This is a genomic window from Pseudomonas sp. 10-1B (assembly GCF_000935045.1).
In the GTDB taxonomy this organism is placed as follows: domain Bacteria; phylum Pseudomonadota; class Gammaproteobacteria; order Pseudomonadales; family Pseudomonadaceae; genus Aquipseudomonas.
On sequence record NZ_JYKS01000031.1, the window covers coordinates 112508 to 161521 of the forward strand.

47 protein-coding genes and 1 pseudogene (1 of these 48 running past the window's edge) are annotated in these 49014 nt (G+C 64.0%); 19 read left to right on the top strand and 29 right to left on the bottom strand.

Features of this window, described 5'->3' with window-relative positions:
* Positions 1-549 carry the 5' portion of a cysteine synthase A gene (gene cysK, locus TZ03_RS17575; RefSeq protein ID WP_051099480.1) on the bottom strand. It extends 426 nt beyond the left edge of the window, so only the first 549 of its 975 coding nucleotides appear in the window; its start codon is at positions 547-549; its stop codon lies beyond the left edge, outside the window.
* Between the two features lie 134 nt (positions 550-683).
* On the opposite strand from cysK, the gene TZ03_RS17580 reads away from it, so the two are divergent.
* The 3 genes from TZ03_RS17580 (at position 684) to TZ03_RS17590 (ending at position 4016) form a co-directional block, all read left to right on the top strand.
* On the top strand, positions 684-1757 hold the full coding sequence (locus TZ03_RS17580) for a DUF748 domain-containing protein (RefSeq protein ID WP_051099481.1): 1074 nt from the start codon (positions 684-686) through the stop codon (positions 1755-1757).
* 221 nt (positions 1758-1978) lie between these two features.
* On the top strand, positions 1979-2824 hold the full coding sequence (locus TZ03_RS17585) for an AAA family ATPase (RefSeq protein ID WP_051099482.1): 846 nt from the start codon (positions 1979-1981) through the stop codon (positions 2822-2824).
* Between the two features lie 13 nt (positions 2825-2837).
* Positions 2838-4016: a vWA domain-containing protein gene (locus tag TZ03_RS17590; RefSeq protein ID WP_051099483.1), complete on the top strand. Its 1179-nt coding sequence runs from the start codon at positions 2838-2840 to the stop codon at positions 4014-4016.
* Positions 4017-4131: 115 nt separating this feature from the next.
* Here TZ03_RS17590 and TZ03_RS17595 read toward each other — a convergent pair whose 3' ends face one another.
* Genes TZ03_RS17595 through TZ03_RS17610 form a run of 4 tightly spaced genes read right to left on the bottom strand, consistent with a single transcriptional unit; the run spans position 4132 to position 7801 of the window.
* Positions 4132-5049, bottom strand: a complete 918-nt coding sequence (locus TZ03_RS17595) for a biotin-dependent carboxyltransferase family protein (RefSeq protein ID WP_051099484.1) — start codon at positions 5047-5049, stop codon at positions 4132-4134.
* On the bottom strand, positions 5046-5732 hold the full coding sequence (gene pxpB, locus TZ03_RS17600) for a 5-oxoprolinase subunit PxpB (protein ID WP_051099485.1): 687 nt from the start codon (positions 5730-5732) through the stop codon (positions 5046-5048). Before pxpB ends, TZ03_RS17595 begins: the two co-directional genes overlap by 4 nt.
* Complete coding sequence (locus tag TZ03_RS17605) at positions 5729-6508, bottom strand: 5-oxoprolinase subunit PxpA (protein WP_051099486.1); 780 nt, start codon at positions 6506-6508, stop codon at positions 5729-5731. Before TZ03_RS17605 ends, pxpB begins: the two co-directional genes overlap by 4 nt.
* Before the next feature lie 9 nt (positions 6509-6517).
* Positions 6518-7801 (bottom strand): MFS transporter, encoded by a 1284-nt coding sequence (locus TZ03_RS17610; RefSeq protein WP_051099487.1) that lies wholly within the window; start codon positions 7799-7801, stop codon positions 6518-6520.
* A 130-nt stretch (positions 7802-7931) separates the two neighbouring features.
* Between TZ03_RS17610 and TZ03_RS17615 the strand changes: the two genes are divergently transcribed.
* Positions 7932-8843 carry a LysR family transcriptional regulator gene (locus TZ03_RS17615; RefSeq protein WP_051099488.1) on the top strand — a complete coding sequence of 304 codons (912 nt, stop codon included), beginning with the start codon at positions 7932-7934 and terminating at the stop codon, positions 8841-8843.
* 134 nt (positions 8844-8977) lie between these two features.
* Here TZ03_RS17615 and TZ03_RS17620 read toward each other — a convergent pair whose 3' ends face one another.
* The 3 genes from TZ03_RS17620 to TZ03_RS17630 are packed head-to-tail and all read right to left on the bottom strand — an operon-like array spanning position 8978 to position 10794.
* Entirely contained in the window at positions 8978-9499 is a 522-nt protein-coding gene (locus TZ03_RS17620; RefSeq protein ID WP_051099489.1) for a DUF2937 family protein, read from the bottom strand.
* 9 nt (positions 9500-9508) lie between these two features.
* On the bottom strand, positions 9509-10282 hold the full coding sequence (locus tag TZ03_RS17625) for a class II glutamine amidotransferase (RefSeq protein ID WP_051099490.1): 774 nt from the start codon (positions 10280-10282) through the stop codon (positions 9509-9511).
* A gap of 14 nt (positions 10283-10296) precedes the next feature.
* Positions 10297-10794, bottom strand: a complete 498-nt coding sequence (locus TZ03_RS17630; protein WP_051099491.1) for a hypothetical protein — start codon at positions 10792-10794, stop codon at positions 10297-10299.
* Positions 10795-10993: 199 nt separating this feature from the next.
* Between TZ03_RS17630 and TZ03_RS17635 the strand changes: the two genes are divergently transcribed.
* Positions 10994-13036: a S9 family peptidase gene (locus TZ03_RS17635; protein WP_051099492.1), complete on the top strand. Its 2043-nt coding sequence runs from the start codon at positions 10994-10996 to the stop codon at positions 13034-13036.
* 138 nt (positions 13037-13174) lie between these two features.
* Here TZ03_RS17635 and TZ03_RS17640 read toward each other — a convergent pair whose 3' ends face one another.
* Positions 13175-13453, bottom strand: a complete 279-nt coding sequence (locus tag TZ03_RS17640; protein ID WP_051099493.1) for a hypothetical protein — start codon at positions 13451-13453, stop codon at positions 13175-13177.
* A 132-nt stretch (positions 13454-13585) separates the two neighbouring features.
* On the opposite strand from TZ03_RS17640, the gene TZ03_RS17645 reads away from it, so the two are divergent.
* Together TZ03_RS17645 and TZ03_RS17650 are read left to right on the top strand one after the other, a co-directional pair.
* Positions 13586-13957, top strand: coding sequence for a YajD family HNH nuclease (locus TZ03_RS17645; protein WP_016711940.1), 372 nt, complete (start codon positions 13586-13588; stop codon positions 13955-13957).
* Between the two features lie 71 nt (positions 13958-14028).
* Entirely contained in the window at positions 14029-14499 is a 471-nt protein-coding gene (locus TZ03_RS17650; protein ID WP_051099494.1) for an RNA methyltransferase, read from the top strand.
* A gap of 175 nt (positions 14500-14674) precedes the next feature.
* On the opposite strand, the gene TZ03_RS17655 is transcribed toward TZ03_RS17650, so the two are convergent.
* The 6 genes from TZ03_RS17655 to gabP form a co-directional block, all read right to left on the bottom strand.
* Complete coding sequence (locus TZ03_RS17655) at positions 14675-16165, bottom strand: aldehyde dehydrogenase (protein ID WP_051099495.1); 1491 nt, start codon at positions 16163-16165, stop codon at positions 14675-14677.
* A gap of 13 nt (positions 16166-16178) precedes the next feature.
* The gene (locus TZ03_RS17660) at positions 16179-17072 is read right to left on the bottom strand and encodes a dihydrodipicolinate synthase family protein (RefSeq protein WP_051099496.1); all 894 of its coding nucleotides are present in this window, start codon (positions 17070-17072) and stop codon (positions 16179-16181) included.
* Positions 17073-17145: 73 nt separating this feature from the next.
* A complete protein-coding gene (locus tag TZ03_RS17665; protein ID WP_051099497.1) occupies positions 17146-18474 on the bottom strand; it encodes an MFS transporter in 1329 nt (442 codons plus the stop codon).
* Positions 18475-18659: 185 nt separating this feature from the next.
* Positions 18660-19979, bottom strand: a complete 1320-nt coding sequence (locus TZ03_RS17670; RefSeq protein WP_051099498.1) for an NAD(P)/FAD-dependent oxidoreductase — start codon at positions 19977-19979, stop codon at positions 18660-18662.
* A gap of 63 nt (positions 19980-20042) precedes the next feature.
* Positions 20043-20759 (bottom strand): GntR family transcriptional regulator, encoded by a 717-nt coding sequence (locus TZ03_RS17675; protein WP_051099499.1) that lies wholly within the window; start codon positions 20757-20759, stop codon positions 20043-20045.
* A gap of 386 nt (positions 20760-21145) precedes the next feature.
* Entirely contained in the window at positions 21146-22543 is a 1398-nt protein-coding gene (gabP, locus tag TZ03_RS17680) for a GABA permease (RefSeq protein ID WP_051099500.1), read from the bottom strand.
* A 271-nt stretch (positions 22544-22814) separates the two neighbouring features.
* Here gabP and TZ03_RS17685 point away from each other — a divergent pair, with 271 nt between their 5' ends.
* Complete coding sequence (locus TZ03_RS17685; RefSeq protein WP_051099501.1) at positions 22815-23153, top strand: DUF2892 domain-containing protein; 339 nt, start codon at positions 22815-22817, stop codon at positions 23151-23153.
* Positions 23154-23296: 143 nt separating this feature from the next.
* Here TZ03_RS17685 and TZ03_RS17690 read toward each other — a convergent pair whose 3' ends face one another.
* Complete coding sequence (locus TZ03_RS17690; RefSeq protein ID WP_051099502.1) at positions 23297-24505, bottom strand: hypothetical protein; 1209 nt, start codon at positions 24503-24505, stop codon at positions 23297-23299.
* A 41-nt stretch (positions 24506-24546) separates the two neighbouring features.
* Positions 24547-24996: a YcgN family cysteine cluster protein gene (locus TZ03_RS17695; protein ID WP_051099526.1), complete on the bottom strand. Its 450-nt coding sequence runs from the start codon at positions 24994-24996 to the stop codon at positions 24547-24549.
* 144 nt (positions 24997-25140) lie between these two features.
* On the opposite strand from TZ03_RS17695, the gene TZ03_RS17700 reads away from it, so the two are divergent.
* Positions 25141-25734, top strand: a complete 594-nt coding sequence (locus tag TZ03_RS17700; protein WP_051099503.1) for a nitroreductase family protein — start codon at positions 25141-25143, stop codon at positions 25732-25734.
* 122 nt (positions 25735-25856) lie between these two features.
* Here the strand turns inward: TZ03_RS17700 and TZ03_RS17705 are convergent, their stop codons facing one another.
* From TZ03_RS17705 to TZ03_RS17730, 6 genes and pseudogenes are all read right to left on the bottom strand, one after another.
* On the bottom strand, positions 25857-26789 hold the full coding sequence (locus TZ03_RS17705) for a D-2-hydroxyacid dehydrogenase (protein WP_051099504.1): 933 nt from the start codon (positions 26787-26789) through the stop codon (positions 25857-25859).
* Positions 26790-26791: 2 nt separating this feature from the next.
* Positions 26792-27085, bottom strand: coding sequence for a YcgL domain-containing protein (locus TZ03_RS17710; RefSeq protein WP_051099505.1), 294 nt, complete (start codon positions 27083-27085; stop codon positions 26792-26794).
* On the bottom strand, positions 27082-28215 hold the full coding sequence (gene rnd / locus TZ03_RS17715; RefSeq protein WP_051099506.1) for a ribonuclease D: 1134 nt from the start codon (positions 28213-28215) through the stop codon (positions 27082-27084). Before rnd ends, TZ03_RS17710 begins: the two co-directional genes overlap by 4 nt.
* 196 nt (positions 28216-28411) lie before the next feature.
* Positions 28412-28768, bottom strand: a pseudogene (locus TZ03_RS17720) (sulfatase-like hydrolase/transferase); the annotation flags it as partial.
* Positions 28769-28782: 14 nt separating this feature from the next.
* Positions 28783-29295 (bottom strand): GNAT family N-acetyltransferase, encoded by a 513-nt coding sequence (locus TZ03_RS17725; protein WP_082056648.1) that lies wholly within the window; start codon positions 29293-29295, stop codon positions 28783-28785.
* A gap of 563 nt (positions 29296-29858) precedes the next feature.
* Positions 29859-30233 (bottom strand): 5-carboxymethyl-2-hydroxymuconate Delta-isomerase, encoded by a 375-nt coding sequence (locus TZ03_RS17730; protein WP_051099508.1) that lies wholly within the window; start codon positions 30231-30233, stop codon positions 29859-29861.
* Positions 30234-30351: 118 nt separating this feature from the next.
* On the opposite strand from TZ03_RS17730, the gene TZ03_RS17735 reads away from it, so the two are divergent.
* A complete protein-coding gene (locus TZ03_RS17735; RefSeq protein ID WP_051099509.1) occupies positions 30352-30588 on the top strand; it encodes a YdcH family protein in 237 nt (78 codons plus the stop codon).
* A 245-nt stretch (positions 30589-30833) separates the two neighbouring features.
* Here TZ03_RS17735 and TZ03_RS17740 read toward each other — a convergent pair whose 3' ends face one another.
* Positions 30834-32015, bottom strand: a complete 1182-nt coding sequence (locus TZ03_RS17740) for a trans-sulfuration enzyme family protein (RefSeq protein ID WP_051099510.1) — start codon at positions 32013-32015, stop codon at positions 30834-30836.
* Positions 32016-32107: 92 nt separating this feature from the next.
* Here TZ03_RS17740 and TZ03_RS17745 point away from each other — a divergent pair, with 92 nt between their 5' ends.
* Complete coding sequence (locus TZ03_RS17745; RefSeq protein ID WP_051099511.1) at positions 32108-32569, top strand: Lrp/AsnC family transcriptional regulator; 462 nt, start codon at positions 32108-32110, stop codon at positions 32567-32569.
* Between the two features lie 127 nt (positions 32570-32696).
* Here TZ03_RS17745 and TZ03_RS17750 read toward each other — a convergent pair whose 3' ends face one another.
* Positions 32697-35027 carry an FdhF/YdeP family oxidoreductase gene (locus TZ03_RS17750; protein ID WP_051099512.1) on the bottom strand — a complete coding sequence of 777 codons (2331 nt, stop codon included), beginning with the start codon at positions 35025-35027 and terminating at the stop codon, positions 32697-32699.
* Positions 35028-35381: 354 nt separating this feature from the next.
* Here TZ03_RS17750 and moaA point away from each other — a divergent pair, with 354 nt between their 5' ends.
* Complete coding sequence (gene moaA / locus TZ03_RS17755) at positions 35382-36386, top strand: GTP 3',8-cyclase MoaA (protein ID WP_082056649.1); 1005 nt, start codon at positions 35382-35384, stop codon at positions 36384-36386.
* Positions 36387-36406: 20 nt separating this feature from the next.
* Positions 36407-37306, top strand: a complete 900-nt coding sequence (locus TZ03_RS17760) for a bestrophin family protein (protein ID WP_051099513.1) — start codon at positions 36407-36409, stop codon at positions 37304-37306.
* A gap of 206 nt (positions 37307-37512) precedes the next feature.
* Here the strand turns inward: TZ03_RS17760 and moaB are convergent, their stop codons facing one another.
* The gene (moaB, locus tag TZ03_RS17765; RefSeq protein ID WP_051099514.1) at positions 37513-38052 is read right to left on the bottom strand and encodes a molybdenum cofactor biosynthesis protein B; all 540 of its coding nucleotides are present in this window, start codon (positions 38050-38052) and stop codon (positions 37513-37515) included.
* 276 nt (positions 38053-38328) lie between these two features.
* Here moaB and TZ03_RS17770 point away from each other — a divergent pair, with 276 nt between their 5' ends.
* Positions 38329-39216 carry a LysR family transcriptional regulator gene (locus TZ03_RS17770; protein WP_051099515.1) on the top strand — a complete coding sequence of 296 codons (888 nt, stop codon included), beginning with the start codon at positions 38329-38331 and terminating at the stop codon, positions 39214-39216.
* On the opposite strand, the gene TZ03_RS17775 is transcribed toward TZ03_RS17770, so the two are convergent.
* Positions 39204-39986 (bottom strand): AraC family transcriptional regulator, encoded by a 783-nt coding sequence (locus TZ03_RS17775; RefSeq protein ID WP_051099516.1) that lies wholly within the window; start codon positions 39984-39986, stop codon positions 39204-39206. The two genes, TZ03_RS17770 and TZ03_RS17775, sit on opposite strands and share 13 nt — an antisense overlap.
* A 375-nt stretch (positions 39987-40361) precedes the next feature.
* Between TZ03_RS17775 and TZ03_RS17780 the strand changes: the two genes are divergently transcribed.
* The 5 genes from TZ03_RS17780 (at position 40362) to TZ03_RS17800 (ending at position 47361) form a co-directional block, all read left to right on the top strand.
* On the top strand, positions 40362-41978 hold the full coding sequence (locus TZ03_RS17780; protein WP_051099517.1) for an APC family permease: 1617 nt from the start codon (positions 40362-40364) through the stop codon (positions 41976-41978).
* A 432-nt stretch (positions 41979-42410) separates the two neighbouring features.
* Entirely contained in the window at positions 42411-43337 is a 927-nt protein-coding gene (locus TZ03_RS17785) for a 4-hydroxyproline epimerase (RefSeq protein ID WP_051099518.1), read from the top strand.
* 46 nt (positions 43338-43383) lie between these two features.
* Positions 43384-44331 carry a dihydrodipicolinate synthase family protein gene (locus TZ03_RS17790; RefSeq protein ID WP_051099519.1) on the top strand — a complete coding sequence of 316 codons (948 nt, stop codon included), beginning with the start codon at positions 43384-43386 and terminating at the stop codon, positions 44329-44331.
* Positions 44332-44533: 202 nt separating this feature from the next.
* A complete protein-coding gene (locus tag TZ03_RS17795) occupies positions 44534-46111 on the top strand; it encodes an aldehyde dehydrogenase (NADP(+)) (RefSeq protein WP_051099520.1) in 1578 nt (525 codons plus the stop codon).
* 2 nt (positions 46112-46113) lie between these two features.
* Positions 46114-47361: an NAD(P)/FAD-dependent oxidoreductase gene (locus TZ03_RS17800; RefSeq protein ID WP_051099521.1), complete on the top strand. Its 1248-nt coding sequence runs from the start codon at positions 46114-46116 to the stop codon at positions 47359-47361.
* A gap of 126 nt (positions 47362-47487) precedes the next feature.
* Here the strand turns inward: TZ03_RS17800 and TZ03_RS17805 are convergent, their stop codons facing one another.
* Complete coding sequence (locus tag TZ03_RS17805) at positions 47488-48105, bottom strand: helix-turn-helix transcriptional regulator (protein ID WP_051099522.1); 618 nt, start codon at positions 48103-48105, stop codon at positions 47488-47490.
* Complete coding sequence (locus tag TZ03_RS17810; RefSeq protein WP_051099523.1) at positions 48105-48743, bottom strand: hypothetical protein; 639 nt, start codon at positions 48741-48743, stop codon at positions 48105-48107. Before TZ03_RS17810 ends, TZ03_RS17805 begins: the two co-directional genes overlap by 1 nt.
* Between the last annotated feature and the right edge of the window lie 271 nt (positions 48744-49014).

Genomic DNA, 49014 nt, shown 5'->3' on the forward strand with positions numbered 1-49014 from the left:
GGTGCCCCCGGTGCCCACGCCCGCCACCAGCACGTCGACCGCGCCGTCGGTGTCGTTCCAGATTTCCGGGCCGGTGGTCTTTTCATGGATCGCCGGGTTGGCCGGGTTTTCGAACTGGCCCGGCAGGAAGTACTGGGCCGGGTCGGAGGCGACGATTTCGTTGGCCTTCTCGATGGCGCCTTTCATGCCCTTGGCCGGGTCGGTCAGCACCAGTTCGGCGCCCAGCGCCTTCAAGACCTTGCGCCGTTCCAGGCTCATCGAGGCGGGCATGGTCAGCATCAGCTTGTAGCCACGGGCGGCGGCGACGAAGGCCAGGCCGATGCCAGTGTTGCCCGAGGTGGGCTCGACAATGGTCATGCCCGGCTTGAGCTTGCCGCTGCTCTCGGCATCCCAGACCATGCTCGCGCCGATGCGGCACTTGACCGAATAGCCCGGGTTGCGCCCTTCGATCTTGGCCAGGATGGTCACGCCGCGCGGGGCGATGCGGTTGATCTGCACCAGCGGCGTGTTGCCGATGGAGTGGGCGTTGTCTGCAAAGATACGGCTCATGGCAGGGGTCCTTGGCATGAAAAAAAGCAGGGAAAGACCTCAAGGGTAAGCCTGGGCCGATGGCCCGTAAAGCCTGTTCGAACTCCCTGGCCAAGCCCGCGGTCAACCACACAAGCCGCTTTGGAGAACCTGCGATGAAAGGTCGCTACCGCTGGCCGCTGGTCGGCCTGGCCAGCCTGGTCATGCTGCTGATAGCCCTGCACCTGGCCCTGCCCTACCTGGTGCGCGACTACCTGAACGACAAGCTGGCCGACATGGGCGACTACCGTGGCCAGGTGGCCGACGTGGACCTGGCCTGGTGGCGCGGTGCGTACCAGATCAACGGGCTGAAGATCGTCAAGACCACTGGCAAGGTCCCGGTGCCGTTTCTCGACGCACCGCTGATCGACCTGTCGGTGAGCTGGCATTCGCTGATCTACGACAAGGCCGTGGTGGCCGAGGTGACCTTCGAGCGCCCGGTGCTGAACTTCGTCGACGGGGGCAGCAAGCAGGCGTCGCAAACCGGCCAGGGTACCGACTGGCGCCAGCAACTGGACAAACTGCTGCCGATCACCCTCAACGAAGTGCACATCGAAAATGGCACCCTGACCTTTCGCAATTTCAACTCGAAACCGCCAGTCGACCTCAAGGCCACCCGGCTGGACGCGCAGATCCGTAACCTGACCAATGTCCGTGACGAAAAAGGCCGCCGCGATGCGAGCTTCGAGGCCACTGCGCTCATAGCCGGCGATGCCAAGATGGAGAGCCGTGCCACCTTCGACCCGTTCAGTGATTTCGATGACTTCGAGTTTCGGCTTCGCGCCACCGGCATCGAACTGCGCAAGCTCAACGACTTCGCCAGCGCCTATGGAAAATTCGACTTCAATGCCGGGCATGGCGATGTGGTCATCGAGGCCCAGGCCGAGAACGGCCGGTTGAACGGCTATATAAAGCCACTGCTGCGCGATGTCGATGTGTTCGACTGGCAGCAGGACGTCGAGGAAAAGGACAAGGGCTTTTTCCGTTCGGTTTGGGAGGCGCTGGTAGGCGCGACCGAGACCGTGCTGAAGAACCAGCCGAAGAACCAGTTCGCCACCCGTGTAGAACTGAGCGGCAGCGTGCACAAGCAGGATATCAGCGCCTTCGAGGCATTCTTGCAGATACTGCGCAACGGCTTTATCCAGGCGTTCAATGCGCGCTATGAGCAGCCGGCACCGAAGTCCGGCTGAGCGGACGTGACGGGGCATTCAGGGACTGAATACCCGGTCTGCGTTTGCAGCCGCCTAGCCCCGCGTTATAGTCGGTAACAAATCGAAAATAGGTGTTGGGCCTTTCGCGGGCACGCCCGCTCCCACAGGTACCCCACAGTTCCAGATACTTGTGCAATACCTGTGGGAGCGGGCGTGCCCGCGAAGAGGCCAGTACAGGCTTACAACAGAGGACAGCCCCCATGAAGTTCGAAGGCACCCGCGACTACGTCGCCACAGACGACCTGAAACTGGCGGTAAACGCGGCCATCACCCTCGAACGCCCGCTGCTGGTCAAGGGCGAGCCCGGCACCGGCAAGACCATGCTCGCCGAACAGTTGGCGGCCTCGCTCGGTGCGCGCCTGATCACCTGGCACATCAAGTCCACCACCAAGGCCCACCAGGGCCTGTACGAGTACGACGCAGTCAGCCGCCTGCGTGACTCGCAGCTGGGCGTGGACAAAGTCCACGATGTGCGCAACTACCTGAAAAAGGGCAAGCTCTGGGAGGCCTTCGAGGCCGAAGAGCGGGTCATCCTGCTGATCGACGAAATCGACAAGGCCGACATCGAGTTCCCCAACGACCTGCTGCAAGAGCTCGACAAGATGGAGTTCTACGTCTACGAAATCGACGAGACCATCAAGGCCAGGCAGCGCCCGATCATCATCATCACCTCCAACAACGAAAAGGAGCTGCCGGACGCCTTCCTGCGCCGCTGCTTCTTCCACTACATCGCCTTCCCCGACCGCGGGACCCTGCAGCGCATCGTCGATGTGCACTACCCCAACATCAGCCAGTCGCTGGTCAGCGAGGCGCTGGATGTGTTCTTCGACGTGCGCAAGGTACCGGGCCTGAAGAAAAAGCCGTCCACCTCCGAGCTGGTCGACTGGCTCAAGTTGCTGATGGCCGACAACATCGGCGAAGCCGTGCTGCGTGAACGCGACCCGACCAAGGCCATTCCGCCGCTGGCCGGTGCGCTGGTGAAGAACGAGCAGGACGTACAGTTGCTCGAGCGCCTGGCCTTCATGAGCCGGCGCGGCAACCGCTGACAGGAGCCGGGCCATGCTGCTCAACCTGTTCAATGAAATGCGCGCGGCCAAGGTGCCGGTGTCGGTACGCGAACTGCTCGACCTGCACCAGGCCCTGCAAAAGCACGTGGTGTTCGCCGACATGGACGAGTTCTACTACCTCGCCCGCGCCATCCTGGTGAAGGACGAACGCCACTTCGACAAGTTCGACCGGGCCTTCGCCGCCTACTTCAAGGGCCTGGAAAACCTCGACCGGCACATCGAGGCGCTGATCCCCGAAGACTGGCTGCGCAAGGAGTTCGAGCGTTCGCTGAGCGATGAAGAACGTGCGCAGATCCAGTCCCTGGGTGGCCTGGACAAGCTGATCGAGGAATTCAAGAAACGCCTCGAAGAACAGAAGGAACGCCACGCCGGCGGCAACAAGTGGATCGGCACCGGCGGTACCAGCCCGTTCGGCTCGGGCGGTTTCAACCCCGAAGGCATCCGCGTGGGCGAGGCCGGCAAGCGCCAGGGCAAGGCGGTGAAGGTGTGGGACCAGCGCGAGTACAAGAACCTCGACGACCAGGTGGAGCTGGGCACGCGCAACATCAAGCTGGCCCTGCGCCGGCTGCGCAAGTTCGCCCGCGAAGGCGCCGCCGAAGAGCTGGACATCGACGGCACCATCGACCATACGGCGCGTGACGCCGGGCTGTTGAACATCCAGATGCGCCCCGAGCGGCGCAACACGGTGAAACTGCTGTTGCTGTTCGACATCGGCGGCTCGATGGATGCCCACGTCAAGGTCTGCGAAGAGCTGTTCTCGGCGTGCAAGACCGAGTTCAAGCACCTGGAGTACTACTACTTCCACAACTTCGTGTACGAGTCGGTGTGGAAGAACAACCTGCGCCGTACCTCGGAGCGGTATTCCACCTTCGACCTGCTGCACAAGTACGGCGATGACTACAAGGTGGTGTTCGTCGGCGACGCGGCCATGGCGCCCTACGAGATCACCCAGCCGGGTGGCAGTGTGGAGCACTGGAACGAAGAAGCCGGGTACGTGTGGATGCAGCGCTTCATGGAGAAGTTCAGGAAGATCATCTGGATCAACCCGTATCCGAAGCAGGCCTGGGACTACACCGCCTCGACCCATCTGGTGCGGGATTTGATCGAAGACAAGATGTACCCGCTGACCTTGCAGGGGTTGGAGGAAGGCATGCGCTACCTGTCCAAGTGAGGTTGCCTGTACCGGCCCATTCGCGGGTAAACCCGCTCCTACAAGGGATTGCACAGGCCAGAGACCAGCATCGTCCTGTGTAGGAGCGGGTTCACCCGCGAAGAGGCCAGAGGCCTTACAACCAACGGTCCAGGTAAAGCTTATGGTGCCGCCAGGCCTCGTCCTGCACCACCGCCCGGAACCGCACCACCGCCCCCGGCATGCACTGCGCCAGTTGCGCCAGCGCCAGCGGCGTCAATGCCCCCAGCCGCGGGTACCCACCAATGGTCTGGCGGTCATTGAGCAGCACAATCGGCTGCCCATCCGGCGGCACCTGCACCGCCCCCAGCGGAATCCCTTCGGAAATCATCGGTGCGCCCTGGTAGACCAGCTGCGGCCCCAGCAAACGGATGCCCATGCGGTCGGCCCGGCTGTCCAGGGTCCACTCGCGGTTGAACGCTTCGAACAGGCTGGTACCGCTGAAATCGCCGATCTGCGCGCCCATCACCAAGTCCAGCACAGGCTTTGGTTCATAGCGCGGGCGTAGCGCTTCTGGCACCTCGCGCAGGGTCGCTGTAGTGCCAAAAAATGCCAGCGCCTGGCCTTTGCCAAGCGCACGACCCTGGCCATCGATACCGCCCAGCTCCTCCCGCACGACGGTGGCACAACTGCCCAGCACATTCTCGCCGTGAAAGCCGCCAGGTGACGCCAGGTAAGCCCGCACGCCCTGCTTCGGCTGCTTCAAGGTCAAGCGCTGCCCCTTGGCCAAGGCAAAGCTGCGCCAGGGCGCCAATGGCTGATCATCGACCCGCGCATCCAGGTCGGCACCGGCAAGGGCCAACACACAATCCTGTTCGGCCACCACACAGAAACCACCCAGCGCCACCTCGACCACCGGCGCACCCAGCGGGTTGCCCAGCAGCCAGTTGGCCCAGTGCATCGCCACCCAATCCAGCGCCCCGCCCTGGGTCACGCCCAGGTGGCGCACGCCGAAGCGCCCGGCGTCCTGCAACTGGCACAGCGGCGTACTGGCCTCGATTTTCAGCTGTTTCATCCTTGCGCCTCCACATCACCGCCCAAGGCCAGGAATTCGCTGCGCGAAACCGCCACGAAGCGCACCCGGTCGCCGGGTTGCAACAGGCTGTAGCCTTCACGCGCCCGATCGAACAACCGCACCGGGGTACGGCCGATCAGGTTCCAGCCGCCCGGCGATACCGCCGGATACGCCGCCGTCTGGCGCTCGGCAATGCCGACACTGCCAGCCGCCACACGCTTGCGCGGCGTGCTCAGGCGCGGGCTGGCCAGGCGCTCATCCACGAGGCCCATGAAGCCGAAACCGGGGGCAAAGCCCAGGGCAAACACCGGGTATTCGCGTTCACTGTGCAAGCGAATCACCTCGGCTTCGCTCAATCCGCTGCGGGCAGCCAGCAAAGGCAGCTCAGGGCCGACGCTGGCGTCGTACCACACCGGGATCTCATGGCGACGGCCGCCGCTGCCGGTATCCGGCCGTAGCCCTTCCAGCGCCTGGGTGATCAGCGCCCTCGCCTCGCCCGGCGGCAGGTCGAACTGCAGCATCAGCGTGGTATAGGACGGCACCAGGTCCAGCAGGTGCTCGCCGAACGCCGTGCTCAAGCGCTGGCTGGCGGCGAGCATCCACGGCATGTTGGCCTCGTCGATACGGTCGAACAGGCGCACCATCAGGCTGTCGATGGCCACGACTTCGATGCGCGGTTTCATCGCGACTCCAGGGCATCGAGGGCCTGGCGAATCTGCCGCACCGCTGCCACCGAACTGTCGTTGTCGCCGTGCACGCAGAGGGTGCTGGCCTCGAGCTTCAACGCACTGCCATCGTCAGCCACCAAGTTGTCGCCACGGGCCAGGCGCACCGCCTGCTCCACCACCAGCACCGGGTCGTGGTGCACCGCACCCGGCAGGCGCCGCGATACCAAGTGGCCACTGGCGGTGTAGGCGCGGTCAGCGAACGCCTCGAACCACAGCGGCACGCCGACTTCATCGCCCAAGGCCTGGGCGGCGCGGTTGTCGGCAGTGGCCATGAGCATCAGTGGCAGGTTGCTGTCGTAAGCTGCGACGGCTTCCAGCACGGTACGCAGCTTGAGCGGGTCGGCCATCATGTCGTTGTACAGCGCACCATGGGGCTTCACGTAGGCCACGCGGCCACCCAGCACCTTGCAGATGCCATCCAGCGCACCGATCTGGTAGTGCAGCAGGTCGCGGATTTCCTCCGGGCTGCAGGCCATGGAGCGGCGGCCGAAGCCGACCAGGTCCGGGTAGGCCGGATGCGCGCCGATGTTCACCCCATGCTCCAATGCCAGGGCCACTGTACGGCGCATGATGCCAGGGTCGCCGGCGTGATAGCCGCAGGCGATGTTGGCGCAATCGATATAGGGCATGACCTCGGCATCCAGGCCCATGCGCCAGCTGCCGAAACTCTCGCCCATGTCGCAATTGAGTAGCAGGCGCTCCACCACTCGGCCTCCCTTATCGTTGTTCATATGCCTACCTTACCGCGCCTGCAGCTGTTTGCCGCGAGTTTCCGGCAGGCTCAGGGCCGCCAGGATCACCACGCCATAGGAGACTGCGGAGAACACACCGATACCCAGGCCCAGCGGCACGCTCTGGCCAAGCATGCCGATCAGCAACGGGAACAATGCCGCGATGACCTTGCCGATGTTGTAGCAGAAGCCCTGCCCCGAACCACGAATGCGCGTAGGGAACAGTTCGGTCAGGAATGCGCCCATGCCACTGAAGATGCCCGAAGCGAAGAAGCCCAGCGGGAAGCCCAGCCATAGCATCACACCGTCGCTGACCGGCATCTGCGTGTACAGCAGCACGATGACGAACGAGCCCACGGCGAACAGGATGAAGTTCTTCTTGCGCCCCAGCAGGTCGGACAGGTACGCACTGATCACATAGCCGACATAGGAGCCGACGATCACCATGGCCAGGTAGCCGCCAGTGCCCAGCACGCTCAGCCCGCGCTCGTTCTTGAGGAAGGTCGGCAACCAAGAAGTGATGGCGTAGTAGCCGCCCAGCGCGCCGGTGGTCAACAAGGACGCACGTACGGTGGTCCAGAGCATGCCCGGGGCGAAAATTTCGTAGAATTGCGACGGTGCCTCGGCGTTTTCCACCGCCTTGGCTTGGCGATACACCTCGGGGTCCTTGACCAGACGGCGCACGAAAATCACGAACACCGCCGGCACCAGCCCCAGCAGGAACAGCGCACGCCAGGCCTGCTCTGCCGGCAGCCAGGAGAACAGCAGCGCGTAGAGGATCGCCGTGAGGCCCCAACCGATGGCCCAGCCGGATTGCACCATGCCCACCGCCTTGCCACGGTCCTGGGCGCGGATCACTTCGCCGATCAGTACTGCCCCGGCAGTCCACTCACCGCCGAAGCCAAAGCCCATCAGGGTGCGGGCGATCAGCAACTGCTCGTAGTTCTGGGCGAAGCCGCAGAGGAAGGTGAAGAAGGCGAACCACAGCACCGTCAGTTGCAGGGTACGCACCCGGCCGATACGGTCGGAGAGGATACCGGCCACCCAGCCACCCACGGCCGAGGCGATCAGCGTGCTGGTGTGGATCAATCCGGCTTCGGTGGTGGTGATGCCCCACAGCATGATCAGCGTAGGGATGACGAAGCTGAGCATCTGCGTGTCCATGCCGTCCAGGCCATAGCCGATCTTGCAGCTCCAGAAGGTGCGCCGTTGCTGTGAGTCGATGTCGCGGTACCAGGCGAAGGGCCCGGACGAAGAGGGGGAACTGACCTGCTGCACGCCGGTGGGGTTCATGCTTGCCTCGGCTTGTTGGTATTGTTTTATGGGCGACATAAAGGGTCGCGGCCTGGGCGCCATTGTTCAGAGGCCGCGCCACCTGCGTCCAACGAGAAAAACCGCCGGTCTGGAACAAGAAAAACTGATCATGAACCTTCGCTTCCTCGAAACCTTCGTCTGGGTCGCCCGGCTCAAGAGCTTCCGCCTGACCGCGGAAAAGCTGTTCACCACCCAGGCCTCGGTATCCAGCCGCATCGCCGCGCTGGAGGCAGACCTGGGCGTGAAGCTGCTGCTGCGCGATTCACGCGGCGTCAGCCTGACCCCTGAGGGCGGCAAGGTGCTGGAATATGCCGAGCGCATGCTGGAAACCGCCAAGGCCATGAAACAGTCGCTGGACAGCGACCGGGCCAAGGTCGGGCGCATTCGCATCGGGGTGATGGATACGGTGATCCATACCTGGATGAGCGCACTGGTGGCGGAGCTGACCGAACGCTACCCGCAGGTGGAAATCGAGCTGGTGGCCGACACCGCGCTGAACCTGCGCGAGCAGCTGCAGAAGGGCTTTCTGGACGTGATCCTGCAGACCGACCTGCTGCGCGAGCAATCGATCCGCAGCCTGGACCTGGCGCGCTACCCGATGGGCTGGGTGGTGGCCGCTGGCTCCCACCTGCAGCGTGGCTACGCTTCGCTCGCCGAGCTGGGGCGTGAGCGCATCATCACCTTCTCCAAGAACTCGCGGCCGCACCAGGAGGTACTGAGCCTGCTGCAGGGCGCGGGGGCCGAGACGCCACGGTTGAACTGCGTGAACTCGGTGGCAGCGATCACCCGCTTGTTGCGCGACGGGTTCGGCATTGGTGCGCTGCCACCAGCGCTGGTGGACGCGGAGTTGAGCCGGGGCGAGCTGGTGTTGCTGCAAGGGTTGCAACCGCCGCCGAGCCTGGAGCTGGTGGTGGCCTGGCAGACCGGGGTGGCGCTGGTGGATGAAGTGGTCGGGGTTTGCCGGCAGGTGCTGGAAAGGTATGCGCGGGATGTGGGGGGGCAGCGGATTGTGCTGGTCTGACCGATTTGGGGTGCTTGTGCCGGCCCTTTCGCGGGCTTGCCCGCTCCCACAGGATGCTCATAGGCCTTGAGAGCTGTGCAATACCTGTGGGAGCGGGCAAGCCCGCGAAGAGGCCGGTACAGGCGCTGCGATAATCAGCGCCAGCTCTCTTTCACCGCCCTGCGCCGCCCGCCAAGGATCACCCAGCCAATCCCCAGCAACAGGCTTTCGACCACGAAGGCCAGCACGAACCCGGCCCCAAGCCCCCAGCCAATCGCCTCGGGCACCAGCAAGATCTGGTAGCTGTAGCCATTGAGGGTTTCTTCCCGCAACCGCGGGTCGGCCTGCACCAGCACATGCCAGGTACGCTGCATCCATGAACCTTGCAACGCCTGCCATTCGTTCTCCAGCAGTTCATTGCGGATCATCAGGCTTTCGATGCTGTTGGCATCACTGTTGAACACCGGGTCGTCACTGCTGCGGTAATGCCGCAGCAGTGCCTGCAGATCGCCGTTGAAGAAGCGCTCGGCGGTTTGCCGAAAGCCGTCGAGCGCCTCGCGTGATTCGAACAGGTGCGCCTCGACCCGCAGGCCGTAGTCCTTGACCAGCCCCGGGACCTGGATGCCGGCCAGCAGGCCGACGGTGAACAACAGCAACCGCAGGTAACTTCTGAACATGCAGCGTCCTTAGCTCTGGCCGTGCGCTGTGCACTCTCCGTGCCGCCACAAGGCCCATTGACCCGGCTCGTAGCGGTGCCAGGTCTCGTTCTCGGTCAGGGCCTCGGTGGCGATCACCGTGACCACGTCATTGGGGGTGGTTTCGGTATGAAAATCGACGATCAGGTCGACATCCTTCAAGCGTGCCGCGCCAAACGGCGCACGCCGGGTAATGTGCACCAGCTTGGTCGAGCAGAAGCAGAACAGCCAGTCGCCGTCGCTGAGCATGCAGTTGAACACGCCCTGCCCACGGTAGCCAGCGCAGGCTTCGACCAGCACCGGCAGCAATTGCTCCACCGGCACCGGCTCGGGGAAGGCGCTGCGGATGCGGTTGAGCAAGTCGCAGAAGGCCGCTTCGCTGTCAGTGTCGCCCACCGGCCGGTAGAAACTGGCCTGGCCCTTGAAGTCGCCCAGCTGGCCGTTGTGCGCGAAGCACCAGTTACGGCCCCACATTTCCCGCACGAACGGGTGGGTGTTGGACAGGCACACCTTGCCGACGTTGGCCTGGCGGATATGGCCGATGACCACTTCGCTCTTGATCGGGTAGCGCTGCACCAGGTTGGCCACTTCCGACTCGCTGCTGGCGGCAGGGTCCTGGAACAGGCGCAGGCCACGGCCTTCGTAGAAGCCGATGCCCCAGCCGTCGCGGTGCGGGCCGGTACGGCCACCGCGTTGCATCAGGCCGGTGAAGCTGAAGACGATATCGGTGGGGACGTTGGCACTCATGCCCAGCAGTTCGCACATAGGCGTGTCTCCACTTACAGACGGGGCTCGACCCGGCCATTGCCAGGAGGGGCAACCGGGGGCGGGTCGTCACGGTAACGGTCGCGGCGCTCGGCGGCCAGCGGGGCCTGCGCGGCAAGCTCATCATCTTCGCTCGCCTGGCGCCTGGCGGCGGCCTCGGCCTGCGCACGGCGCTCGCGGGCGCGTTTTTCCAGCGGCCAGCGCACCAGCACGAAGAGCAAATACAGGCCGAAGGCGATCATGCCGTACATGGCGAAGTCGGACACCGCGCGCCAGGCGTTGTTGCCGACCTTGAAGGCCACATCCAGGGCGGTGATGGCGATGGCCGGGGCGAAGCTTTCCTTGACCGGGTCGACGATGGTCGGGGTCAGCAGCAGCACGGCCAGCAGCACCCGCAGCGGTTCGCGCAGCCAGCGCCACATCCAGCCGGTGAGCTTGAAGCCCACCAGCAGGCAGCCCAGGGCGGCAACAGCGTAGAGGCCCCAGGCGAGGGTGTAGTCGTTCTCGGTCATGGTGTTCGTGCAAGCCAGGCAAAGAGATGCCTATGATAAACACTTTTCCGGGCGCAGACAGCGTTTGCCTGTAGCGGCCTCTTCGCGGGCAAGCCCGCTCCTACAGGGACCGCACCGTTCCCAAGGCTGTCGCAGACCTGTAGGAGCGGGCTTGCCCGCGAAGAGGCCGGCACAGGCAACCCCAACCAAGAGATCCTCAATGCCAACCAAGCCCCAACCCCCGATTGCCCGAGCCGACCAGGCCGCCGACCCGTACGCCTGGCTGCAACAGCGCGACACCCCCGAGGTGCTCGCCTACCTGCAGGCCGAAAACGCCTATCAGGAAGCCTGCCTGGCCGACCAGGCGCCGCTGCGCGAGCAATTGTTCGAAGAGATCAAGGGCCGCATCCAGGAAACCGACCTGTCGCTGCCGACGCCCTGGGGCCCCTACCTGTACTACACCCGCACCACCGCGGGTGACGAATACCCGCGCCACTACCGCTGCCCGCGCCCGGCCGACGATTCCAATACCGTCGATGAAAGCCAGGAGCAACTGCTGCTCGACCCCAACGCCCTGGCCAACGGCGGCTTCCTGGCCCTCGGCGCGTTCAACGTCAGCCCCGACCACCGCCTGCTGGCCTACAGCCTCGATACCAGTGGCGACGAAATCTATACGCTGTACGTCAAGGACCTGGACACCGGCAACGTCACCACCCTGCCCTTCGACGACTGCGACGGCAGCCTGACCTGGGCCAACGACAGCCAGACGCTGTTCTTCGCCGAGTTGGACGACACTCACCGGCCATGGCGCCTGCGTCGCCACACGCTGGGCACCGACGGCGCGCAGACCGTGTTCGAAGAGCCCGACGGGCGCTTCTTCCTGCACTGCTACCGCACCAGTTCCGAGCGCCAGTTGGTACTGCTGCTGAACAGCAAGACCACCAGCGAGGCCTGGGTGCTGGATGCCGAAACCCCGCAGGCGCCGTTCACCTGCCTGGCGCCGCGTGTCGAAGGCCACGAGTACTTCCCCGACCATGGCCAGCTCGACGGCCAGTGGCGCTGGTTCATCCGCACCAACCAGGACGGCATCAACTTCGCCCTGTACCACGCCCCGGTTGCGCCGGTGCCAAGCCGGGAACAATGGCAGGTGCTGGTGGCGCACCGTGACACGATCATGCTCGAGGGCCTTAGCCTGAATGCCGGCGCCCTGACCCTGAGCCTGCGCGAAGGCGGCCTGCCAATCATCGAAGTGCGCCCACAGGGCCTGCCGAGCTACCGCGTCGAGCTGCCCGATGCGGCCTACAGCCTGTACGTGCAGGACAGCCTGGAGTTCGCCAGTCCGCGCCTGCGCCTGCGCTACGAAGCCCTCAACCGCCCGGCCCAGGTGCGCCAGCTGGAGCTGGCCACAGGCGCCCAGGCAGTGCTCAAGCAAACCCCGGTGCTGGGTGCGTTCGATGCCGACGACTATATCAGCGAGCGCCTGTGGGCCAGCGCGCCGGACGGCACCCAGGTGCCGATCAGCCTGGTGCGCCGTCGCCAGGACCTGGGCCAGCGCGTGCCGCTGTACCTGTACGGCTACGGCGCCTATGGCGAAAGCCTCGACCCGTGGTTCTCGCATGCGCGCCTGAGCCTGCTGGAGCGCGGCGTGGCCTTTGCCATCGCGCATGTGCGCGGCGGCGGCGAACTGGGCGAGGCCTGGTACCGCGCAGGCAAGCAGGAACACAAGCACAACAGCTTCAGCGACTTCATCGCCTGCGCCGAACACCTGATCGCAGAGGGCGTGACCAGCGCTGATCGCCTGGCCATCAGTGGCGGCAGCGCGGGTGGCCTGCTGATGGGGGCGGTGCTCAACCTGCGCCCAGAACTGTTCCGCTGCGCGATTGCCGAAGTGCCGTTCGTCGACGTGCTCAACACCATGCTCGACCCCGAGCTGCCGCTGACCGTGACCGAGTATGACGAATGGGGCAACCCTGAGGAGCCTGAGGTTTACGAGCGGATCAAGGCTTATGCGCCGTACGAGAACGTGAAGCAGCAGGCCTACCCGGCCATGCTGGTGGTGGCGGGTTACAACGACAGCCGCGTGCAGTACTGGGAAGCGGCCAAGTGGGTGGCACGGTTGCGCACGCGCAAGACCGACAGCAACCTGCTGCTGCTAAAGACCGAGATGGGTGCCGGGCATGGCGGGATGAGCGGGCGCTATCAGGGGTTGAAGGATGTGGCCCTGGAATATGCGTTCGTGTTTGGCGAGTTGGGTGTGGAGTAAAACCCAGATTCAAGCACCCGCGCGATCCCTGTGGGAGCGGGCATGCCCGCGAAGAATCCAACGCGGTGGCTGGCACCGGCTGCGCCGGTGTTCGCGGGCACGCCCGCTCCCACAAGGGCCGGTGCAGGCCAGCGATGTTCAATCATCCTCCACCACCGGCTTCGCAGGCTCTGGCCGCAACCCCGGCAACGGCTGGTCCTTCGGCGGCCCAGGCACCGGCATCGGCGGCAACAACGGCGCCCCCGGCTGGCTGTCATAGGCCTTGGGCGGCGTACTCGGGGTTATCTGCGGGTATGGCGTGGGCGTCGGCGTACCCGGTGCACCAGGCACCGGCGTGGTCAGCCGGGGTGGCGTGCTGGCGGCTTCGGCCATGGGCAGGCCCGCCACCAACAACGCGGTGAGGATCGCGTGAAACATCAGCAACCTCCTGTCGGGAACCTTCCTACAGGCTACGCCGATATTCAGGTTTTCGCCTGTCCGCCTGCCCTGCAAGCGCGCTAGACTCAGTGGCATAACCGTCATCTGCCTGATCAGAACAAAGGAAACACCATGAGCTCCACCTCTTCCGCTGCCGCCACCGCGCGCCTCGACCGCATCCTGGCCGATGCCAAGCGCGACAAGGAAATGGGCTACCGCGACAAGGCCCTGAGAATGTACCCGCACGTCTGCGGCCGCTGCGCCCGCGAGTTCTCCGGCAAGCGCCTGAGCGAGCTGACCGTGCACCACCGTGACCACAACCACGACAACAACCCGCAGGACGGCTCCAACTGGGAGCTGCTGTGCCTGTACTGCCACGACAACGAGCACTCGCGCTACACCGACCAGCAGTACTTCAGCGAAGGCTCCACCAGTACTCCGAGCATCGCCAAGGCCACCCACAACCCGTTCGCCGGGCTGGCGGGCATGCTGAAGAAAGACTGACCATCGATTCGCCCCCCACTGCTACCGGGCAGCCCGTATAATCGCGCTTTTTTCGCGAAGGGCCCCGGTACGTGGCAAACAAACGATACAGCTGCATCGGCCTGTTCAACCCCAAGTCGGCAGAAAACGTCGGCTCGGTGATGCGCGCCGCGGGTTGCTATGGCGTCAATTCGGTGTTCTACACCGGCAAAAGGTACGAACGCGCCCGTGACTTCGTCACCGACACCAAGCGCGTGCACTACGACATCCCACTGATCGGCATCGATGACCTGCAACGCATCATCCCGCTGGGCTGCACGCCGGTGGCTGTGGAGCTGGTGGAAGGTGCGCGGCCCTTGCCGGAATATACCCACCCGGACCGGGCCATCTACATCTTCGGGCCTGAGGATGGCTCGCTGAGCGCGGATGTGCGCGGGTGGTGCGAAGAGACCATCTACATTCCCACCGAAGGTTGCATGAACCTGGCGGCGACGGTGAATGTGGTGCTGTATGACCGCATGGCCAAGGGGCTGAATACCCGTTCGGGGCCCAAGTTCAAATAATAAAAAGGCCGCCACTGCGCTAGCAGGGCCGGCCCTTTCGCGGGCAAGCCCGCTCCTACAACAGCGGGCAGCGTGAACCCCCGTAGGAGCGGGTTTACCCGCGAAAGGGCCGGCCCTGCGAACACAAGGCAGCCAGGTGCCGAACTCCGTCAGAACAGCACCGGTCTTGCTCAGGTCACGAAGCGTTGATCCAGATGGTCTTAAGCTCCGTGTACTGGTCATGCGCCCAGATGGACTTGTCGCGCCCACCGAAGCCGGACTCCTTGTAGCCACCGAACGGCGTCGAGGCATCGCCCTCGCCGAAGCAGTTGACCGTGACCACGCCAGCGCGAATTTCGCGCGACAGGCGCAGGGCGTTGCGCAGGCTGCCGGTGTAGGCCGAGGCGGCCAGGCCGTAGACGGTGTCGTTGGCGATCTCGATCGCTTCGTCAATGGTCTCGAAGCTGGTCACGCTCAACACCGGCCCGAAGATCTCCTCGACGAACAGCTTGCTGTCACGGCCAACGTTGTCGACGATGGTCGGCTGCACGAACACGCCTTCCTCGGTTTCGCCACCCTGGACGACGCTGAGTTTGTGCTCGGCGGCATATTCCAGGTACGACTTGACCTTCTCGAAGTGCGACTTGCTGACCATGGCGCCCAGGCGGTTGTCCGGGTCCAGCGGGTCGCCCAGTTTCCAGTCCTTCAGGTGCTTGGCGATCAGGCCCAGCAACTGGTCCTTGACGTCCTTGTGCACGATCAGGCGCGACGACGCCGAGCAGTTCTCGCCCATGTTCCAGAACGCACCGGCGGTGACGAACTGGGCCACTTCGTCCAGGTCTTCGCAGTCGTTCATGACCACGGCCGGGTTCTTGCCACCCAGCTCCAGGACGATGCGCTTGAGGTTGGACTCGGCGGCGTATTTCAGGAACAGGCGGCCAGTGTCGGTGGAGCCGGTGAAGCTGACCATCGGGATGTCCATGTGGCGGCCAATGGCCTCGCCCACTTCACGGCCACCACCAGGCACCAGGTTGAACACACCGGCCGGGATACCGGCTTCATGGGCCAGCTCGGCCACGCGCAGGGCGCTGAGGGTGGTTTCCTTGGCCGGCTTGACCACGATCGAGCAACCGGCGGCCAGCGACGGGGCGATCTTCCAGGCCAGCATCAGCAGCGGGAAGTTCCATGGCAGCACCAGGCCGACCACGCCAATCGCTTCACGCACCACCATGGTCACCGCGGCATTGCCGGTGGGGGCAGTGTTGTCGTAGATCTTGTCGATCAGTTCGGCATGCCAACGGATGGTGTGGATGGTTTCCGGCACGTCGACGTTCTGGCACTCGCTGACCGGCTTGCCGCTGTCCAGGCTTTCCAGCACCGCCAGCTCGTGGGCGTTGTCTTCCAGCAACTGGGCGAACTTCAGCAGGATGTGCTTGCGCTCGCCTGGCTGAAGTTTCGACCATGAGCCGTCTTCGAATACACGCTTCGCAGCTGCCACGGCCACGTTGACGTCGTTCACGTCGCAAGCGGCGACTTCGGCCAGTTGCTTGCCGGTGGCCGGGTTGGTGGTGACAAACGTCTTGCCCGAGATTGCATCGCGGAATTCGCCGTCGATGAACGCCTTGGTGCGCAGTTGCAGGTCGGCGGCAATGGCCGCGTATTGTTCCTTGCTCAGCAAATCAGCCATTTTTCCTTCCTCCTTATTGGATCTGGGCGATGGTGGCTTTCAGCTCGGTGACTACGCGCTGCAGTTCCTGCTTCTCGGCAGCATCCAGGTCGTACAGCGGCTTGCGCACGCCGCCGGTGCTCAGGCCGTTGAGGGCGCAGCCGTACTTGATCGACTGGACGAACTTGCCACCTTCGAGGAAGTCCATCAGCGGCATCATGGCGGCCATGATCTTGCGGCCTTTGTCGAAGTCCTTCTCGATCACGCAGGCCTCGTACAGGGCCACGTGCTCGCGCGGGATGAAGTTGGAGCCGGCGCAGACCCAGCTCTTGGCGCCCCAGGCAAAGAATTCCAGGGCCTGGTCGTCCCAGCCGCACGACAGCTGGATGTTCGGGCGCTTGATGGCCAGGCGGTGCAGCTGGGCCATGTCACCGGAGCTTTCCTTGATGGCGACGATGTTCTTCACGTCAGCCACGGCATCGAAGAACTCCTCGCCCATGCTCACGCTCATGCGGCCTGGGTAGTTGTAGAGCATGATCGGCAGGCCGGCGGCGGCGTCGACGGCTTTGACGTGCAGGGCGATTTCCTGCTGGGTCGGCAGCGCGTATGGCGGGGTGCCCACCAGCAGCGCGTCGGCCTTGATTTCCTTGGCGTGCTGGGCGAAGGCCACGGCGTCTTCGGTGCGGATGCCACCGGTGCCGACGATCAGTGGCAGGCGGCCATTGAGCACGTCCTTGGCCTGGGCGGCCAGTTCGATGCGCTCCTGGGTGGTGTGGGCGTAGTACTCGCCGGTGGAACCACCGATGATCACGCCGTGGATTTTTGCCTCGACCAGGTATTCGAGGACTTCGGCGAACGCCGCCTTGTCGATCGAGCCGTCCGCAGCCAGCGGAGTGATTGCCGGGGTGTAGATGCCTTCGAATTTCACGGTAGGTTCTCCAGTGCGTTGCTCAGTGTTGTAAAGGCCACAGCACAACCACGCTGCGGCGGGTTGCATGGGTTCAGTTCAGTGAAGCCGCTTGTTGCAGGTTCAGCGAACGGGTTTCCGGGGCCAGGGCAACCGAGAAGGCCAGGCCGACGAAAGTCACGACGGCGGCGGCATACATGGTGGCGCCGATGCCATAGCTGTCGAGGGCGATGGGCACCAGCCAGGTGCCGACCGCGGCACCGACCCGCGACATGGAAGTGCCCACGCCCACGGCGCCGGCACGGATTTCGGTGGGGAACAGTTCGTTGGGGTAGACCAGCTGCAGCACCTGGGCGCCACCGATGAACAGTGCATAGGCACCGAACAGCGCCAGGATGAGCATCTCGCTGCCGTTGCTGAAGGCGCCCAGGCCGAGCAACGCCAGCCCCGACCAGAAGAAGCTGTGCAGCAGCGTGGTGCGACGGCCGATGGTGTTCAGCAAGCGGGTGCCGATGATGCAGCCGACCACGAACAGGCAGGTGATGGCCACCGAGCCGATCGACGCCCAATCACCTTTCAGGTTGAGCGCGCCCAACACTTTCGGGGCGAAAGCGTACACGGCGAACACCGGGATCACCGAACAGGTCCAGAACATGGTGACGAACAGCATGCGCTTGCCGTAGCCGGAGTGCAGCAGGCTGAGGAACGACAGCTTGCGGGCCTTGGGCTCTTCCGGCAGGTTCTTCAGCGAGAAGCCGCTGCCATACACGCGTTTTATCACCTGCTCGGCTTCCGCCGAACGCCCCTTGCTGATCAGCCAGCGCGGGGATTCCGGGGTACCCAGGCGAATGGCGAACAGCAGCGCGCCGATCACCGCGGCACTGGCCAGCACCAGGCGCCATGCATCGTCGCCGCCGTGGCGCAGGATCGCCTCACCGACCATATAGGCCGTGGCCGCACCGGCAAACCACAGCACGGTCAGGGTGGCCAGGCGTGGGCCACGGTTCTTCTTCGGCAGGAACTCCACCAGCAGCGAGGTGGCGACCGGGTATTCGATGCCCACCGCGATGCCGATGGCAAAGCGCAGCAGGAACAGGGCCATCGCCGACTCCACCCAGAACTGCGCGAGCGAGGCCAGGACGAACAGGGTCGGGCCGACGAAGAACACGCGCTTGCGGCCGAAACGGTCAGTCAACCAGCCACCGAAGAAGCCGCCGAAGAAAATACCGATCAGCGCCGAGGCGGCGATCATGCCCTGCCAGAAGCTGCTCAAGCTGAGGCCGACAGACATCTGCACCATGGCCACGCCGATGATGCTCAGGACATAGCCATCGACGAACGAGCCGCCACCAGAACGCAGGGTCAGCAACTGGTGGAACTTGTTGATCGGTACATCTTCAATCGAAATATTCGGACTTGTCATTATTGGTTCCTGCTACTTCTTCTACATGCACATATTCAAGGCGAGCGCATCCGCGAAACTGAAAACAGCGTTCAGCCCCGGGTGATCGGAATACTCATCTCGATCATCGAATTCGGGCAAAGCGAGCCCGTGCCGGCAAACTACAAGCCGGCGTTGAATGGTTTATGGCCTAACTGGGATAACGGTCAGCTTTCTTTGCCAGCGCGGAATTGCCCCCACATCAGGTTGGCGTTCAACCCCAGGGAAACCAGGGGCTGCGGTGGATTCGCACAAGGCCCGGGGGCATTGAGCAGAAACTCGATCAGTTCGTTCTTGTCACCAGCCAGCCAGTCGGCCAGCAACTTGCCGGTGACGGTGCCACGGGTAACGCCCAGGCCGTTACAGCACAAGGCGCCCACCACATTGGGTGCCAACTTGCCAAAGAAGCCCATGTGGTTACGCGACAATGCCAGTGCACCGCCCCAGGTATATTCAAAGTTCACCCCGGGCAACATCGGGAAGCGGCGGGCGAACGATTCACGGTGGCGCTGGACGAAGCGCTCCAGGTACTTGCGGTTGCTGCGCCCATCGGGGTTGTAGCTGAAGCTGTTGCGGATCAGCAGGCGGTTGTCGACGGTACGGCGCATGGTGGTGCCGAACGGGTCGGCCGGGATCACGCCCCAGTAGGGTTTGCCGCCCAGACGCGCCTGCTCTTCCTCGGTCAGCGGGCGGGTGATACTGCCGTAGGTGAATACCGGCAACATGCGGCCCTTGAGGAAGCCGAAGCTCATGCCGAAGGCGTTGGTGGTGAGCACCAGCTTGTCAGCGGTGATCGAACCGTTGGCGTGGCGCAGCACCACCTTGTCGCCGTACTCGACGTCGGTGATCGGCGTGTGTTCGTACAGTGATACGTTGCCCGGCAGGCTGTCGGCCAGGCCTTTGACCAGCGCCGAGGGCTGTAGCAAGGCGGTGCCCGGGGTGAACAGGCCTTTGCGGTAGAAGTGCGTGCCGATGTGCTCGGGCAGGTCGCGGCCTTCGATCACTTCGTAGGGCTGGCCGAGCTTGTCCAGGCCACGGCGGTAGGCGTCCAGCACGGCGATGCCGCGGTCTTCGATGGCCGCCTGGTATTTGCCGCAGTGGCGGAACTGGCACTCGATGTCGTAGCGCTCGATCAGCTCCTTGAGATACGCCTGGCCGCCCAGGTTGAGCTTGAGCACGGTCTTGGCGATGTCGATGTCGCCAATGTAGTCCTCGGCGCCGATGTCGTGCGGCAGGTCGATGGCGAAACCGGCGTTGCGCCCGGAGGTGCCGAAGCCGACCTCCTGGGCCTCGACCAGCACGATCTCATCGTCCGGAAAGTTCGTTGCCAACTGCCGCGCCGCGGCCAGGCCGGTGAAACCGGCACCGACCACCACCCAGCGCGCCTGGCTGTGACCACTGTGGGCCGGCCTTGGCGTGCGAGGCTTGCTCAGGTGATACCAGCCACAGGTGGCATCATCGGCGGGTAACGAACTTATTCTTGTCATGTCACTAACCTGGATCTCGTTGTCGGACGTGGGGTCAACGCCAGCGGCAATGACCGGGGTAACTCATATCTGAATCGGCACATCCAGCCCTTGCGGTGCGGCGTACTCGGCCATGCGCCGGCGCGACAGCTCGAAGTGCTCGCGCACCAGCTGCCCGGCGGCCTGCGGGTCGCGGCGCTCGATGGCCTGGATCATCTGTTCGTGCTGCTCGCAGGCGATTTCGAGGTCGCGCTGCATGTCATCGGTGGTCGGGTGGCGGTAGAAGATCTTGCCCAGCCGGGTGTGGTCGATCAGCAGGCGACGCAGGCTCGGCAGCAGGTAGTCGTTGTGCGCCATCTTGCCGATTTCCAGGTGGAAGGCGTCGTTGTAGAGCACGCGGTTTTCCACGTCGCGCTCTTCGATGGCCCGGCGGAACAGGGCCTGGATGCCTTTGAGCACTTCGATTTCTTCGCTGCTGGCATAGGTGGCGGCCAACTGGGTGGTGGCAACGTAGATAAGCGGGGCGGCGACGTAGAAGCTGTGCAGCGACTCGTGGTTCATGGCGGCGACACGTGGCGCGCGGTTGGCCTCCAGCTCGATGTAGCCTTCGGCGGCGATCTGGCGCAGCAGCTCGCGGACTGGCGGGCGGGACAGGCCGAACTCGTCGCACAGGGCCAGTTCGTCCACCACCGCGCCTGGGGCCAGTTCCATGCTGAGGATCCGGCGGCGCAGCGCTTCGGCGAGGACGGCTTTGCGGTCCTGTGGCACTTCTGCACTGACGGGTTGGACAATGGCTTTCATGGCGGCCTTCTTTGTTGTCATAGCACTATGTCTACTATTTGTATAACGACTATAGGGCACTGTTAGACAATGTGTCTACAGCATTTTCGATGAACGGCAAAATCTGTCTGGGCCTTGGTTTTAAAGGGCTCCAGCGGGTACAGGGGTGAGATTAAACACCCTTGAAGCTGCATTGCCAAACCGGACAGAAAATTCTCCAGATCAGACAAACACCCAGAATTTCACCGCTTGCACCGGCCCTATCGCCGGCAAGCCAGCTCCCACAGGGACTGCACAGGACCTGAAAGCTGTGGGGTCCCTGTAGGAGCTGGCTTGCCGGCGATAGGGCCAGCAGCACAAACAAAAAAGCCACCTGCAGGCAGGTGGCTCTCTGTCATTCACACCGGTCAGGCAGCCGCCAAGGCCTCCCGCTGTGCATGCCGCTTGCTGGTAATCACCCCCAGCACCAGGATCACCAACGCCAGCGCCAGGGTCAGCGACACCTCCATACGGTGCTTGGGCATGACGAACATGGTGCCTAGGGCAAAGATGATGAAGCCGATCACCGCATAGGTCAGCCACGGATACAGCCACATGCGAAAGGCGATCTCGACGTTCTGCCGCTGCAGGATGGCGCGCATGCGCAGTTGCGAGAAGGCAATCGCCAGGTACACCAGCAACGCAATCGACCCGGAGCTGGCCAGCAGGAAGGCAAACACCTCAGCCGGGGCGAAGTAGTTGACGATGGTCGCCAGCATGCCGATCAGCGTGCTGCCGATCACCGCCGCACGCGGTACGCCCACCTTCGAGGTACGCTGGATGAAACCTGGCGCATCACCGCGCTTGCTCAGCGAGTAGAGCATCCGCGACGAGATGTAGATCGACGAGTTCAGGCAACTGGCCACCGCCACCAGCACCACCATGTCCACCAGTTGCTTGGCGTAGGGGATGTTCATGATTTCCAGCGCGCGCTGGTACGAGCCCTGCACCGGCAGCAGCGGGTCGTTCCATGGCACCACCGAGATGATCACGAAGATCGACAGCAGGTAGAACACACTGATACGCCAGATTACCGAGCGGGTGGCCTTGGCGATGTTGCGTGCCGGGTCTTTCGATTCAGAGGCGGCGATGGTCACCGCTTCGGTGCCCAGGTAGCTGAACATGGTGGTCAGCAAGGCGCCGATGATTGCCGTCCAGCCATTGGGCATGAAGCCGCCCTGTTGTTCCAGCAACAGTGGCAGGCCACTGACTTCGCGACCGGGCAACACACCGGCCAGGGCGGCGGCGCCCAAGGCGATGAAGGCGACGATGGCGATGACCTTGAGCATGGCGAACCAGAACTCGAATTCGCCGTACTTGGCCACGCTGAACAGATTGGTGGCGGTCAGCAGCACGGTCATGCTCAGGGCGAAGAACCAGGCATCGATGTGCGGGAACCAGTTATTGAGGACCACGCCGGCGGCGATGGCCTCGATGGGGATCACCAGCACCCAGAACCACCAGTACAGCCAGCCGATGGTAAAGCCGGCCCAGCGGCCGATGGCGCGGTCGGCATAGGTGGAGAACGAGCCGGTATCGGGGCTGGCGACGGCCATCTCCCCGAGCATGCGCATCACCAGCACCACCAGCGCCCCGGCCAGGGCGTAGGCGACGATGGCCGAGGGGCCTGCCGCCGCGATGGCGTGCCCGGAGCCGATGAACAACCCGGCACCGATCACCCCGGCGATGGACAGCATGGTTACATGGCGTTGCTTGAAGCCTTGCGCCAGCTGATTGCCGGCGCCACTCGCGCTTGTCATTGTCATCCTGATCCCTGCTTTTGTTTTCTTTGTGGGGACGTGAAGCTCCTGGATCGAAACCCAGCGTGGATGAGCTTCGCGCCCGGTCACGGTACGCCAGCGGGGGGGCGGTCAAGTTGCCTGGATCCGCCACGGAGTTGACCATAGATGACATTCACCCTCTTGAAACAGGCATGACAGAGCCTTCGCGCGACACCGGGATGTCGCTCGGCGTACCGACTGAACGATGGCGGCGGCCGGCAGGTCAGTTGCTTACACTTCACAAGGAGGGCTTGCCATGCTCGATATCCACTCTGCTGCGACTTCGCAGCACAATGTCCGTGGCCTGGAACGGGTCGGTTCGCTGGCCGGAGGGGCGCTGATGTTCAGCAAGGGGTTGCGCCATGGTGGCCTGGTCGGCTTGCTGCAGATGGTGGTCGGTGGGCTGGCGGTGGCGCGCGGGGTCAGCGGGCACTGCTCGACCAAGGCCTGGTGGCAGCGGCATCGGCAGGAGTATCAGCGGTTGCGTGCGGACATCGAGCGCAGTGCGGCAGAGCTGGAGGTGTTGAAGGCCAGTGCCAGGGCGGCTACAGAGGGGGTGACAGTGACCGGGAAGGATCCGTTGACTGGCAGTTGATTTTGCATTGCCTGTGCCGGCCTCTTCGCGGGCACGCCCGCTCCCACAGGGGTTCCTCATTGCTGTGGGAACATCGCAGGCCTGTGCAGTACCTGTGGGAGCGGGCGTGCCCGCGAAGAGGCCAGTACAGGCGATAGAGATGTCTAACGCAGCGCCTTGGTCTGCAGCACCTCGGAGCGTCGCCCCAGCACGTTCTCGCTGATCTGCACGAACTCTTCGGTGCTGACGCTGGGCAGGCGCATCAACCCGCGCACCACATCGTCCAGCGAACGCTTGGCCTGGGTATGAATGCGGATTTCCTTGTCCAGTGCCTGCAGCAGCAACACCCCGCGGGCCACCTGGGCCGGGCTCGCGTGCTCGCCCCTGAGCCGGGTGACCTTGGCGCCCCGCTTGCTCAGGCGTGCCTGCCAGGCCTGGTAACGGTCATCGCTCATGCCCCCCGAACGGCGCAGCAACTCGCTGGCGTAATAGTCGGTCAGGCTCTCCACCAGCCAGTCACTGCCGTCGCGCCCACGAATCTGCGCAAACAACTGCACCACTTCGCGCAACAACGGGCTGCTGCCATTCTCACTGACCATCGGCCGGGCACTGTGCAGGTACAACGAACCCTGCGCCGCCATGGCTCCGCGCCACATGCCGTCACGGGCACCGACCAGCAATAGTTTCGGCGGGTTGCGCGGGAACACCGCCTGCAACTGCGGCCAGATGAACGTCAGCAAGGTCAGGCTGTCCATGCGCCGCATGCCCTGCCCCACCGGCGCGGCCACGGTCACCTCGGTATCGCCCAGGCGGGCCCGGCGGCTGCCCAGGTCGCCGGCGAGCATCCAGCCGGTCGGGCGGTCGAACAGGCGCGAAACGTTGTCGATGCGGAACTTGTCCTTGCCGATGCGCGGCCAGGAGGTCTCGATGCTCTTCCAGCCCTCGGGCAGGTCGAACGACAGGCGCGTCACCAGCTCGGTGCCGTCCTGCTGGTCGAGGCGCGCCGGCGGTACCAATTGGTCGCCGAGGAACAGCGCCCAGTGCGGGGTAATGCGCGACGAATAGGCACCGCTGCTGAGCTGCTGGTCCAGTTGCACACGGTAGCTGAGGCTGGTCTTGCCGGCTGCCGGCTGCCACACGCCGCGCTGGCCTTGCAACTGCCATTGGCCATCGGCCTGGAAGCCACTGTAGACCCCCGCCTTGCCCAGGTCGAAGTCCAGGCTGCGCACGGCGCTGCCTTCGCCCAGGGTCAGGCGCACTTCAGCCTGGCCACTGGCAGGTAACAGACGCACCTGGTAGTCGAGATCGACCCTTTTCGCCCAGGCCGGCGAACAGGCCATCAGGCCCAATAGCAACAACAGCTGGCAACGCATACAGAAACTCCTTGTTTCCCCGTGGCAGCGGGCCGCGCCGGTCAGCTGGCGCGGAAGATCAGGTGGTCTTCCCAGTCGTCTTCGTCCACATCGTGCTCACTGAGCATACGCCCCGACTGGGAAATGCGCTGTTCATGGACTTGCTGGCGGTCGCCGCAGACCAAGTGGTGCCAGGCCGGCAGGTCCTTGCCCTCACTGACCAGGCGGTAGCCGCAGGTGCTCGGCAACCACTTGAACTGGTCGGCCTTGCCCGGGGTGAGCTGGATGCAGTCGGGCACGTGGGCGAAGCGGTTGGGGTAGTCGCTGCACTGGCAGCTATCGAGGTCCAGCAGCTTGCAGGCGATGCGCGTGTAATAAACGCTGTTGTCGTCCTCGTCCTCGAGCTTTTGCAGGCAGCACAGGCCGCAGCCGTCGCACAGCGACTCCCACTCTTGCGGGCTGAGTTGTTCGAGGGTCTTGCGCCGCCAGAACGGCGCGCTATCAGCGATCATCACACGGGTTTCCTGCATTCATCCTGGGGCCACGGCGCGCGGCGGCGCCAGTCTAGAGCCTGGCCTTCGGCAAAGCCAGACCGCTTGTCAGTCACGACGGGACGCAGTAGCGTGCGCTTTTCCCGTCCTTTTGCAGGAGCCGCCATGAGCGCCACCCCCCGCATTGCCGATTACGCCATCAACGAGCAGTTCATCAACCGCTGGTCGCCACGCGCCTTCACCGCCGAGCCGATCAGCGAAGAGACCCTGCTGAGCTTCCTCGAAGCCGCACGCTGGGCACCGTCGGCGTACAACTCGCAGCCTTGGCGCTTCCTGTATGCCCGCCGCGACACGCCGAACTGGGAGCGCTACCTGAACCTGCTGGTGCCGTTCAACCGCAGCTGGGCGCAACAGGCGTCGGCGCTGGTGCTGATCATTTCCAAGACCACCTTCGCCGCCCCGGGCGCCACTGAAGAAAAACCAGCCCTGTGGCACACCTTCGACACCGGTTCCGCCTGGGGGCACCTGGCCCTGCAAGCCAGCATCAGCGGCTGGCACACCCATGGCATGGCCGGCTTCGACCAGGAACTGGCACGCCAGGAACTGAAGGTTCCGGAAGGCTACGTGCTGCATGCCATGGTGGCGATCGGCAAGCTGGGTGACAAGGCCAGCCTGGACGAGGCACTGCAGGCGCGCGAAGTGCCGAGCCCGCGCAAGCCGTTGAGCGAGCTGGCTGCCGAGGGTGATTTCAGCCTGTAAGGTTTGGGTAGCTTGTACTGGCCCCTTCGCGGGCAAGCCCGCTCCTACAACGATCTGCGCCAGCAGTGCGGTCGCTGTAGGAGCGGGCTTGCCCGCGAAAGGGCCGGCACAGGCACTACAAATCAATACCCCCGGTCGAAATCCACTTCACCCCGCAACCCCTGCCCCGCCGCATACGCCTGCACATTCTCGACGAACAACCGCACCATCGCCGCCGGCGAGGTGGGCGCCGAGCTGTGCCCGGTGAGCAGCAGGCCCCACGCGGTCCAGAACGGGTGCTGCCTGGGCAGCGGCTCCTGCCGGCACACATCGATCACCGCCCCAGCCAGGTGCCCCTGCTTCAACGCTTCTACTAGGTCAGCATCGACCACTGCCACACCACGCCCGGCATTGATGAACAGCGCCGTGGGCTGGAAGCACTTGAACAGCGCCGCGTCGTACAGGTCATGGGTGGCCGGGGTATCCGGCAGCAGGTTGAGCACGTAATCGACCTGGCCGAGCATACGCGGCAGGTCGGCCAGCGCCGCCACCTCGACGAACGGCGCCTGTTCACGGGCGCTGCTGGCGACGCCGTACAACACCACACCAAACGGCTGGAGGAACTCGGCCACCCGCTGGCCAATGTCGCCAGTGCCGACGATCAGTACCTTGCGCCCTTCCAGGCTACGCCCCGGGCGGTCGTCCCAACGCCGTTCCACCTGGCTGACCAGGCGCGACAGCACCTCGCGCTCATGGCCGAGCATGTAGGTAAGCATGTACTCGGCCATCACTTGGCCGAAGATGCCCACCGCACGGCTCAGGCGATAGTCACGCGGCAGGCCCTGGGCCAGCAACGGGGTGATGCCGGCCCAGGTGGATTGCACCCAGCCCGGCTTGTGGCCCTGGCGCAGCAGGCTTGCCAGCAGGTCCGGCTGGCCCAGCCACACCGGGCACTGCGGCGCCTGGCGGGCCAGTTCGGCGGAGTCGCCACTGGTCAGGATTTCCAGTTCAGGCGCGGCTTCACGCAGAAGCTCGGCGTATCGAGCATGATCATGCTCAGCAATCAGTACACGCATGGTCAGGCCGGGTCGTTACGACGCAGCAGTTCTTCGGGCAGGTGCTCGATGTAGTCGTCTTCCGGCGGCGGCATCTGCAGGTGGTAGCCTTGGCTGTCGAGGTTCTCCAGCACCTTGGCGATGTCCTCGCGGGCCAGCTTGCGCTCGGGGGTAAGCACCAGGTCGAAGGCGTGCATGGGGGTGCCGAAGAACGGCAGCAGGCCTTCGGGCACGCGCTCCAGGCCCTCGGCCTTGAGCACGTACAGGTACATTTCGTTCTTGCGGGGGCTCTTGTAGATCGAGCAGATACGTTTCATCGGGTTTCTCCGGCGCCTGCCAGGCTGTCCAGCAGGGCCTGGCCCATGCGCTCGCGGCGCCAGCCGCGCAGCGAATCGGGCAGTTGGTAGGGGCCATTGGGGTAACCGCTCTTGAGCAGCGCTTCCAGGGCTTTCTTGCGCAGCATGAGTTCGGGGGCAATGCCCAGCCGTTCGCCTTCGGCCTGGCCGATGGCACGCAGTTGCTTGAGGATGCCGGCAGCCTCGATCGGCAGCGGCTCGGGCAGCGCCTGCGGCCACTGCTCGGCGGGCAGGCTGGCGGCGCGCTTGATCAGTTGGATGAGGAACTCTCCGTCCTGGCGAATGGTGCGCGGGTGCATCTCGTCGATCTTGGCCAGCGCCGAGAGGTTGTTCGGCTGGTTCTTGGCCATGGGCCACAACGAGTGTTCCTTGAGGATGCGGTTGCGCGGCACATCGCGGTTGCGCGCTTCGCGCTCGCGCCAGGCACACAGCTCACGCAGCACCGCCAGTTGCTGGGGGGCCAGCTTCCAGGCCAGCTTGATGTCGCGGTACAGGCTCTCGGGCTCGACTTCGCGGCGCAGTTGCGCGACCAGCTCGGCGCCGTCCTCCAGCACCCAGGCGTACTTGTCGTCGGACAGGCGTGGGCGCAGGGCAGTGAACAGCTCGGCCAGGTGCACGGCATCCTCGGCGGCATAGCTGACCTGGGTTTCGGAGAGCGGACGCTGCAGCCAGTCGGAGCGGGTTTCGCCCTTGGGCAGCTCGATACCCAGCACGTCCTGCACCAGGCGCGAATAGCCCATGGAGAAGCCCAGGTTCAGGTAGCCGGCGGCCAGCTGCGTATCGAACAACGGCTGTGGCAGCTTGCCGGTCAGGCGCAGCAGCACTTCGAGGTCTTCGCTGCAGGCATGCAGCACCTTGACCACGCCGCTGTCTTCCAGCAGCTCGGCCAGGGGTTGCCAGTTGCCGATCAGCAGCGGATCGATCAGGAAGGCGCGCTGGCCGTCACCGACCTGGATCAGCCCGGCTTTCGGGTAGAAGGTGTCGACCCGCATGAATTCGGTGTCGACGGCGACGAAGGGCAGTTCGTGCCAGGCCCGGCAGTGTTCGGCCAGGCTCTGGTCGTCACGGATCCAGTGTATTTCGATGGCCACGAGGCTCTCCCACTAACATTGGCGCGCAGTATATACGGCGCGGGCCCTGCTGGTGAAACCTGAGCCATCCTTGATATCGATCAGTGGTGCTGTTGTGCATGCCTGGCCCTGTGGGAGCGGGCATGCCCGCGAAGCAGGCGACGCGGTGGATGGCACGGGCTTCGCCCGTGTTCGCGGGCACGCCCGCTCCCACAGTTCAGCGCTTGGCCGCCAGCCACGGCCGGCAGCTGGCGAACATGTCCAGCGACTGCTGGTAGACCTCGGTGTGCACCTGCAACAGGCCAAGCATCGAGTGAAACAGGTTGTCCTGCGACAGCGGGGCATCGCTGAGCTTGGCCAGGCAGTCGGTGTCGACGCCAAAGTCCTCCTTGTAGCTGTCGGAGAACCAGGTCAGCAGCGGCACGTGCTTCTGCTGTTCAGGGGCGATGGCGTATGGCGTGCCATGCAGGAACAGGTTGTACTCACCCAGCGACTCGCCATGGTCGGCCAGGTAGATCATGGCCGTGTCGACCTTGTCCTGCTTGCTGCGCAGGATGGGGATCAGCTCATCCAGGCGTTGCAGCAGGATCAGACCGTGGTATTCCCTGATTCAGAGCACTCGCTGTCTGAACATTTCATCAGTTGCAGCCTTATGTACGGATGACTGTTCAGCCACTCGTATTCCTCGATGAAGGCAAATCCTTGACGCTGGTAGAAGCGCACTGCGCGCGCGTTCTCGGGAGAAACGCCTAGGACGATGTGCGCAAAGCCAAGCTTCGTCGCCCGCGCCTTGACTTGCTGCACCAGGCGCTGCGCAATATCAGTGCCCCGCCATTGAGGGTTGACCCACATGCCGATCAGAGTGAAACGCCGCCGCTCATCAAGGCTGGCACCTACCATGCCGACAGGCATTTCCTGCTCAAGCGCCAACCAAAAATAGGGGGGATGTTGTGATGAGGCTAGAACCTTCCAGCGCTCGTCGCTATTGTTGGCGGCATCCTCATAGCGGACACCGAATGCAGTGGGCGAGGCTGACAATGCCTGCAGTCGAATGGACCTCAGTATTTCCCAATCCTGAGGTTCAGTTTCCCGGATGATCATGCTGCAACACTCCTAAAAGTTCGCAATGCCACTACGTGTAAGAATCCTGCGCTACTCATCCAGAATCGGCGCGCGGGCATGCATGATCCGTGTGTTATCAAATACCCTAATCCCTAGACTGCCAGTGCACATGGTAAGCACTGAGGTAAACCAGGCTGTAGATGACGACGATCGCCGAAATAGCCTGACCATCGCCCAATCATCAGAAACACGCAAATTAACTTAATGAGCGATCAGAGCCATTGACATCACTCCGCACTCGCACACACCGGAACGCCATACCCCTATGTAACCGTCGAGCGATGCGATAGATCAACACATTTATCTCTAGACACTTATATTTGGGAAGCGCCTGTAGGAAGCACCTACATATGACGTAAGAATTTTCTTGCCATATAAACAAGAGGCGGCGGCAAAAACTAAGTGCAACACCGTACCGGATTGGTCAGGTGCTGCACTCAGTTTTTGCCGCCGCCCACTTTAGATAACGAAATTCTGACCTATGTGGATGCAATCGGGTTGGAAGGCCGGACCTGGCAGAATTCTGGTCGGCTCGCTGAAAATCAGGCCTGGGTCGGGAGAATTCTGGCCTTGGCGTACGGCTCACGATCAATGTCCAGCACTTCCACGCACAGCTGGATGTCCAGCCCGGCCTGCTCGGGGATGGCGTCACGCAGCACGTTCAGCAAGCTGTCGGACAGTTGCGTCTTCACCTCCGACGAGCGCCCGCTGAGGATGGCCAGGCGCACATGGGCAAAGGCGCGTTCGCTGGGCGAGGTGCCCACGCGAAACTGGCTGAAGGCCTGGGCGCGGCTCTTGATGTCGGCCTCGTCGGCGAACTGGCCACTGCTGACCAGGGCGTGGTTCAGGCGTAGCAGCAAAGTATCGACGTTCAAGTCGCGCAGGTTGTCGCTGTATTCCAGGTTCAGGTGAGGCATGGCGCAGGTTCCGGGTCACTGGAGAGAGGCGACAGACTACCCCAGTCCCCTACCTGCGCAAAGACGACTATCCTCAAAGGTCAGGACCATTCGCCAACCCCCCGACAGAGGTGAAGAAATGCCAGTTCCGCATGATCTGCTCGCTGACCTGCACATTACCGCTGACAATTTCCAGGCACTGATGGACAAGGACCAGACGCTGCATTCACTGCACAAGGAATACAACGCCAAGGACAAGGAGGTGGTCGCCGCCGAAGGCAACGGTACCAACGACGAAGCCGTCAACCGCCTGCGCAAGGAGCGGCTGCTGATCAAGGACAAGATCGAACGGATCATTCATCCGCCCAAATCCTGATTCATTGCGTAGGCCTGCACAGCCACTGTGGGAGCAACTGTCTTGTATTGCCTGGACTGGCCTCATCGCCGGCAAGCCAGCTCCCACATGAACCGCGCAAACTGTTTAGATTTTGAGGAAGACAGTTGCTCCCACCTCGACCACATAGGCCTCAAGCCCTGTGCAGCACCTGTGGGAGCTGGCTTGCCGGCAATGAGGCCAGTCCAGGCAATACAAGACTGTTGCCCCACAAGACTGCGTTTTAACTAGCCAGCCGCTGAAGCCTTCAGGGCACCATCCAAGTCCTCGATCAGGTCGCGGTAGTCCTCGATCCCCACCGACAGCCGCAGCAGGTTCTCGCTGATCCCCATCAGGCCCTTCTGCTCCGGGCTCAGCGAGCAGTGCGACATGCTCCAGGAGTGGTTGATCATGCTCTCCACCCCGCCCAGCGAGTCGGCCAGCACAAAGATCTGCAGCGCTTCCACCAGGCGGTTGAGTGCCGCCCGGTCGCCCTTGACCCTCATCGCCACCACCGCCCCGCCGCTGCGCATCTGGCGCTTGCACAGTTCATGCTGCGGGTGGCTTTCCAGCCCTGGGTAATACACCTGCTCGACCTGCGCATGGCTTTCGAGGAAGCGCGCCAGCTGCAGGGCATTGGCACACTGGCGCTCCATACGCACATCCAGGGTCTTCAGGCCGCGCAGGGCCAGGTAGCAGTCGAACGGCCCCTGCACCGCGCCAATCGCCATGCTGATACGGCGCAGGCGCGCCAGCAGCGCATCGTTGGCTGCCACCACCACACCACCGGTCAGGTCGGAGTGGCCGCCGATGTACTTGCTGGCCGAGTGCATCACCAGGTCCACGCCCAGGGTGATCGGGCGCTGGTTCCAGGGCGAGCAGAAGGTATTGTCGATGCAGGTGAGGATGCCCCGCGCCTTGGCCAGGTCGCACACCGCCTTGATATCGACCAGGTGCAGCAACGGGTTGGTCGGCGATTCGATCCAGATCAGCTGGGTTTCTGGCTTGATGGCGGCGGCCACCGCCTCGAGGTCGTTGAGGTCGACATAGGTGGTGGTCAGGCCCGAGGTGCGGCTGCGGAAGTCTTCCAGGATGCGGAAGGTGCCACCGTACACGCCGTTCATCACCACCACATGGGCGTCCTTGGGCAGCAGTTCGAGCACCGTCGCCGTGGCGTTCACGCCAGACGCACAGGCGACCGCGCCTACACCTTCTTCCAGGGCGGCGACACAGGTTTCGTAGGCATGCCGGGTGGGGTTGCCGACCCGGCTGTAGGAGTATTCCGGCTTGTCGTCCAGGCTGCGCTTGGTGAACGAGCTGGCGGTGACGATGGCCGGGAAAATAGCGTTATCGGCGACGCTGAACTGGTCGCCGGCGTGGATGGTACGGGTGGCAAAATTGCGCGGCTTTTCGGACATGGTCAGGCCCATTGGCAAAGTTAAGGCTGCCACTATCGCACAACACAATTGTTCCGGCCTTGGGGTAATCTGTGAAATATTTTTCTCCACGGCCACTGCGCGATATGGACAGTTTCGACCAGCACATTCTTACCCTGCTTCAGCGCGACGCCTCGATCTCGCTCAAGGACCTGGCCGAGGCCGTCAACCTGTCCACCACACCGTGCTGGAAGCGGGTCAAGCGCCTGGAGGAAGACGGCTACATCCTCGGCCGCGTCGCCCTGCTCGACCCCGAACGCCTGGGGCTGGGGTTGACGGTGTTCGTCCAGCTCAAGACCCAGCGCCACGACAGTGCCTGGCTGGAGCAGTTTGCCGCGACCGTGACCGGGTTCGAGGAGGTGATGGAGTTCTACCGCATGTCGGGGGACTGGGATTACATGTTGCGGGTGGTGGTGGGGGATATTGCGGCGTATGACCGGTTTTATAAAAAGCTGATCACCAGTACCGATGGGCTGTCGAACATCACGTCCAGTTTTGCCATGGAACAGATGAAGTACACCACGGCCTATCCGGTGCACCGTTCCTGATTCCTGTATGGCAGTACTGGCCCTATCGCCGGCAAGCCAGCTCCCACAGGGACCTCACAGAGCCCGAGCCTTGTGCAGTACCTGTGGGAGCTGGCTTGCCGGCGATAGGGCCCTTTCAAGCAACCAATCAGTCCGAAGCCAACACCGCCGCAATCCGGTTCCCGGGCTTGGCTTTCTCGACCTTGATCGCCACGAACTTCGAGGTCGGCGTATAGGTGCCCTCGCCATAACTTTCCAGCGGCACCAACGGGTTGGTCTCCGGGTAATAGGCCGCGGCCTGCCCCTCGGGCACGTCGTACGCCACCAGGCGGAACCCTGACACGCGCCGCTCCACACCATCCTCCCACAGCGACACCAGGTCCACCTGCTCGCCCGGCTCGAAGCCCAGGCGGCGGATGTCGGCCTCGTTGACGAACACCACTTCGCGCAGGCCGAACACCCCGCGGTAGCGGTCGTCCAGGCCATACAGGGTGGTGTTGTACTGGTCGTGCGAACGCAGGGTCTGCAGGATCAGGTCGGGCTTGTCACCACGGGCCAGCACCTTGGCATTCACTAACTGCTCCGGCAGCTTGTGCGGGCTGAAACGCGCCTTGCCGGTAGCCGTGCGCCAGGTACGGTCAGCGGCGTTGTTGCCCAGGTGGAAACCACCCGGGTGCTGCAGGCGCTCGTTGAAATCGGCAAAGCCGGGGATTACATCGGCAATCATGCTGCGGATGCGGCCGTAGTCGGCCACGGCATATTCCCAATCGATCGGCTGTTTACCCAGGGTCGCCTGGGCCATGCCGGCGATGATCCACGGCTCCGAGCGCAAATGCGGCGAGCGTGGGCGCAACTGGCCGTGGGAAATGTGCACCATGCTGAAGGTGTCCTCCACGGTCACGCCTTGCGGCCCGCTGGCCTGCATGTCGATTTCGGTGCGGCCCAGGCATGGCAGGATCAAGGCATCGCGGCCGGTGACCAGGTGCGAGCGGTTGAGCTTGGTGGAAATCTGCACGGTCAGCGCACATTTGCGCATGGCTGCATGGGTACGTGGGGTGTCTGGCGTGGCCTGGGCAAAGTTGCCACCGAGGCCGATGAACACCTTGGCCTGCCCCTCCTCCATGGCCTTGATCGCCAGCACCGCATTGTGCCCGTGGGCGCGCGGCACACGGAACTGGAAGCGTTTTTCGATGGCATCGAGCAGCGCTGGCTTGGGCTTTTCGTCGATGCCCATGGTGCGGTCGCCCTGCACGTTGCTGTGGCCACGCACCGGCGACAGGCCGGCGCCGGGCTTGCCAACGTTGCCGCGCAACAGCTGCAGGTTGACGATTTCCTGTACGGTCGGTATCGAATGGCGGTGCTGGGTGACGCCCATGGCCCAGCACATGATCACCCGCTCGGCCTTGCGGTACATGCGCGCAGCCAGCTCGATCTCGGCCTGGGTCAGCCCCGACTGGTCGACGATATGCTCCCAGGGCGTGGCATCCACGATTTCCAGGTAAGCGTCGACGCCGCTGGTGTGCTCGGCGATGAAGGCATGGTCGAACACCGCCGGCTGGCCGTTGGCCTGGGCCTCACGTTCCCACTGCAACAAATACTTGGCGATGCCACGCATCACCGCCATGTCGCCACCCAGGGCCGGGCGGAAGTAGGCGGTGTTGGTCGGCTCGGAACCATTGCTGAGCATCTCGAACGGGTGCTGCGGGTGCTGAAAGCGCTCCAGGCCGCGTTCTTTCAGCGGGTTGAAGCACACCACCTGGGCACCGCGCTTCACCGCCTCGCGCAGCGGTTCGAGCATGCGCGGGTGATTGGTGCCAGGGTTCTGGCCGATGACGAAGATCGCGTCGGCCAGCTCCAGGTCGTGGAACACCACGGTGCCTTTGCCTACGCCGAGGGTTTCCGACATGCCTGCGCCGCTGGCCTCGTGGCACATGTTGGAGCAGTCGGGGAAGTTGTTGGTGCCGTAGGCGCGAACGAACAATTGGTAGAGGAACGCCGCCTCGTTGCTGGCCCGCCCCGAGGTGTAGAACTCGGCCTCATCGGGCGATGCGAGTGCGCGCAGGTGCTGGGCAATCAGGGCGAAGGCTTCTTCCCAGCTGGTTTCGACATAGTGGTCGGTGGCCGCGTCATAGCGCATCGGGTGGGTCAAGCGGCCCTGGTACTCCAGCCAGTAGTCGGTCTGCTCGGCCAGGGCGCTGACGCTGTACTTGGCGAAGAACGCCGGGTCCACCGAGCGGCCAGTGGCTTCCCAGTTGACCGCCTTGGCACCGTTTTCGCAGAACTTGACCATGTCGTTTTCCGGCGACTCGCCCCAGGCGCAGCCGGGGCAGTCGAAGCCGCCGTTCTGGTTGGTCTTGAGCATGGCCCGCAGGTTCTTGAAGGCATTTTCGCTGCCCAGCCAGCTCTTGGTCACGCTTTTCAGCGCCCCCCAGCCGGCGGCGGCGCCTTTGTAGTCCCTGATGTGTTCGTCCTGGCTCATGCGATGAATCCTCACGCGCGGTGCTTTTTTTCAGCCTATGGAGCGTGGGGTAGGGGCGTCCAATCGAAAGATCTTACGGCGTGATAGATGGTTTCGATCATGGGCCGGGAATGGGGTTGCAGCATTCGCGGGCACGCCCGCTCCCACAGGATTACCTTGAACCTCAGCCCTGCGGTTTGCCTGTGGGAGCGGGCATGCCCGCGAATGATGCGGTGCGGTCCAGGCTTTGAAATGCTTGGCCTGCAGCTTGATAGAGACCATCGATCATGCAGTCGGGCAAAGCAATTTGACGGGCCCGCAGCCAGGTTATAGCTTGGAGTCGTGTCCCCACCCATTCTAAATTCGAGCGCGAACGTGGAACAGAACAGTCGGCCCCTGATCGACGGCTTCAACCGGAAAATCGACTACCTGCGGATGTCGGTCACCGACCGCTGCGACTTCCGTTGTGTCTACTGCATGGCCGAAGACATGCAGTTTTTGCCGCGCCAGCAGATCCTCAGCCTCGAAGAACTGTTCCAGGTGGCCGAGCGCTTCGTCGCCCTTGGCACCCGCAAGATCCGCCTCACCGGTGGCGAGCCACTGGTGCGCCAGGGTATCGTTGAGCTGTGCGGGCGCATCGCCGCCCTGCCCGGCCTGCGCGAGCTGTGCCTGACCAGCAACGGCTCGCAACTCGGGCGCCTGGCCCAGCCGCTGTTCGACGCCGGCGTGTCGCGCCTGAACATCAGCCTCGACAGCCTGGATGCCGCGCGTTTCAAGCAACTGACCCGCACCGGCGACCTGCACCAGGTAATCGCCGGTATCGACGCCGCCCGCCAGGCCGGGTTCAAGCGTACCAAGCTCAACTGCGTGGTGCTCAAGGGCCGCAACGACCATGAGCTGGTCGACCTGGTGCGCTTTGCCATCGACCGCGAGCTGGACATCACCTTCATCGAAGAAATGCCGCTGGGGGTGATCAGCGAACATCAGCGCGGCGAGTCATTCTGCTCCAGCGACGAAGTACGTGCGCGTCTGGCCGAACAGTTCACCCTGATCGAATCGACCGAGTCGTCCCAAGGCCCGGCCCGTTACTGGCGCTTGGCCGAAGCGGCCAGCACCCGCGTCGGCTTCATTTCGCCGCACAGCCATAACTTCTGCGCCACCTGCAACCGCGTGCGCCTCACCGTCGAGGGCCGCCTGCTGCTGTGCCTGGGCAACGAACACTCGGTAGACCTCAAGCACGTGCTGCGCGCCCACCCGGGCAACCCTGAACGCCTGGAAAAGGCCATCCGCGATTCACTGCACCTCAAACCCTATCGCCATCACTTCGAAGTGGGTGGCGAGGTGCAGATCCTGCGCTTCATGAACATGACCGGCGGCTAGGCAGCCGTCTCTGGATTTCCATGATCGTCCACCCTACTCCTGATGTGCTGCGTGTGTTGTTCACCCTGAAGGGTTCGATCGTCAAGCGCATTGCGCTGCGCTGCCTGATGGTGACCCTGCTGGCCGCACTGATCGTGCTGGTCGAACGGCACTTCCCAGCGTTTTTCTACCCGGTCAGCGCCACACCCTTCACCTTGCTGGGCCTGTCACTGTCGATTTTCATGAGCTTTCGCAACAACGCCTGCTACGACCGCTGGTGGGAGGGGCGCAAGGCCTGGGGCAAGCTGATCATCGAAACCCGCTCGTTCGTACGTGAAAGCGTGGTGATCGCCGACCCGGCACTGCGTGCCGAGCTGCTGCGCAGCCTGTGCGGTTTTGCCCATGCGTTGAATGCGCGGCTGCGCAACGAGGATGAATTGGCGGCCGCGCGGCCGTGGCTGCCCCGGCCCGACGCGATCAGCCCGCACAACGTGTGCGATGCCATTCTGGGTGATGTTGGCGGGCAATGTTCGCGGCTGGCTGAACGGGAGCAGATCAGTGATTGGCGCTACAGCCTGCTGGAACAACGGCTGGTGGGCCTGAGCGAGGTGCAGGCCACCTGCGAGCGGATCAAGGGCACGCCATTGCCGTTCCCCTATACGCTGTTGCTGCACCGCACCATCTACATTTTCTGCCTGCTGCTACCGTTTGCCCTGGCCGAGCCGCTGGGCTGGCTGGCGCCGCTGTTCACTACCATCGTCGGGTACACGTTCTTTGGGCTGGATGCGATAGGCAACGAACTGGAAGACCCGTTCGGGCGCGATGAGAACGACCTGCCGACCGATGCCCTGGTACGCACGGTGGAGCGCGATGTGCTGGCGGGGTTGGGGGAACAGCAGTTGCCGCCGGCGTTGTTGCCGGTGGGGCATGTGTTGAGCTAAGGGCCCTATCGCCGGCAAGCCAGCTCCCACCTCGACCGCATGGGCCTCAAGCCCTGTGCAGTACCTGTGGGAGCTGGCTTGCCGGCGATGAGGCCAGTCCAGGCAATACAAGACAGTTGCTCCCACAGGTGTATCACAGGTTCTGAAATCTGTGTGGTCCCTGTGGGAGCTGGCTTGCCGGCGATAGGGCCGGTACAGGCTGAAGGTCAGCCCCGGCTCGCACAGGCCTCGATCGGCAGCAGGTGCTTGACGAAATTGCACGGCCGGTGCCGCGCATCCAGCTGTTCCACCAGGATTCCCTCCCACGCCGTACGGCAGGCCCCGGTGGACCCTGGCAGGCAGCACACCAGCGTCCGGTTGGACAACCCGGCCAAGGCCCGGCTCTGCACGGTCGAAGTGCCGATATCCAGAATCGACAAAGCCCGGAACAACTCGCCAAAGCCATCGATACGTTTGTCCAGCAGGCACTCGACCGCCTCCGGCGTGCTGTCGCGCCCGGTAAAGCCGGTGCCACCAGTGATCAGCACCACCTGCACCTGTTCATCGGCAATCCAGGTGGCGACCTGGGCGCGGATCTTGTATAGGTCATCCCTGAGCAGCGCCCGCGCCACCAGGCGGTGACCGATCTCTACCGAACGGCTGGCCAGCAGTTCGCCAGAGGTGTCATTGTCGTAGGTACGGGTGTCGCTGACAGTCAGCACGGCGATGTTCAGCGGTACGAAGACCGCATCGGGTTGGACGCGCACGATTGAAGCTCCTTGAATGTATTTTGGTCACGCTAGAGGCATGGCCCCCGCGGCGTCCAATCGATATGGCGAACTGTTCCATCGACAAGGTCTATCGCTGCCTGTACTGGCCCTATCGCCGGCAAGCCAGCTCCCACAGGGATATCACTGCCCTCAAGGCCTGCGCCGTACCTGTGGGGGCTTGCCGGCGATAGGGCCAGTACAGGCAACATCAAAAAATGGCCAGCCACCGCAGACTTGGTTAAGGTCAACACACTCAGCACGCCAGGCATTTCCATGGACATCAAACAGCTCAAGTTCCTCATCGCCCTCGACAAGACCCGCCACTTCGGCCAGGCGGCGGCGCTGTGCCATATCACCCAGCCGACCCTGTCCATGCGCCTGCGCAACCTGGAAGACGAACTGGACCTGGTGCTGGTCAAGCGTGGCCAGCGCTTCGAAGGCTTCACCGAGGCCGGCGAACGCATCCTGGCCTGGGCCCGCACCTTGCTCGCCGCCCACGACGGCCTGCAGGCCGAAGCCGCCAGCTGCCGTGGCCAGGTGGTCGGCAGCCTGCGCCTGGGCACGGTGCCCCTGGCCAGCTTCAACCCCATGCACCTGTTGCTGCCACTGCGGGAAAAATACCCCGAACTGCACTTCCAGCTCAGTTCGTTGAGCTCGGAACAGATCATCGACGGGCTCAGCCGCAACCAGCTCGACCTGGGCATCTGCTACCTGGACCAGATCAACACCAGCTTCTTCGAAGTGATCGAGCTGGACATCACCACCATGGGCCTGCTGCATGACACCCGGCACTTCCAGTTCGCCAGCGACACCCTGTGCTGGGACGAGCTTGGCGATATTCCGCTGGGGTTGCTGAGCAAAGGCATGCACTACCGCCAGTCGCTGGACCTGAGCTTCCGCAGCCGCGGCCTGGAGCCGAATGCGGTGCTGGAAAGCGACTCGACCTTCCAACTGATCCAGGCCATCAACACCGGCATGTGCTGCGCGATCATGCCGCTGCACTGCGGCCTGGAGGACCTCAGCGAGCACCTGCGCATCCTGCCGGTGGCCGACGCCGCCATCCACAGCCCGGTCGGCCTGCTGCTGCGCCGCAGCGAGCCGCGTTCGGCGATTGCCGAGCAGTGCTTTGACGAGGCGCGGGCGCTGTTTCAGGCCAACTGATCGCTGGTCGCCTGGCGATACTGACGCGGGGTAAAGCCGGTCAGTTGCTTGAACTGGCGGCTGAAGGCGCTGTGGTCGGTATAGCCACAGCACATTGCCACTTCGGTGATCGGCAGTTCCGAATGCAGCAGGCGGTGGGCATGCTCCAGGCGCGCCTTGTGAATCATCTGCCGCGGCGTGAGGTGGAACACCCGCTTGCAGTAGCGCTCCAGCTGGGCCACGGAAATACCGGCGATACGGGTCAGCTCACGCATGCTGATCGGCTGGTGGAAATGCAGGCGAATGTACTCGTCCACCGCCGCCAGGCGTTGGTAGGCGGGGTGGCTGTCGGCGGCTGACTGCAGGTCGACCGAAATGCCGACCAGGCCGATGATTTCGCAGGCAGGGTTGTACAGCGGGCGCTTGTGGGTCAGGCACCAGCCGGGCTCGCGGCTACCGTACAGGTGCAGCTCCAGCTGGTCTTCCAGCACCAGGCCTTCCTTGAGCACGCGGCGGTCCTGCTCGGTGTAGCCGGGGCCCAGCTGTGCCGGGAACACTTCGGCGCTGGTCTTGCCCAGCAGCGGCTGCAAGCGCTTGAGGCCGCAGCGCTGGACCAGGGTGTTGTTGGCCAGCACGTAGCGGGCGGCCGGGTCCTTGATGAAGATCGCGGCGTTGGGGATAGCGTCGAGGATCGGCAGTAGCAGGGATACACCGGCTAGCAGGGCCTCGAGGGTGGCGGGGCGGTGCTGGTCGAGGGACTGGTAGAGGGTTGCCAAGGGATTGTCGGTCATCTTCGGTTCTCTGCTGGCAGCGCCTGCCTCTTCGCGGGCTCGCCCGCTCCCACAGGTGCCCCACAAATTTCAAACCCTGTGCTGTATCTGTGGGAGCGGGCATGCCCGCGAAGAGGCAGGCACTGCGATTACATCTCTACAGCCCTTATGCGGTATGGCTTTCAGCCTATCCAGCGCCCTTCCAGCGCGCCACTGCTTTTTTGCAACTATGCCGATTTCGTCATCCCCCTTGCAGAAAAGCATCAAGAACCGTCGCCCCGATCGGTCCACTCTATGCCCCACGCAAGCCGCCCAAGTCCTACAAGAGCGCGGCCTGAAAAGCCGCATCTCGTGACATCAGACCTGCCTATCCAAAACCTACAAAAAGGCGAACCCATGTCAGGCAAATTCAAGAAACAGTTGTCATTGCTGGACCTCACCTTCATCGGCCTAGGCGCCATCTTCGGCTCCGGCTGGCTGTTCGCCGCCAGCCACGTCTCGGCCATCGCCGGCCCGGCCGGCATCCTCTCCTGGTTCCTCGGCGGCTTCGCCGTATTGCTGCTGGGCATCGTCTATTGCGAGCTCGGCGCCGCCCTGCCCCGCGCTGGTGGCGTGGTGCGCTACCCGGTGTACTCGCACGGCCCGCTGCTGGGCTACCTGATGGGCTTCATCACCCTGATCGCCTTTTCCAGCCTGATCGCCATCGAAGTGGTCGCCTCGCGCCAATACGCCGCCGCCTGGTTTCCCGGGCTGACCAAGGCCGGCTCCAGCGACCCGACCGTGCTCGGCTGGCTGGTGCAGTTCGCCCTACTGGGGCTGTTCTTCTTCCTCAACTACCGCAGCGTGAAAACCTTCGCCAAGGCCAACAACCTGGTCAGCGTGTTCAAGTTCATCGTGCCGCTGCTGGTGATCGGCGTGCTGTTCACCTTCTTCAAGCCGGAAAACTTCGAGGTCCAGGGCTTTGCTCCATTCGGCTTGTCCGGGGTGGAAATGGCCGTGTCGGCCGGTGGCATCATCTTCGCCTACCTGGGCCTGACGCCAATCATTTCAGTAGCCAGCGAGGTGAAGAACCCGCAGCGCACCATCCCGATTGCGCTGATCCTCTCGGTGCTGCTGTCCACCGCGATTTACGCCCTGCTGCAGTTGGCCTTCCTTGGCAGCGTGCCGACCGAAATGCTGGCCGACGGCTGGGCCAGCGTGACCAAGCAACTGGCCCTGCCCTACCGTGACATCGCCCTGGCCCTGGGTGTGGGCTGGCTGGCCTACCTAGTGGTGGCCGACGCGGTGATCTCGCCCAGCGGCTGCGGCAACATCTACATGAACGCCACCCCACGCGTGGTCTATGGCTGGGCGCAGACCGGCACCTTCTTCAAGTACTTCACCCGCATCGACGCAGAGTCCGGCATCCCGCGCCCTGCGCTGTGGCTTACCTTTGGCCTGTCGGTGTTCTGGACCCTGCCATTCCCGTCGTGGGAGGCGCTGATCAACGTGGTTTCCGCGGCCCTGGTACTGAGCTACGCCGTTGCCCCGGTCACCGTCGCCGCCCTGCGCCGCAACGCACCGGGTATGCCACGCCCGTTCCGGGTCAAGGGCATGGGCGTGCTCGGCCCGCTGTCTTTCATCATCGCTGCGCTGATCGTCTACTGGTCCGGCTGGAACACCGTGTCGTGGCTGCTGGCCCTGCAGATCGTGATGTTCGTGCTGTACCTGCTGTGCAGACGCTTCGTGCCCACCCAGCACCTGTCGCTGGCCCAGCAAGTGCGCTCGTCGGCGTGGCTGATCGGCTTCTACGCGGTGACCATCCTGCTGTCGTGGCTGGGCAGCTTCGGTGGCCTGGGGGTGCTCGGCCACCCGTTCGACACCGTGGCCGTGGCCATCTGCGCACTGGGCATCTACTACTGGGGCGCGGCCACTGGTGTGCCTGCCCACCTGGTGCGCTTGGAAGGCGAGGATGAAAGCGAAGCTAGTCATGAGCCGCTGGTAGCCCAACGTCCCGCCGCACTGGCTCGGTGAAGGCTACTGGCCCTATCGCCGGCAAGCCAGCTCCCACAAGTACTGCACAAGCCTTAGGAACAGTGGAGCACCTGTGGGAGCCGGCTTGCCGGCAATGAGGCCCGCACAAACAGCACAAGACTTGGCTCCCACAAGTACTGCACAAGCCTTAGGAACAGTGGAGCACCTGTGGGAGCCGGCTTGCCGGCGATGAGGCCCGCACAAACAGCACAAGACTTGGCTCCCACAGGTACTGCACAAGCATTAGGAACAGTGGAGCACCTGTGGGAGCCGGCTTGCCGGCAATGAGGCCCGCACAAACAGCACAAGACTTGGCTCCCACAGGTACTGCACAAGCATTAGGAACAGTGGAGCACCTGTGGGAGCTGGCTTGCCGGCGATGAAGCCCGAACAAACAGCACAAGACTTGCTGATCAAAGAATGGACAAGCTCATGAAACAGATTCACGTCATCGACTCGCACACCGGCGGCGAACCCACTCGCCTGGTAATGAAAGGCTTCCCGCAACTGCACGGCCGCAGCATGGCCGAACAGCGCGACGAACTGCGCGAGCTGCACGACCAGTGGCGGCGGGCCTGCCTGCTGGAACCACGCGGCAACGATGTGCTGGTCGGTGCGCTGTACTGCCCAGCGGTATCGTCCGACGCCACCTGTGGGGTGATCTTCTTCAACAACGCGGGTTACCTGAACATGTGCGGCCACGGCACCATCGGCCTGGTCGCCTCGCTGCAACACCTGGGCCTGATCGCACCGGGCGTGCACAAGATCGACACCCCGGTAGGCCAGGTCAGCGCCACCTTGCATGAAGACGGCGCCGTCACCGTTGGCAACGTGCCCTCCTACCGCTACCGCCAGCAGGTGGCGGTAGATGTGCCCGGCCATGGCGTGGTGCACGGCGACATTGCCTGGGGTGGCAACTGGTTCTTCCTGGTCGCCGAACACGGCCAGCGCATCGAACTGGACAACCGCGAAGCGCTGATCGAGTACACCTGGGCCATGCTCAAGGCCCTCGAAGCGCAGGGCATCACCGGCGAAAACGGCGCGCCCATCGACCACGTCGAGCTGTTCGCCGACGACGCTAACGCCGACAGCCGCAACTTCGTGATGTGCCCCGGCAAAGCCTACGACCGCTCGCCCTGCGGCACCGGCACCAGTGCCAAGCTGGCCTGCCTGGCCGCCGACGGCAAGCTTGGCGAAGGCCAGACCTGGGTACAGGCCAGCATCACCGGCAGCCAGTTCCATGGCCGCTTCGAGCATGACGGCGAGCGTATTCGCCCATTCATCACCGGCCGCGCCTACATGACCGCCGACAGCACCCTGCTGATCGACGAACAAGACCCGTTCGCCTGGGGCATCTGACCCCGGCCATTTCTTACCAACCCGAATTTCGCCAGGAGTAACGACAATGACCAACAACATCTTCACCGGCACCATGCCCGCCCTGATGACCCCATGCACCGCCGAGCGCAAGCCGGACTTCGATGCCCTGGTGCGCAAGGGCCGCGAACTGATCGAGGCCGGCATGAGCGCCGTGGTGTACTGCGGCTCGATGGGTGACTGGCCGCTGCTGACCGAGGCCGAGCGCCAGGAAGGCGTGGCACGCCTGGTGGCTGCCGGCATCCCCACCATCGTCGGCACTGGCGCGGTGAACACCCGTGAAGCGGTATCTCACGCCGCGCACGCAGCCAAAGTCGGCGCCGCCGGCCTGATGGTCATCCCCCGCGTGCTCAGCCGCGGCGCCTCGCTGATCGCCCAGAAGCACCACTTCTCGGCCATCCTCGCCGCCGCGCCGAAGCTGCCGGCAGTTATCTACAACAGCCCGTACTACGGCTTCGCCACCCGCGCCGACCTGTTCTTCGAGCTGCGCCGCGAATTCCCCAACCTGATCGGCTTCAAGGAGTTCGGCGGTGGCGCCGACCTGCGCTACGCCGCCGAGCACATCACCTCCAAGGATGACGACGTGACCCTGATGGTCGGCGTCGACACCCAGGTGGTGCATGGTTTCGTCAACTGCAACGCCACCGGCGCCATCACCGGCATCGGCAACGCCCTGCCACGGGAAGTGCTGCAGCTGGTGAGCCTGAGCAAGCAGGCGGCCAAGGGCGACGCCCGCGCCCGCCGCCTGGCGCGTGAGCTGGAGGCGGCACTGGCTGTGCTGTCATCGTTCGATGAGGGCTGCGACCTGGTGCTGTACTACAAGCACCTGATGGTGCTCAACGGCGACACCGAATACAGCCTGCACTTCAACGACACCGATGCCCTGACCGACGCCCAGCGCAACTATGCCGAGCAGCAGTACGCGCTGTTCCGCAGCTGGTACGCCAGCTGGTCGGCCGAGCAGAACCTGGCCTGAACAGCCACTGCTTGACTCTGTGGGAGCGGGCATGCCCGCGAAGCAGGCTCCGCGGTGCATGGCACCGGCTGCGCCGGTGTTCGCGGGCACGCCCGCTCCCACATTGATCGGCGTATGCAGGTCAATTGCAGGAGCGGCCTTGTGTCGCGAAAGGGGCGCATAGCGCCCCCACAATCCAGAATTTTTCTCCCAAGGAGGCTCCATGACCCTGACAGGCAACCTGCTGATCGGCCAGACGCCGGTAACCGGCAGCCGCGAAGCCATCCGTGCCATCGACCCGGCCACCGGTCAAACGCTGGAACCGGCCTACCTCGGCGGCACCGGCGAACACGTGGCCCAAGCCTGCGCCCTGGCCTGGGCGGCGTTCGATGCCTACCGCGAAACCTCGCTCGAACAACGGGCACAATTTCTCGAAACCATCGCCGCCGAGATCGAAGCCCTTGGCGATGCCCTGATCGACCGCGCCGTGGCTGAAACCGGCCTGCCCAAGGCGCGCATCCAAGGCGAGCGGGGCCGCACCTGCACCCAACTGCGCACCTTCGCCCGAGTGGTGCGGGCCGGTGAATGGCTGGACGTGCGGGTCGATAACGCCCTGCCCGAACGCCAACCCCTGCCACGCGCTGACCTGCGCCAGCGCCAGGTGGCGCTGGGGCCGGTGGCGGTGTTCGGCGCCAGCAATTTCCCATTGGCGTTCTCGGTGGCCGGTGGCGACACCGCCTCGGCATTGGCGGCTGGCTGCCCGGTGGTAGTCAAGGCCCACAGTGCCCACCCGGGCACCAGTGAGCTGGTCGGCCAAGCAGTGGCACAAGCGGTGAAACAATGCGGCTTGCCGGCTGGCGTGTTCTCACTGTTGTACGGCGCGGGCCGTGAAGTCGGTATTGCGCTGGTCAGCGACCCGCGCATAAAGGCCGTTGGCTTTACCGGCTCGCGCAGCGGGGGTGTCGCACTGTGCCAAGCAGCCCAGGCCCGCCCAGAGCCGATCCCGGTGTACGCCGAAATGAGCTCGATCAACCCGGTGTTCCTGTTCGATGCCGCCCTGCAAGCCCGCGCCGAGGCACTGGCGCAAGGCTTCGTCGCCTCGCTGACCCAGGGGGCAGGCCAGTTCTGCACCAACCCCGGCCTGGTGATCGCCCGCCAGGGGCCGGCGTTGCAGCGTTTCATCAGCGCCGCCAGCGAACACGTGCGCCAAGCCGCCGCGCAAACCATGCTCACCCCGGGCATCTTCAGTGCCTACCAGGCCGGTATCGGTGCCCTGACGGAAAACGCCAATGCTCAGGCCGCAGCCCATGGCCAGGCCGGGCAAGGCCCCAACCAGTGCCAGGCGCAGCTGTTCGTGACCCAGGCCGAAGCCTTCCTGGCCGACCCGGCGTTGCAGGCCGAGGTGTTCGGTGCAGCGTCGCTGGTGGTGGCGTGCGCCAACGATGAGCAGGTGCGCCAGGTAGCCGAGCACCTCGATGGCCAGCTGACCGCCACCCTGCAACTGGACGAGGCCGACATCGACAGCGCCCGCGCCCTGCTGCCCACCCTGGAACGCAAGGCCGGGCGCATTCTGGTCAATGGCTGGCCAACCGGCGTCGAGGTATGCGATGCCATGGTGCATGGCGGGCCGTTCCCGGCCACCTCCGATGCCCGCACCACCTCGGTAGGCACGGCGGCGATCCTGCGCTTCCTGCGCCCGGTGTGCTACCAGGACTTCCCTGATGCCCTGCTGCCCCAGGCGCTGAAAAACGGCAACCCGCTGCAGTTGCGGCGCCTGCTTGACGGTAAACGGGAAGGCTGAGCATGGTCGAAACCGCTGAAACCGACATCGCCGTAGTCGGCGCCGGTATTGTCGGCGTCGCCTGCGCCCTGCAACTGGCCCGCCAGGGCCGCCGGGTAACGCTGGTCGACCGCCAGCCACCCGGGCACGGCGCGTCCTACGGCAATGCCGGGCACCTGGCCACTGAGCAAGTATTCCCGATTGCCGACCTGTCGATCCTCAAGCGCCTGCCGCGCATGCTGCTCGACCCGATGGGCCCGCTGCGCCTGGACTGGAAGTACCTGCCCAAGGCCATGCCATGGTTCACCCGGCTGCTGCTCAACCTGCGCCCGGCAGCGTTCCAGCGCAGTGTGGCCGGCATCCGCGCATTGAATGAAGGCAGCCTGGGCGCCTGGCAGCGTCTGTTGGGCTCGATCGGGCGCAGCGAACTGTTCCAGGAGGATGGCTCGTTGCTGGTGTTCGAACGGCCAGAATCGCGGCAGGCGCTGGAGGCCTTGCGTGCGCGCATGCAGCAGCAGGCAGTATCCGTGGATTTCTGGTCGGCGGATTCTGTACGCGAAGCGGCGCCACAGCTGAACCCGTCATTGCTAGGTGGGCTGTTTTTTCCGAAGACCGGACACTTCATCGACCCGTACCGGGTGGTCTGCGAATTGTTCGAAGCGGCCAAGGCCAGCGGCGTGCGTTTTGTCCAGGCACAGGTCGAGGGTGGCCAGTTGCGCAGCGACGGGGTCAGCCTGGCCAGCAACCAGGGCACGCTCAATGCACGCCAGGTGCTGGTCAGCTGTGGCGCGCATTCAGCACGACTGACCGCCGCACTGACCGGCAAGCGGGTACCGCTGGACACCGAGCGGGGCTACCACCTGATGCTGCCTGGCGAGCAGCAGCGCTTGCCGTTTGCGGTCACCTCGCTAGAGCGCAAGTTCATCATGACGCCCATGGCCGAAGGCTTGCGCCTGGCGGGCACGGTGGAATTCGCTGGGCTGGATGCGCCGCCTAGCATGCAGCGGGCGTGGCAGTTGCACCGCTTGAGCAAGGGCTTGTTCCGCCAGGAGTTGAGTGTTGAAGGGGCGACGCCGTGGATGGGCTTCCGGCCCTCGTTGCCGGACTCGCTGCCGGTGATCGACCGGGTGTGTGATGGGCGGGTGCTGTTGGCGTTCGGGCATCAGCACCTGGGGTTGACCCAGGCGGCGGTGACGGCGGAGTGGGTGGGACGGTTGGCTGAGCGGGCCGAAGGGGCCGGGATGTCGGCTTACCGGTTGGATCGGTTTTAGCTTCGGGGGCCGCTGTGCGGCCCAATCGCGACACAAGGCCGCTCCCACCTCGACCGTATAGGCCTCAAGCCCTGTGCAGTACCTGTGGGAGCCGGCTTGCCGGCGATAGGGCCGGAGCAGGCAATATCAATCTTCTTTCTTGCCCAGGGCAAACCGGCAAACCTGCCCGCCCCTGAGCATGCACTCCTCATGGCTGACCTCGGCCCCACCCAAGGCCCCGATCAGCGCCAGATCCAGCTCGCACACCACCGGATGCACCTTGGCCAGATGATGGAACACGCAATTGTGCGCAACGATCTGCGGCTCGCCCGCCGAACGGAAGAACACCTGTGCCTCATATCCGGCATTGTTCATGTGCTCGACGATGCGCGCTTCATCCACCACCTGGTGCTCCAGGTCCGCCGCCAGCTTGCGCCCCAGCTGGCGCATCAGCGCCAGCAGCGCCTCCTGGCCCATCAAGCCTGCCACTTCACCGATCAGCAGGTTGGCCAGCAGCGGGTACTGGCGGGGGAACAGTTCGCGGGCATGTTCGGTCAGCTCGTGCAACTGCTCCGGGCGACGTCCGGTGGGCCGGGTAGCGCCGCGCTTGACCAGGCCGTCGCGCTCCAGCGCGGCCAGGTGCTGGCGCACCGCCGTGCGGGTGATGGCCAGGGCCTGCGCCAGGTCGTCGATGCTCATGCCGGCCGGCTGGTGCAACAACGCGTGGAGCAGGTCCTGTTGGGTACGGCCCAGGCCTTCGAGCATCAGAACTTGTCCGGGAACTGTTTGACCAGCGCCGCGGCCAGGGCGTCGGACAGGGTCAGGATATGCTCACGCATCATCGCCCAGGTACGCGCCTCACCGGCATAGTCAGCGGCCGCCAGCTGGTCGATCTGCGCCACATGGTGGCCGCCGTGGGCGCTGAGCAGCGTCAGCAGGGTCGCTTCGGGCAGATACGGGTTGGCCTTGGCCAGGAAGGCGGCGATGGCCTTGGCATTGCTGGTCAGCTCGTCGACGGCAGCTTGCTGGCCCTTCTTGTCCTTGCCAACGGTTGCATCGCTGTAATGCTTGATCGCGCCCCAATGGCCGGCCAGCAGTTTCAGCAACTGGTCGGCGGCGGGCTGGCCGTACAACGGGGCGATGCTGTTCGCGATCCTGGTGGCATCGGTGACCACTTCCTTGGCGGCGACTTCGGCCTGCCTGGCGTTGCCTGCCTGGTTGGCGACAGCGTAGTTGCGGACCCAGAAGATGTGCTCGACCCACAGGTCGCGCAGGGCCATGCGCGTGGTCAATGCAGCGGATTCAGCGGGGGTTGCGGCGGGCGTAGCGGTGGAGTGGCTCTGGCTCCATGCCGGCTGGGCGCACAGGGCGAGCAGCAGTAGCGCGGCAATCTTGATGTCCATGACGGCACCCTCCTGGAGGGGATCGACTGACAAGATTAATTTAAGCATCAAAATATGTTTTTATTGGTTGCTGTGAAGGTTTCCGATCAGTGGTTTCCTGTGCCGGCCTCTTCGCGGGCTTGCCCGCTCCCACTGGTACACCACAGTGTTCGGAGCTGTGGCGTACCGGTGGGAGCGGGCAAGCCCGCGAAGAGGCCGGCACAGGCAAAAAAAAACCACGAGGTCTCCCCCGTGGCTTCTTTCACAACAATGGCCGATTACAGCGCCATGT

What these genes read in the sequence shown, in the direction of transcription:
- TZ03_RS17580 (WP_051099481.1), top strand. Translation starts at nt 684, where the DNA reads ATGAAAGGTCGCTACCGCTGGCCGCTGGTCGGCCTGGCCAGCCTGGTC.
- TZ03_RS17585 (WP_051099482.1), top strand. Translation starts at nt 1,979, where the DNA reads ATGAAGTTCGAAGGCACCCGCGACTACGTCGCCACAGACGACCTGAAA.
- TZ03_RS17590 (WP_051099483.1), top strand. Translation starts at nt 2,838, where the DNA reads ATGCTGCTCAACCTGTTCAATGAAATGCGCGCGGCCAAGGTGCCGGTG.
- TZ03_RS17595 (WP_051099484.1), bottom strand. Translation starts at nt 5,049, where the DNA reads ATGAAACAGCTGAAAATCGAGGCCAGTACGCCGCTGTGCCAGTTGCAG.
- pxpB (WP_051099485.1), bottom strand. Translation starts at nt 5,732, where the DNA reads ATGAAACCGCGCATCGAAGTCGTGGCCATCGACAGCCTGATGGTGCGC.
- TZ03_RS17605 (WP_051099486.1), bottom strand. Translation starts at nt 6,508, where the DNA reads ATGAACAACGATAAGGGAGGCCGAGTGGTGGAGCGCCTGCTACTCAAT.
- TZ03_RS17610 (WP_051099487.1), bottom strand. Translation starts at nt 7,801, where the DNA reads ATGAACCCCACCGGCGTGCAGCAGGTCAGTTCCCCCTCTTCGTCCGGG.
- TZ03_RS17615 (WP_051099488.1), top strand. Translation starts at nt 7,932, where the DNA reads ATGAACCTTCGCTTCCTCGAAACCTTCGTCTGGGTCGCCCGGCTCAAG.
- TZ03_RS17620 (WP_051099489.1), bottom strand. Translation starts at nt 9,499, where the DNA reads ATGTTCAGAAGTTACCTGCGGTTGCTGTTGTTCACCGTCGGCCTGCTG.
- TZ03_RS17625 (WP_051099490.1), bottom strand. Translation starts at nt 10,282, where the DNA reads ATGTGCGAACTGCTGGGCATGAGTGCCAACGTCCCCACCGATATCGTC.
- TZ03_RS17630 (WP_051099491.1), bottom strand. Translation starts at nt 10,794, where the DNA reads ATGACCGAGAACGACTACACCCTCGCCTGGGGCCTCTACGCTGTTGCC.
- TZ03_RS17635 (WP_051099492.1), top strand. Translation starts at nt 10,994, where the DNA reads ATGCCAACCAAGCCCCAACCCCCGATTGCCCGAGCCGACCAGGCCGCC.
- TZ03_RS17640 (WP_051099493.1), bottom strand. Translation starts at nt 13,453, where the DNA reads ATGTTTCACGCGATCCTCACCGCGTTGTTGGTGGCGGGCCTGCCCATG.
- TZ03_RS17645 (WP_016711940.1), top strand. Translation starts at nt 13,586, where the DNA reads ATGAGCTCCACCTCTTCCGCTGCCGCCACCGCGCGCCTCGACCGCATC.
- TZ03_RS17655 (WP_051099495.1), bottom strand. Translation starts at nt 16,165, where the DNA reads ATGGCTGATTTGCTGAGCAAGGAACAATACGCGGCCATTGCCGCCGAC.
- TZ03_RS17665 (WP_051099497.1), bottom strand. Translation starts at nt 18,474, where the DNA reads ATGACAAGTCCGAATATTTCGATTGAAGATGTACCGATCAACAAGTTC.
- TZ03_RS17670 (WP_051099498.1), bottom strand. Translation starts at nt 19,979, where the DNA reads ATGACAAGAATAAGTTCGTTACCCGCCGATGATGCCACCTGTGGCTGG.
- TZ03_RS17675 (WP_051099499.1), bottom strand. Translation starts at nt 20,759, where the DNA reads ATGAAAGCCATTGTCCAACCCGTCAGTGCAGAAGTGCCACAGGACCGC.
- gabP (WP_051099500.1), bottom strand. Translation starts at nt 22,543, where the DNA reads ATGACAATGACAAGCGCGAGTGGCGCCGGCAATCAGCTGGCGCAAGGC.
- TZ03_RS17685 (WP_051099501.1), top strand. Translation starts at nt 22,815, where the DNA reads ATGCTCGATATCCACTCTGCTGCGACTTCGCAGCACAATGTCCGTGGC.
- TZ03_RS17690 (WP_051099502.1), bottom strand. Translation starts at nt 24,505, where the DNA reads ATGCGTTGCCAGCTGTTGTTGCTATTGGGCCTGATGGCCTGTTCGCCG.
- TZ03_RS17695 (WP_051099526.1), bottom strand. Translation starts at nt 24,996, where the DNA reads ATGATCGCTGATAGCGCGCCGTTCTGGCGGCGCAAGACCCTCGAACAA.
- TZ03_RS17700 (WP_051099503.1), top strand. Translation starts at nt 25,141, where the DNA reads ATGAGCGCCACCCCCCGCATTGCCGATTACGCCATCAACGAGCAGTTC.
- TZ03_RS17705 (WP_051099504.1), bottom strand. Translation starts at nt 26,789, where the DNA reads ATGCGTGTACTGATTGCTGAGCATGATCATGCTCGATACGCCGAGCTT.
- TZ03_RS17710 (WP_051099505.1), bottom strand. Translation starts at nt 27,085, where the DNA reads ATGAAACGTATCTGCTCGATCTACAAGAGCCCCCGCAAGAACGAAATG.
- TZ03_RS17725 (WP_082056648.1), bottom strand. Translation starts at nt 29,295, where the DNA reads ATGATCATCCGGGAAACTGAACCTCAGGATTGGGAAATACTGAGGTCC.
- TZ03_RS17730 (WP_051099508.1), bottom strand. Translation starts at nt 30,233, where the DNA reads ATGCCTCACCTGAACCTGGAATACAGCGACAACCTGCGCGACTTGAAC.
- TZ03_RS17735 (WP_051099509.1), top strand. Translation starts at nt 30,352, where the DNA reads ATGCCAGTTCCGCATGATCTGCTCGCTGACCTGCACATTACCGCTGAC.
- TZ03_RS17740 (WP_051099510.1), bottom strand. Translation starts at nt 32,015, where the DNA reads ATGGGCCTGACCATGTCCGAAAAGCCGCGCAATTTTGCCACCCGTACC.
- TZ03_RS17745 (WP_051099511.1), top strand. Translation starts at nt 32,108, where the DNA reads ATGGACAGTTTCGACCAGCACATTCTTACCCTGCTTCAGCGCGACGCC.
- TZ03_RS17750 (WP_051099512.1), bottom strand. Translation starts at nt 35,027, where the DNA reads ATGAGCCAGGACGAACACATCAGGGACTACAAAGGCGCCGCCGCCGGC.
- TZ03_RS17760 (WP_051099513.1), top strand. Translation starts at nt 36,407, where the DNA reads ATGATCGTCCACCCTACTCCTGATGTGCTGCGTGTGTTGTTCACCCTG.
- TZ03_RS17770 (WP_051099515.1), top strand. Translation starts at nt 38,329, where the DNA reads ATGGACATCAAACAGCTCAAGTTCCTCATCGCCCTCGACAAGACCCGC.
- TZ03_RS17775 (WP_051099516.1), bottom strand. Translation starts at nt 39,986, where the DNA reads ATGACCGACAATCCCTTGGCAACCCTCTACCAGTCCCTCGACCAGCAC.
- TZ03_RS17780 (WP_051099517.1), top strand. Translation starts at nt 40,362, where the DNA reads ATGTCAGGCAAATTCAAGAAACAGTTGTCATTGCTGGACCTCACCTTC.
- TZ03_RS17785 (WP_051099518.1), top strand. Translation starts at nt 42,411, where the DNA reads ATGAAACAGATTCACGTCATCGACTCGCACACCGGCGGCGAACCCACT.
- TZ03_RS17790 (WP_051099519.1), top strand. Translation starts at nt 43,384, where the DNA reads ATGACCAACAACATCTTCACCGGCACCATGCCCGCCCTGATGACCCCA.
- TZ03_RS17795 (WP_051099520.1), top strand. Translation starts at nt 44,534, where the DNA reads ATGACCCTGACAGGCAACCTGCTGATCGGCCAGACGCCGGTAACCGGC.
- TZ03_RS17800 (WP_051099521.1), top strand. Translation starts at nt 46,114, where the DNA reads ATGGTCGAAACCGCTGAAACCGACATCGCCGTAGTCGGCGCCGGTATT.
- TZ03_RS17805 (WP_051099522.1), bottom strand. Translation starts at nt 48,105, where the DNA reads ATGCTCGAAGGCCTGGGCCGTACCCAACAGGACCTGCTCCACGCGTTG.
- TZ03_RS17810 (WP_051099523.1), bottom strand. Translation starts at nt 48,743, where the DNA reads ATGGACATCAAGATTGCCGCGCTACTGCTGCTCGCCCTGTGCGCCCAG.